Here is a 57,671-nt window from a genome sequence, read left to right as displayed (position 1 = left end):
ACTTGGAGAAAGATCTACAAACCGATTCATAGTTTCTTCAACGGTGATTCTTTCAAAACTGGTTTGAAGCTGAAAGGTACTGCCATATTTCCCAACTCTTTTAATGGACGGCATTACTTTTAGCATGCGAATGCGAACGCGATTGAAATCCATACCAAACGCATCATCTTCGTTTACCGTTTCATTTCCGTAGCCGAAGTAATTAATCGTGAAATTAGGACTGGTGAAACGGCTCTCAAAATCAGGATCCCATTTGCCAAATAATTTTGGAAATTTACCATTATAAATAACCTCATACCCTTTTGTCGCAAAGAAATAATTCGTTTTTAAGCTGTGCTTTTGAGTGTAGGGATTTTGTTTAAAATCATTAACAAGATAACCGGCTACAATGCCTATTTTTATTCCGTCATCAGGATTAAATCCAATATTTGGAAGTCCTGAAAAAGCATTATATTTTGGTTTTGTATAGTCATATAAGCTAGTTTCGTAGTCGTCTGATAATAAAATTTTACTCTTCGCATCTAATGCATACGTATTAGTCTTAGACTTAAAATCATGAATTTTAATTTTTCTTCCGTCTTCAACAATGTAAGAATCCTCATTTTGACCTCCAATTAGTCTGATTTTAATTCCTGATTGTGCTTTTCCTTTTACTTCAAAAATATCATCGTCATCTAAACCATAGATCCATATTTTTTTTGTGTTTTTAGCGTTGAAGTTTTTAGTAAATTGTAGTTCGTCTCCATCATTTTTCAGGCGAAACACTTGGATTTCGAGTTTGTTTCTTCCTTTATTCTGGATTACAAACTTGTCTTTTTTATCTGTTCCAACAATTAAAACAGTGTGTTGTAAAACCGAGTAATATTGCGAGGCTGACTGCTGTAATTCTTTTTTACGAAGTTTTAATTTTCGTTTGATATCTTGCAATGTCTCATCTTGTACTGCCTCAGGTAAATTATCAAAGGCCGCCTCTATAGCTTCATCTGATAGATTATCTTGGATGTATTTTGCTTGTTTGATCCATTCGTTTTCATCGGCAGTTTTTATAAAAGCGAGGTCTAAGGGGTAAGGTTCTCGATTCATCAATTTGACGTTTTTCATTTTTTCCCTAAAAGACTGCATGTGACGTAATGGTATACTTTTCATTAATACAAAGAGCAACGCACCATCATATTTTGTAAATGCTTGATCTCGATCTCGCGGGATGGGTTTGTAAATTACTTTTTGACCTACTTTATATTCGCCCCAACGCCACTGATCTTCATGACGGTCCCAATCGCCTATAAGCATGTCAAATAATCGCGCTTTAATATAAGCACTTTCATCTATTGTGTATTTTTCGTCTTTGTGTAGGTTTTTCAATACCTCTTTTGTACTGATGATGGCCATTGGATTGCCAAAACTTGCTACATCCTTTTGGCTATCTGTTGGACGCTCTTCCACCAAGTATAATTCGTTTCCAAATTCAGCATTAAAATTTTGCAACGCGCTGTGTTTTGGGATGTAGTATAAGTTGGGATTCGCATGTGCAACACCTATTTTTGCTGCTAAATTACCTACAGCAAAGGGCGTATATGGATGTGCAGTCGTATAAAAATCAGATAATAAATTTTCGGCATACGTATCGTCAAATTCATCTTGGATGAACTGATTCTTGAAAGCTACGGATTGTATAAAACGTGTTGTGCTTTTTTTCATAGCACGCATCACATATTCTTTTCCCGTTTTATCAATGAGTTGTAAGGAATTAGATTGATGTCCTCCGCCGGAACGCTTTGGTTGTAATCCTCCATAAAGAGTATCAATTGTAGTAGTTGTAGCCACTATGGGTAGGCTGTAATATTTGCGGTAGTGGTTTCCGAAAAAGAACCTGTAAAACCCTGATTTCTGGGTTTGTTTTGAAGTGTAAATACTAGCGGTAGTTGTTTTGGGAAATGAGGTTGAAAATACTTTCGTGTTATAATTCTCTTTTTTGTCCAACACCAATTTTTCAAAGATTAGTTTTTCGATATTGTTTTCTTGGCCATAAAAAGATACTTTTGCCGCTCCATTTTCATATATTGCCAAAGAAGCATATCCATTTCGACCATAGGAAAAATCATTTGGGTAAAGTGCTTTAGCAGCTTCAGATTTAGAACCTGCACCACTGATAACTTGCTTTATACTGTCTTTTTCAATATACTGTAAATTGTGATCATGGCCAGATACTACAATAACATTGTCCTGATTTTGAAGTAGTGTTTTAACCCTTTTGATAAAAAGGCTGTATTGCTTATTTTGAATATCTTGTGGACTTGCTCCAGATGTTTTTCGGACAAAATTTATTACAGAACCTAAAATTGGAAGCGGAATCTTTTGTTCTAAGGGGAAAAGTTGTTTTTCGAGCGAAAATTGACCTCCATGTGATCCATTGCTCATTAGCGGGTGATGCAGCGCTAGAATTACTGTTTTTTCTTGATTCTTACTTAGAAGGTTTTCAAATTCTTCAAAAAAAGCTTCTCGAGTTTTGATCGTGCAATCATTATTTATTGTGGGGCTGTTGTCCCAATCCTCTAAAAACCATTGGCTGTCGATAGTGATTAAAACCAGATTTTCATTGATTTCTAAATCATCAATACCGCAACTTTTTCTAGGAAGGAATGATTTCTTGTCGTTGAGGTACTCCGTTACAAATTTAGCCTGGCGTTCTAATCCCTTAATACCGCTATACCAATCATGGTTTCCGGGAATGAAAATAGTTTGCCCTTTAAATTTTTTAGATAATTTAAGTTGATTTGTCAATTTACTTTCCGCGATAATTCGTTCATTTGGACTATCAGTTGCTGGCAATCCTTTTGGATAAATATTATCACCAAGAAATAAAAGAGTACTGTTTTTATGGGCTTTTTGTAAACGTTCCTCTAGTATAAGTAATGTTTGCTGTGCTTTCTTTTCATTGGCGTTACCAGCATCTCCAATTAAATAAAAAGTATGCGCAATTGCTGAACTGTCTGTTGCGTTCTGGGAAACTACATTTTTGATGTTTTTTCCAAACTGGGCATGATGTGTTGCACACGATTGAAAAAATAGCGCTGTAATAAAAAATATAAAACCTGCTTTATTGGAGGTAATAAAACATTTATCCAAAAATAATTTCATAATTTAGTATAAAAATAAGTCCATGAATCTTACAGAACAGGCTGAAGTATTTGTTAAAAAATTATTCAAAGATAGACTTTCTTCCTTATATACCTATCATAATTTACAACACACAATTGATGTCGTTACCGCTGCTAAAACCCTCGCCGATGCAGTAGATCTTAATTCTTCTGATAGAGAAATTTTGATAATTGCGGCATGGTTTCATGACTCGGGATATATTAATGGTTGTGATGATCATGAAGAATCTAGTGTGGTAATCGCTAACGAGTTTCTGCAAGAAAATGAAAAATTGCCCGATTATATGGCCAACATAGCAAATTTAATACGGTCAACAGCATTCGGATATATACCTAAAAGTACTATTGAAAAAATAATGAGGGATGCGGATTACTTCCATTTAGCGAGTGATGATTATGCGGCAACGAGCGGTGCGTTGCGAATGGAGTGGCAAAATATGGATCAAAAAACCTTTTCTGATTATGACTGGAATACTGAAAACATAGAATTTATGTTGGATAGACATAAGTACTACACGGATTATGCTTTGAGAAATTGGCAACCATTAAAAGAAAAAACGGTAAAGCGCCTAAAGAAAAAAAGAAAAAAAATGGAAGGCAATGCTAAAGAAGAATTGGAGAAGGAATTAAAAAAAAGGGAAAAAGAACAAAAACCGGAACGAGCCATCGATACTCTTTTTCGTATCACCTTAAATAATCATACTAGTTTGAGTGGTATTGCAGATAGTAAAGCGAATATATTACTGTCGGTAAATGCTATAATTATTTCCATTGCACTCTCAACATTGATCCCTAAATTAGATAGTCCTAACAATGCTCATTTGATGATTCCTACTTTTGTCATGCTCTTGTCCAGTGTAACCACTATAATTTTTGCGATACTTTCAACACGACCAAAAGTGACCAAAGGAGTTTTTACCCGACAAGACATCGAAAACAAAAAAGTGAACTTGCTTTTTTTTGGAAATTTCTATAAAATGCCTTTGGAGGAGTACCAATGGGCAATGAATGAAATGATGAAAGACAAGGAATACCTATATAATTCAATGATTAAGGATTTGTATTTTCTGGGATTGGTTCTCGAAAAAAAATACCGATTGTTAAGAATTGCTTACAATTTATTTATGATAGGAATTATAATATCAGTTGTTTCTTTTGTAATTGCATTCAGGATGGTGGGCGCTTAGTTTAATTCATCCAGCAAATCTTGGTACGAAAAATTATGTGGGATTTGCTTTCTATGTTCATTGCTGATTTTTACTCTTATTGCTTTCAAGCCAGAGATACCTTGTAATTCCTCTACTTCAAATTGTTCGACTGTAGGTTCTAAAATCTTTTTGAATTGTAAAAATTTAATGTAATTCAAATATTCCGTTTCTTCATTGGTATGGGAATAAACGATTGTTATTTTTTCTTTGGCTGTAATTCTCTCGCTGCTGCCTTTGATCGTAGCTTTGTCGATACGTTTTTTTACCACTTCATAACGAGCATTACAGGTGCCATCTACATCAAAACGTTTTTCATCCATTCTAAAGCGAATTGAAATGGGAGAACTAAAAACTAAAATTAATCCTGTAACATCAAGTTCGTAGGGCAAAGAGAGTTTGAGTTGGTGGTGTTTGATCTCCATTTCGCACAAGGTTTGTAATTGCCACAATCTCAAATTATGGAGGTAGAGTGTGTCAAATGGTTTTGATGGCGCAATCGAAGATCCTATATAAAGATTGTGTTCTACACCATCAGTTTTGAAACGCTCATAATAATGAGGATATATGTTTTGTGCCTCTATTTGTTTTTTATCGAGGAGTGAAGCTAGTTTCTTATTGATAATAGATATGGCATTATCAAATTTCTTTCTGGATTGATAAAACAGGCCCGATTTCTTATCTATACTTTCGAAATAATTGTCGACTAAAAGTGCTTCAGTTGAACCCGCTTCGCTATTATTTAAAATAGGATGAATCTCATTTTCAATATAAAGCTGAATTTGCTGCTCTGTATCCGCTTTCAAGGGTAATTCCAGTTGCGTAAGAAGGGAATCTAATTCAAATTTTCGTTGTTCCAGTAAAACTAAGTTGATCTTTGATTCTTGATTTTTAAAAAGGTGGATGAGAGCACTAATTTGGTTTTTCAGGTCTTCCTTAACACACTCGTTTCTATGTTCTGATGATCCTTTGATATCTATTTGTCCAAATAAAGGATATACTTCTTTGAATACGATTTCTTTAAAAATGAAGCCTTTATTATGGCTGCTAGTTTCAAAATAATCTACTGCTTCCCTTCTGAATTTCCAGTAAACACTTGGGTGAATAGCAGTATATTCCCTTTGGATTATGGCTTCAATTTGATTTTGCATATCCGAATTGTAGCGCTCGACGGTATCAATTAGATAGGGTAAAATCAGATCTAGTTTGCAAGCGTTAATACTATTTAATTCCCTAGGATATCCGGAAACGAGCTCAACTACTCCTAAAAGTAGGCCGTTTTTTAAAATGGGAGCAAAAATGCAGCTCTGAATATTTTGTTTCAATAAATGATTGCCTAGTATTTGATTTTCTGGTTGTTGCGCAAATTTTTCAACATTTGAAATGGATATAATTTTTTTATTTTCCAACAAATTTTCAAAAGAACAACTAAAAAGTGCATTTTTACAAGCTACTTCTTCACTATCTGCGAGTATGAAACTTGTCAAACTCTTGTCATTCAATGTGGGTTTTACAAATTTATCTTCTTCTTCATTGTAAACAATAACTCCCACTCTTAAATCAGTAATTTTGAAAATGGAACGAAAAATAGATTGGAAGTTTTCTTGCAACTCTATTTGCTCCTTTTCGGGCTTCAATAGATTGCTTTTTAACTTTGAAATGGAACTTTCCGTGGTGGCATCAAATAAAATGGCAATGCCAAATCCTTTGAGAATCCAACTCTCAATAGGAAATTTTTCTTTCCATAAAGCAAGGTTGTCATAATTGTCCATCAACAAATCTATGTCGTCCTGCGATAGCTTTGGTGCTTTTTCGGTTGCAATTATTTCTAAAAAATCAGCATTGTACAAAATACGATACTGATTCATAATTCCTTTTTTGTTTGGTATATCGTAAAATAAGGGCTTATTAAAGTCGATTTTCTGTCCGTAAATCGCATTTAAAATCAACGTACAACTCATTATATAAAATTGATGTTCATTAAAATCCCGGATGGCCATGTCAAATAATACACCAGCTTCTGAAACTATTTTCTTAAATCTTTCCGTGTAATTGAATGTGAAATTTTGAAATGGAATTGTAACTGCCTTAATTTCATTATTTGTTAATGCAGTGGGAAATAAATCAGCTAGCAAATGCTTAATTAAAGTTTCGTTTTCAGAAATTATCCTCAAATCTTCAATGCCTGTTCTAAATTCTGGTAGGGGGGCTATTTCTTTTAACAAAGCGGTGGCATAATTAGCACGATAATCCACATTAGTGACCGCTATTGCTTCCAAGGCTTCAATAAGCTTATGAAATGATATTAGGGTTTTGAACGGACTTTCTTTAAAAAAATTACGCGCCATTTTTCTTTTATTTTAAGAGCTACTAATTTACAAATAAACCAAATTTTAGGAATTGTTTTTGGAGTTTTATTTTTAAATGCAAAAATCCCCAATTACATAAGTGAATTGGGGACTGAATCTTTTTTATAGTGCGTTATTGCGTGCTTTTTAAGCTATGATTTCTCTTCTTTATTGAAGTAAACAAGGTAATAATACATTTGTTTTTCTTCATCCCAACCTTTTTCTACATATTTTTCCGCACTCTCTGGATTGATGAAATCCATTTTAATTTGGATATGTGTATCTAAATTAATGACGTTTTTGATGGACTTTCGAGCATCAGAAACCGCTGCATTCGCAATAGGGAATGAGGTAACATCTTCAATGCTGTATTTCTCTCCTTTGTCGACTTTATAGTTTTTAAACTCAGGAATTAAGTCGGGATTGTCTAAAACTTCATTAAGAAAATTCGTTTCTTCGAACTGATCGTTTTTAGCAAAATAATTTACAGAACGGTTCATAAACATCACTTCTTCTTTCTTGTCTTCAGCAGGAAAAACAACATCTTTCGCAAAGTTCTGACAGAATTTCAAATATTTTTTCGTGATGAAGTTTTCATCTTCAAAAGCATCAACGGACAAGAAATGTTCCAGCCAATATCTCGCATCATAACGGTTGCTGTCAACAGTTAGGATTTTGTAACCTTCTTCTTTTTTATAATTAAAGATAATGCATCCTTTGTCCAACTTATTCAGACTCACACCATGTTGTAAAATCATCTCCAAATGTGAAGCTTTTTCTTCAAACTGCAAAAAGTCAGCTTGAATTTCACTTTTGAAAATTCCTATTGCATCCACGACATTATTATCAATGCTCACATTCGTTAAATAGGTAACATATACCTCACCATTCTTGATGTGAGGATGATTGGACTGCTCAAATAAGTGTGAGGTGATTTTTTTAGAAACGTCATGAATTGTACTTGGATTATCAAAAACTTCCGTTGCAAATTTGAACATGTCGTTATAGTCCAAATCAATTTCATGGGCAAACTGAAAATAGTTTTCTTCTTTTTCTCTAAAGGGTTTAAAGAAAAATTCTTTCATCAAAGGCACAATTTCATCATTCAGATTAAACGGTTGCTCCGATAAAAAAATCGCTTCGTTTCTGCTTTTATTACCCACTCTGTGAATGGATAAACTTTCGATGTGGGTGTTGTATAAGTTGATCATATTTTTTTATAAGGTTCAAAGGAGCAAAGAGACAAAGATACTAAGGTTTTAAATTCGCTCTTTAATTTTTCGAGTGAATGAACTTAACATTCTTTCTATTTCTCTGCTTTCTCCGTATATTTTGTTAAATTGAATTTCGTTGGTATATTTTAAATTGAATGATATTTCAAGTTGTGTTTGCATTTCGAATAATGAAGCTATCGCAATATTCAAAAATTTCAAATAATCTTTGTTACCGTCTCTGCCATATCCTTCAGCAATATTACTTGGAATTGATATTGAACTTCTTCTAATTTGCGAAGTCAAACCGTAAATTTCTTCTTTTGGAAATGAATTTGTTAACTCGTAGATATCTGTAACTAAAATCATAGATTTTTGCCAAATTAATAAGTCTCTAAATGTACTCATACCTCTTTATTTTAAAAGCCTTTGAATCTTTGTTACTTTGAATCTTTGTATCTGAAAATTAATTCCAATTCTCCTCAAATCCATAATCTTCAAAACTGTCATCGCCTTCAAACATGTCTAAATCCTCCTCGTCTAAGCCATCTTCAAATTCGTCATTGTAATCATCTGCATTATCTGATTCAAAGTTTTTTTCCATTGCTTCGTCAGGCATTTCACCATGAGAAAAAATAGTTTCAGGATATAAATTACCAATAACTTGATCTTCTACAGCAGCAAGTTCCACAAGGAACGTCCACATATTGATGAAGTCATAGACATAAAGAATTTTAGTGTTTTGCTTATCTAAAATATCGGATAATTGGTAATCGCTCATGACCTTTTGTTCACCGGGAACATCACCGGTATCAAAAAGTGAAATTTCCTCTTCTTGGTTCCAAGTTTCATCACAAGTATAAAAAGAAGCTACTTCCATTCCGTCAAAGCCAAAGGAATTAAAAATTGCATTATGCAAATCTTCTAAGGTATCGTCTTCAAGTATTGCAATGTCTCTAAAAACATCTTCTTCCGCGTCTAGAATCACTCTAAATTTATAAACCATAATCTTTGTTTTTATTGAAAGTCCAAAGGTAAAATATAATTTTAGATTTAGATTTTAGATTTTCGATTTGTTAATAATATTTTTGCGTATACTCAAGGAAGGAATACATGAATATCGAAATTTTTTGATGAAAAGAAAAAAGAAAAATCTTGTTTTAGTACTTAATATAAACTAGAAGTTAGAGTTTTTGGTCGTTTTTTTTAATTTTAAAAACACTTGCGACTCTTTTTCGGAGCTTATGGTATTTTTTATGAGTTGGATATTGTCTGTTTGATGTCATATTATTAACAATCAATGCAATAATGAGAAGAATCAGCGAGCCAGTTAGCACAGGATAAAGGACATACCAATAACCAAGTTCTTTAATTTTTGGGGAACCAATAATAGCAATTAGTGCAGTTGCGCCACCTGGCGGATGAAGCGTTTTTGTCATTTGCATCAAAACAATAGATGAGGAAACGGCAAAAGGAGCGGCAATCCATAAAATATCAGGGATAAATTTAGCCACTGTTACGCCTACAATAGCAGACACAACGTGTCCTCCCACAAGATTTCGAGGTTGTGCTAATGGGCTTTGGATTATCCCATAAACCAGTACGCTAGATGCACCAAACGAACCTATTAAATAAACCACATCTGTGTGTAATAAAGTTTTCGATTGCAAGTAAGCGATTAATCCGATGCCAATAAATGAACCCAAAAATGCCCAGAAATGTTCTTTGAAGTTTACCAATGTTTCTTTGTACAGAATGTATTTTGTTTTGCGGTAACTCCTTTTTATTTTTTGAACTTCCATCGATAATTATTTTGCTAAACTTGGAGAATAGGAATAAACGGTGAACGGATAAATCATTTTAGCCGTGTATTTCGAAATTAAACACACCACTAGAATTGGAAGAAACAACGTATAATCATTGGTTAAACCACAAACTAAAAATAGGGCGGTAAAAGGCGCATGAATACTGGCACTCAAAACCGCTGCCATTCCTATTATGATGAAATTTATTGGAATTACATTGGCATTGAAATACTGATTTAAAATTAAAGCAAGCAGTAATCCTAAAAAAGCTCCCATAAACAAACTTGGAGCAAAAACACCACCATCTCCTCCTGAAGCTAAAGTGGCTGAGGTAACAATAGGTTTCAAAACTAAAATTCCAACGAAAGTGACTGCCATTGACATTGAAAATACCATTCCATTCGGATTGATGAAAATAGTTTTGATGGCATGATAGCCTTCGCCATAAAGCTGTGGAAATACAAAAAGAGAAACGCTTAAAATTACAGATCCGAAGATGATTTTGTAATAGTGTACCTTTATTTTTGAAAATTGTGCTTTAAAAAACAACACACAACGGGTTAAATAAACCGAATTTATTCCTGCTACAATTCCAAGCAGTAAAAAGTAGGGAATAGCTCTTAAATGCCAAGTCATATTATATACTGCAAACAAAGGTTTTTCGTCCAATATATGAAGGAGTCCAAAAGCGATTGAAACAGCGATTAGATTGGTTAATATAAATGCCCGAGTTACTTTTCTGGAGATTACTTCCAATGAAAATAAAAGGCCGGCAATAGGACTGCTGAATAATGCTGTAATTCCTGCCGCAACTCCCGCACAGATTAACTCGGTTTTGTATTGTCGGAATACATTTTGTTTTCTTTGTGCCACAGAGCCTATTGCAGCTGAAGCAACAACTGTCGAGACTTCTATTCCAGTAGAGCCTCCAAAAACTACGGTCAGTAAACCGTTAATGAAATGGGAAGGAATTTTATAACTGGGTAAATTATTCGAATGAGAATTAGTGCTTTCAAAGACTTCTTTTATGCCTTTATTTTCCTTTTTCTTGAATACATATTCGCGTAGAAAATAAATAATTGACAATCCAAAAACGGGGAAAACAACTAAAAATATTGGGTTTACGACCGTTTTGTGAAAAAAGATTTCTTCATAATATTCGGTTGTATTTTTTAAAATAACACCTAAAAAAGCTGATAGAAAACCAATTAGTATCGATACAATTACTAGTTTTTGAACTTTAATAAAGCGATAATTTTTTTTAATTTGTGTGATATTGTTCATTTAAAAATTAATTTCTAAGTAGTACAAAATTAAAGAAACATAATCGGAATCAAATAAAGAAAATGAATAGACTATTTTTTTTTGTGATTTAGATATTATTTTGACTTTTTTACAAACAAAAACACTTTATTTTTCATAAAACTCTACTGGTAAGTTATCAGGATCTGCGATAAAGAAGAAGCTTTTTTGAGTAAATTCATCTATACGAATTGCTTCTGCAGCTATATTTTCATTCACTAAATAATCTCTTGTTTTTTGAATGTCATTCACTTCAAAAGTTAAATGGCGTAGTCCAGCAGCTTCAGGACCCGAAGGACGTTTTGGTGGGTTTGGAAATGAAAATAATTCAATCACATAGTCACCGTTAAGCGCTAAATCAAGTTTATACGATTGTCTTTCTTCACGATAAATTTCTTGAATAATTGTAAGCCCTAAAATAGTTGTATAGAACGTTTTAGATTTCTGATAGTCGGAACAAATAATGGCAATATGATGAATTTTATTCAGTTGTAGCATTTGTATTATAATGAAAAAGCCTAATCGGTTGATTAGGCTTTAGGTTTTTAATTTTTCGCATCGGAACAAAGTCCCACAATTTCATGGAAAGTGTCGTGTAAGTCCGTAATTGATTTCACAATTGCGGCATCAGTTCCATTAGATTTTACTAATTTGTGTAGTGCTTTGCTTTTTAGTTGCAGTCGTTCCGCTGAAGCTAGAATAGCGTTTGTTCTAAATTCTGTTGGAATATCTGATTTTAATAACATCGCTGCTTTGTTCATCATTTCTTCTGAACGTGCTTTTATTGGAGCCACATTTCCTTCTTCTGCTGGATGGAAAGTTTGCGACATTACTTCGTGAAATTCTTTTATCGCAGGCCACTTTTCAAAAGTGGATTGTGCCGAAACTGAGTTTGCGACAACGATAAGTGCCAAGACTAAAAATGTTTTAAGATGTTTCATTATGATTTGTTTAAGTAGTTATAACAAAGATAGGAAAATTTAGTTTTGAGAAATTGCAATTCCAATATTCATCATTCATTCAATTTCCGAATCACTTTCGCCGGATTTCCTACCGCCAATGAATTGTCAGGAATGTCTTTGGTAACTACTGAACCAGCACCAATCACGCAGCCCTTTCCAATCGTAATTCCGGGACAAATCACCGTATTTCCGCCAATCCAGCAATCATCACCAATGGTTATGGGTAAGGCATTTTCTAGCGTTTTTCTCAATTCAGCCTCAAGCGGATGTGTGGCTGTATACAACTGTACATTGGGTGCAAAAAACACATTAGATCCAATAGTAACTTTGGCACAATCCAAAACAACACAGTTTACGTTAAAGTAAACATTCTCTCCGCAATGAATGTTGGAACCATAATCACAAAAAAAAGGAGGTTCAATGTAAAGATTTGCACCTGCATTCGGAATCAACTCTTTGATTATTTCCCGCGCTTTTTTAGTAATCCTGTATTCCGTAACGTTCAGTCTATGGAGCAGGTTTTTAGATCTTCGTCTGTCTTTTACTAAAACTGGATCTCCGGCTAAATAATACTCACCGGCAATCATTTTTTCTTTTTCTGTCTTTATTTCCATGGTTGATTTTCTTATTTTTTTGGGCATGCCCTCTGCAAAAGCTCCGGTCGGGCTATCCGTTACAATCTCTATTGCCTCGTTTTGACAACGAGACAAGAGAGGATTTTCACTGCTATCCCTCATGCAAATTCTGCTGGTGGAACAAAATTGAATGTTGTAAATATAATCTATAATTAAATTCATTACAACTCATCCTCTAATTTCAACAGTTCGGTACAGTATAGTTTTTCTTCCTGTGTTTCTAAAATACATTTGCTTGATCAAAAATCAAATCAAATGAAAACTATAATCGCACTCAGTCTTTTTTTATTTTCGGCACTACTTTTTGCACAAACAACAATTTCCGGAAAAATACTTGATGAGAAAGGGAAACCAGTTTTTGGCGCTAATGTTTTTATCGAAGGGAGGTATGATGGGGCTTCAACTACCCAAACTGGTGCATTTAGTTTTACAACTACAGCAACGGGCAATCCAACTTTGGTTGTTAGTTTCTTGATTTTTGAAACTTCAAAAACAGTAATTGACGTGGCTAATTTCCAAAACAAAACAATCAAACTTCGAGAAAGTGTAACATCTCTCGATGCGGTTGTCATTACTGCAGGAACATTAGAAGCTGGTGATAAAGCCCGAATTTCTGTCCTAAAACCCTTAGACATTGTTACAACAGCTGGGTCTGCGGGGAATATTATTGCCGCTTTACAAACCTTGCCAGGAACACAAACGGTAGGCGAGGACGGAAGATTGTTTGTTCGTGGTGGCGAGGCCAATGAAACGCAAACCTTTGTAGATGGGATTCGGGTAGCGCAACCGTATGGAGCAAGTACAAATAACGTGCCTACAAGAGGCCGATTTTCTCCTTTTTTGTTCAGCGGAATGTCATTTTCAACGGGTGGTTATTCCGCGGAATATGGCGAAGCTTTATCCAGTGTTTTGTTGTTGAACACCCAAGATGCTCCAGATCAAAACAAAACCGAAATCTCTTTAATGACCGTTGGTTTAGGAATTGGAAATACTCAAAAATGGGAAAAAAGTTCGTTGAGCGTCAATTCAAATTACTTGAATTTAGCACCGTATCAAGCAGCTATTCCTCAAAATGTGGATTGGAATAGCCCTTTTCAATCTTTGTCAGGAGAAGCCGTGTATCGCTATAACTTTAATAATGGGATTTTGAAAGTATACGCTGCTTTCGATAGTTCTAAATTTGATATTAATCAGGAAAATATCAATTCGCCAGAGAAAATCAGAGTGGATTTAAACAACAATAATTTCTATTTTAATTCGTCTTACAAAGGCGTTTTTGGGAACAATTGGCAGATTACTACTGGATTGAGTTATGGCTACAGCAACAACAAAATAAATCTGGATTCAGATAAAGTGGCGAATGATGAAAATGCAGCCCATTTGAAATTAAAATTGAAAAAAAGTTTTTCTGACCGATTGAAACTTTCCTTTGGAGCGGATTATTTTGTTACCCAATTCAATGAAGATTTCAATGAAAATTCAGGTTCGGTTTTCACCAATGGCTACGATTCGAACATAGCAGCTGTTTATACAGAAGCTGATATTTTCTTCTCTAAAAAATGGGCTGCAAAAGTAGGATTAAGAGCTTCGAATAATGATTTGCTGAATGAAACGGCTATTTCACCCCGAATTTCATTTGCGTATAAAATGGCTAAAAACAGTCAGTTTTCATTCGCTTATGGCGATTTTACCCAAACTCCAAGTGCGGAATACATCAAATATTCCAGCAACAATCAGTTTGAAAGTGAAAAGGCATCACATTACATTTTGAATTTTCAGTTCAATAAAAACGGAAAAACGTTTCGTGCCGAAACCTATTATAAAGACTATCGCGATTTAGTAAAATTTGATACTCAAATGGCAGCTTATAATTCGGTTTTTAGTAATTCAGGTTCAGGTTATGCGAAAGGTCTGGATTTATTTTGGAGAGACGGAAAATCCATCAAAAACTTAGAATATTGGGTTTCCTATTCGTACATCGATACGGAGAGAGATTATAAAAATTTCAGTTCTCAAGTCACGCCAAGTTTTGTTGCGGATCACAGTTTGTCAATCGTTACTAAATACTGGATAAATGACTGGAATTCACAAATAGGTTTTACGAATTCCTACAGTTCCGGAAGGCCTTACAACAATCCAAACGAAACGAAATTCATGAATGGAAAAACAAAATCGTACAACAGTTTGAGTTTCAATTGGGCGTATTTACTGTCACAGCAAAAGATTTTATACTTCTCAGTTTCTAATGTTTTAGGTTCTCAAAATGTATTTGGATACGAATATGCCAACAATCCAGACAATGCAGGCTATTACAACAGAAAAGAAATTATTCCTACAGCCGATCGCTTTTTCTTTGTAGGATTCTTTTGGACCATCAGCAATGATAAAAAAGATAATCAGTTGAGGAATCTTTAAAAAAGTCATAAAGTCTTAATGTCAAAGGTCTAAAGTCCTTGTAAACGAAAACTTTTTAAACTTTATGACTTTCGACTTTATAACTTTGGACTTTATAACTTTGGACTAAATAACAATTCATCCATCAAAATTGACAGTTCAGTATTTTTAAATTTTAAACCAATATAAACCGAGATACTTTTGAAGTATAAATTAATTGCAATGTTTCGATCATAAAAAAACAACCGTTTAAAACCAAGAAATCATGACAAAAGTTATCACCACAATCGTATTTTTTATCTGTAGTTTAGTATCTGCTCAAGGGCAATTTGAGCAAGGAATGGGAAAAGCGTTCCAGTTATGGGGCGAAGGAAAGAACACCGAGGCTTCGGATTTATTTGAAAGAATTGCCGCTGCGGAAAAAACAAGTTGGTTGCCTAATTATTACGTGGCATTAGTAAATACGACAACTGCTTTTAGAACCAAAGATAAAGATCAAATGACTTTATTACTTTCGAAAGCACAAAAATCATTGGATATAGAAATGGATAAAAATCCAAATAATGCCGAATTATTGGTGATGCAAGCGATGATTCATACTGCTTGGATTGCTTTTGACCCAATGACAAACGGACAAAAATTATCCGGAACGGTTATGGAATTGTACGGCAAAGCACAGGCAATTGCGCCAGAAAACCCAAGAGTAGTTTTTGGCAAAGCAGAATTTGAAATAGGCGGAGCGCAATTTTGGGGCACCGATACCAAGCCAATGTGTGCGCAAATTGAAAAAGCTATCGGACTTTTTGCTACTTTTAAACCTGAAACACCTTTTTCTCCAAAGTGGGGATTGGATAGAGCTCAAAATGCTCAAAAAAATTGTAAATAACATAAAAACGATTGACGCTGCTGCTACTAGCATGATCCTAAAGAACTTATAAAATGAACTTATTTCTTCAACAATTACAAAAAGCATTCAAACTAACCGTAGTTATTTTTGTCTTAATGCAACTATTTACGGTAGTTATGGGCGGAACAGTAGGATTCAACCAGCGTTTACTAACTCATTTTTTGTTTACGGCCTTGTATACGCTTACGTTGTATGGAACAAATGCACTGTTTTTTATGAAATTGGATGCTCTCTTTGTTGATCGTTTTTCTAAAAAGAGATTGTTGGTTGGTTTCGCGGGTTCGGTTGTCTTGTCTTTAATCGTAATTTTTTTATTGCACTTGTTTGAAGAGGTAGTGTATAATAACCAAAGTTTGCAAGAGTTTCTGAAAAATGAAAAACCGGAAAACTATGTAGTACCAAGTATTATAACTTTTTTTGTTACTCTAACAATACATGCCATCTATTTCTACAAAGCATACAATGAAAATAAAGTTAAGGAACAGAAAATCATCGCAGGAACTGCAAATGCTAAGTTTGAGAGTTTAAAAAACCAAATTGATCCTCATTTTCTTTTCAACAGTTTGAATGTTCTGAGTTCTTTGATTGAAGAAAATCCGGAAAATGCACAGCGATTTACAACCTCGTTATCTAAGATTTACCGGTACGTTTTGGAACAAAAAGATAAAGAACTAATTTCTGTCGATGAAGAACTGGCTTTCGCCAAAACGTACATGAATTTATTAAAAATGCGTTTTGAGAACAGCTTATTTTATGAATTGCCAACAACTGTAATTTCGGCTGAAGCCAAAGTCGTACCACTTTCTTTACAGCTTTTACTAGAGAATACGGTGAAGCATAACGTAGTCAGTGAACAAAGACCTTTGCATATTCGGATTTATGTCGAAGGCGATTACCTGGCAGTTCAAAACGATTATCAAAAGAAAGAAGTTTTACAAGAACGTCAAGGAGTTGGGTTACAAAATATCGTTAATCGATATGGGATTATAACCAACAGGAATGTGCTGATTGCCCAAAACGAACAAACATTTACGGTGAAAATACCTATTTTAACAAAACAAATTTCAGTTATGGAAACACAATATAGTTACGATGAAACGGGAGCGTACTTGAGAGCAGCAGAACACGTAAAAAAACTGAAAGGATTCTGCGGAAATTTAATGTCATATTGTTTAGTAATCTCGTTTTTGATCTTTATTAATCTAAGTTTTAGTTCTAATTTTCAATGGTTTTGGTTTCCGTTATTGGGTTGGGGAATGGGAGTTACCTTCCATGGTTTGGAAGTTTTTGGGTATGGAAAATCATGGGAAGAGCGAAAGATTAATGAGATTTTGAATAAAGATAACCAGAATAATAAATGGAATTGAGATTCCCAAAATTTAAAAAAATAAAAACTAATATGGACAACTCAGAAAAATATTTTCAAGCCAAAAAGCAGGTAGGAAGAATAAAAGATTTTTACAGACATTTAACGGTTTATAGTATTGTGATTATTTCTTTGGCAATCATTAATTTGACCACATCACCGCAATACTTATGGTTTCTTTGGCCGCTATTTTGGTGGGGAATTGGATTGGTTTTTCATGGTATGAAAGTCTTTAATTACATGCCGTTTTTAGGGACTAATTGGGAAGAAAAAAAGATTAATGAGTTGATAGAGAAAGATAAAAATCAAAACCGCTAATATCATGAAAACAGATGCAGTTACAGAGTTACAGTATATTGAAGCTATCTCACGTGTAAAAAAAATAAAAGGATTCTATATACATTTGATTGTTTATTTAGTAGTTAATATGATGATTGTATTCATTAATATTAGAGATTTAGATATTGGCGAAAGCTACTTTAAAATGGAGAATTTTTTTACGGCTTTCTTCTGGGGAATTGGATTAACATCTCACGCTTTTTCTACTTTTTTGCCCAATTGGATTTTTGGGAGAAATTGGGAAGAAAAAAAAATCAAGGAGTTGATGGAGAAAGAAAAAAGTGAAAAATGGGAGTAAAAATGAGTATTTAGGATTCAGTCTCAGTTTTCAGTTAAGCAAATAATCACATAAACAATTCAACAAACAAATCATTCGATATTAAATGACCACAATAATTATAGAAGACGAAAAACCAGCTGCCAGATTACTGCAAAGAAAACTGGAAAAACTAGATATTGAAGTAGGAGTGATGCTGCATTCCGTGGAAGAAGCACTTTATTGGTTTTCTATAAATGAACATCCAGATTTAATCTTTTTAGATATTCAATTATCAGATGGGTTGTCCTTTGAAATTTTCGAAAAAGTTGAGATTAAGAGCGCCGTAATTTTCACGACCGCTTATGATGAATATGCGCTTCGAGCTTTCAAATTGAATAGCATCGATTATCTTTTGAAACCCATTGATGAAGATGATCTCGAAATTGCTGTCGCCAAATTCAAATCTCTTTTGCCAAAACAGGCATCACAACAAAAAAGCTTGGAAATTGATTTTGAGCAAATCAAAAAGATGCTAACCAATCCATTTGAGAAAAACTATAAAAAACGTTTTACGGTAAAAATAGGACAACATTTGAAAGTAATTTCTATCGATGAAATAGAATGTTTTTTCAGTGAAAATAAAGGAACCTATTTACATACTTTCGACAATAGGAATTATTTAATCGAATGTACTTTGGAACTTTTAGAGCAGGAATTAGATCCAGCAGATTTCTTCCGAATCAGTCGGAAATTTATAATTCCATTGAAAGCAATTAAGGAAATCGTGTTGTATAGCAACTCTCGTTTGAAAGTTATTTTGCCTTCTTTTAAGGAGGAGGAAGTAGTGGTAAGCAGGGAGAAAGTTTCTGATTTTAAAAATTGGATTGGTTGAGTTTTTTATAAAAAAACTGTTTCAAATGTATACAGAAAAAATCTAAAAATGATTGATTTTGACTCCTGCATTTGAAACAGTTCAAGTAAGTTTACGCTTCGAAATTAATCAAATAATGATTTAATTTCTTTTTCTGTCTTGCCTAATTTTTGTTGTAATTTACCCCACATTTCATCTTCTTTTCCTTCTTCGTATAGTAAATCATCATCCGTCAAATCGGCAAATTTTTGTTTCAATTTCCCTTTCAACTCATTCCAGTTTCCTTCAATCTCTTTTGAATTTGGCATAATATCTAAGTTTTAAATTACTATTTGTTCTTGACAAATTTCGCTAATTTAAACGCTTAAAATGTTATATGATTCTATAAAATTATTTCATAATTCCGATGAAATACGTTTTCTTACTCTAATTGGAACTACTTAGATCTGCTATATCCAGTATGACAGTAAATATTAAAGTGATTTGTTATAAGAATATGGTAACATGTGTTTTAGGTAATTGTTATAGATTATCTCTATAGTGATTTTACACCTTAAAACAGGCTTTCCTAATGCTAATTATTCCAAAAATTAAAGCGGTATAGATTATAAAAAACGGGATGATGTATTCTATTAAATGGAGAGACAGCATGACGGCTATAATCAGTAATTGAAAGCCCAATCCATAAATACTGACTGTAGTCATAAACCAGTTGGGAAAGGTATTTACTTTGTAAGCTTCTTTGTCTAATGTGTGAATTATTTTGTCAAACACACCGTAAACGATTGTGTAAACAAAGAATAAAATATCAACAGATTTTTGAGTTTCTCCAGGTAAAGCTCGAGGAGATTTATATTCGAAAATTTTACTAGTTGTATCTCCACCCACTGATTTGTTTCTTAAAATCACATAGTAATAATTGTATAAAGTTCCTTGCAATTGTATGCCAATAAAGGCTAAAATAGTAAGCCAGATATTCGCCTTTGCAACGTAACAAATGGTCATCAAAAAAAGAAAATTAAGTATGATATCAAATACACTGTCTAAATATCTTCCGGTATAAGAAGGCGTATTTTTTAATCTTGCGAGTTCTCCATCCGCAGCATCGATTCCTGATTTTAATAGTATGAAAAGACTAGCCAAGTAGAATGATTCATCGATAATAAAGTAAATAGCTATCAAACCTGAAACACCAAAAAGCAAGGTGACATGAATGGGAGTAAAGCGGGTACTTTTTAATTGATTGGCCAGAAATTTCCCGAATGTTCTTCCATAATCTGATAAATCTAAAAATTTATCTTGAGGAGCAAGTTTAGACATTTTAATAATTAATAAGCAAAAATAGATGTGACAATATAGTCAAAAGCGGATGTTTTAGTGTTTGTTCCTTTGTGAAGATGACTCTAAAACGAGATAAAATTGAACCCCAAAAAGGAAGGTTGCTAGCACCAGATGTAAGGTTTGGGTGCCAAACGGAAAATCAAAATAATACATTGTTGCACCAGTAATAATTTCGATAATAAGCAAAATCATAACCCAATTTTGTTTGCTCGCATTTAGATTTAATTTTCTATTCATGTAGAATAAATAACCGTTAAGTGCAAGAACAAGTATTGAAAATGATCTGTGAATATAAAATAAAACAGTTGGATTTTGGAGCCACATTACCTCTGGAGCTCCTGTTTTTGAAATAATATCCACTTGTTCTCTAACATCTGTCCCAAGTATGATTTGAACAAGAGTTAGACCTAGTGCTACTAGTAAAAATGCATTAAATTTGGTATTATAAGTAACAGGTTTTCTGTTGGTTTTTACACTGTAAATCACTAGGAGCTGAATGGCAAGTATTAACAAAGCTGCCATCATGTGAGTTGTAATTTTATAAGGACTTAGTACAGAGTCTACCACTGTTTTACCAAGCCATGCCTGGAAAGCCATCAAGACACAGACTATAAAAGATAAGTAAATAATGCTTTTTTGTTTTTTTCTATAACCAAAGGAGAGTACGAGTGTAACTATACAAGCTATGCCCGCTAATGCCCCCAGGAGGCGGTTGATGTATTCAACCCAAGTGTGAATGGGATTGAAAATCGCATAATCGTGTTTTTGATAAGGTGTCCAATTGGATGTTTCAAAATTTTCTTTAGCGACAAAATCCTCCTTAGCAATTAATAATGATTCTTCTTTTATGATTACCTGTCCTTTATTATACTCCTTATTCGGTGTAAATAAAAGCTCTTTTTGGTCTGTTGGTGGAATGTAATATCCAAAACATTTAGGCCAGTCTGGGCAGCCCATTCCGGAGCCAGTCAACCGAACAAAGGCACCTGCAAAGATGACTAGATAAACTAAAACGAGAGCTATTTTTGCGGATTTAAGAAAGTATTTTTGCACAGAGGTTTTATTTTTTTGTAAAATTATCTCAATTCAATGGAGTAAAGGAGTACACAATAGTTAAACTTTGACTAAACCTAGTTTAGATGCTTTTTTTAGCATAAAAATATAGGCAGCTTCGTATTCATTTGGGATTTCACCCTCAAGGATTGCTTCTTTAATTGCTTCTTTGATGATACCAATTTCTCTTGATGGTTTAATGTTAAAATGTTCCATAATTTCCTCACCAGATATCGGTGGTTGAAAATTACGTACTTGATCACGTTCTTCTACTTCTACAATTTTCTTACGGACGATTTCGAAATTATTATGGTATTTCTTGAACTTATTTGGATTTTTGGTCGTAATATCTGCTTCGCACAACGTCATTAAATTTTCGACATCTTCACCTGCATCAAAAACCAAGCGGCGAACGGCAGAATCCGTAACCGTATCTTGTGATAAAACAATTGGACGTGAACTCATCATCACCATTTTTTGCACAAATTTCATTTTATGATTCAATGGCATGTGCAAACGTTCAAATATCTTTTTTGCCATCTTACCACCCAGAAACTCATGTCCGTGAAAAGTCCAGCCTTGCCTTTTATTAAAGCGTTTGGTTGGCGCTTTTCCAATATCGTGCAATAAGGCCGACCATCGCAACCACACATCATCCGTATTTGGGCAAATATTATCAACGACTTCCAGCGTGTGATAGAAATTATTTTTATGGGTATGGCCTTCGATTTCCTCCACTTGATTCAGCGCAGTCAATTCTGGAAGGATAATATCTAAAAGTCCTGTTTTGAACAAAAGCAAAAATCCTATGGAAGGTTTATCTGTGGAAAGGATTTTATTCAATTCATCAACAATGCGCTCTCCGGAAATGATTTTGATGCGTTCCGCGTTTTTTGTGATGGAGTCCAATGAATTTCCTTCAATATCAAAACCCAATTGGTTCGCAAAACGAATGCCTCGCAACATACGCAACGGATCATCAGAAAAAGTAATATCTGGATCCAAAGGTGTTCTGATTATTTTGTTTTTTAAATCTTCGAGTCCATTAAATGGATCGGATAGTTCTCCAAAATTTTCTTTGTTTAAAGATAGTGCCAAAGCATTTATCGAAAAATCGCGTCGGTTTTGGTCGTCTTCCAGCGTTCCGTTTTCTACAACTGGATTCCGACTTTCAAAATGGTACGATTCTTTTCGGGCACCTACAAACTCAATTTCGGTGTCTTCAAAGCGTAACATCGCTGTTCCGTAAGTTTTGAAAACCTGAACTTTTGGTTTGTTAGGAAGTAGTTGAGATACTTTTAAAGCTAATTCGATTCCGCTGCCCACGGCAACAATATCGATGTCTTTTTTAAAGTCTCTGTTCAAAAGTAAATCTCTTACGAAACCACCAATCACATAACTATTAACGTTAAGTTCTTGAGATGCTTGAGAGATGACTTCGAAAATTTTATTATGTAAGGCTGTTTTGTAATTCATTTTTACCGCAGATTCGCAGATTTATTTTTATTTTTTTGAACTTACTATCCGTTTATATTCTAAGGATATTGCGTTGAAGTTTGCTAGTAATGCCAATTCATTTCCTGATACCTTTAAATAATTGAGACATTGATTATAATGACTAGAATTGAAGCATTCAACTGTTTTTACCTCAAGTATTATGCTGTTGTAAACTACAAAATCAGCATAAAATTTATGTTTTAAAGTGGTGTTTTTATACTGAACTTGAAATTCTTTTTCACGCTCAAACGGAATAGAATTAATCTTAAATTCATATTCCAGCGCATCTTTATAAACGATTTCTGAAAAACCTTTTCCTAAATTTTTATGTATCTCAAATAGAATTCCAATTATTTTGTATGTTTCATCTTTATTTGAATATTCTTCTGACATAAAAAAATAATAAATCGATTAATAATCTGCGAATCTGCGGTGAAAAATTAAACAAAAAAAACTATTTCCGAATCACTTTTACCTGAGAATCATTCGTTAATTTTATAATAGTCGAAGGTTTTCCAGCAATTTTATCGCGGTCCAAATTTACAATATAGTCTACACCTTTTATAATCTCGGGACTAATTTCTTTAAAAGTTTTTGGTGTTGTTTGCCCTGAAATATTTGCCGAAGTAGAAACTAACGGCTTTTTCATCTTTTCCAATAATTTAAAGCAGAAAGGCTCTTTTACAATTCGGATTCCCAGTGTGTTGTCTGGAGCAATTAAATTTGCGGCTACATTTCGTGGTTTATCCAGAATTACAGTTGTTGGATTTTCAGATAATTCTATGATTTGCCAAGCCACATCTGGAATTTCCTTGAAAACATTGTACATCATTTTATCTCCGTTCATCAAAACAATCATGCTTTGAGTTTCTGCCCTTTTTTTGAGTTTATAGATCTTGGCAACAGCCTCTGGATTGGTGGCATCACACCCAATTCCCCAGACCGTATCGGTAGGGTAAAGGATTATTCCGCCTTCTTTTATTATTTCGTAAGCTTTATGTACTTCTTCGTTAATTTCCATTTAAAATATTTTTATATTCTTTTAAGGTTTTTTGTGCCATTACAGATGCAGTAAAATTTGTAATTAATTTTTCATAGGAAATAGTGACAAATTTTTTCTCCAATTCTTTGTTGTTAAATAAATGAAATATTTTTTCTGAAAGCATCTCAGAATCCTGTTTTGCGGTTAAAAGTCCGTTAACACCATCTTGTAAAATTTCAGGTATTCCACCAACATTAGTACTTATAACTGGTTTTTTATGATAGAAACTTTCAAAAATCACTTCGGGAATACCTTCACTTTGAGAAGTCATTAACAGCGCATCAAATTGTGGTATAAAATTGGAAGCCTTAGGCACATATCCTAAAAAATGAATATGATTTTCTAATTTTAATTCTTGAACTTTCGCTATTAAATCTTCAGTTCGATCTGTAAAAGAACCAATTTGGACAAAAATAATATCCGTTCTTTTTTTTACATTCACAATTATATTTACTGTTTCGATGAATGTTTCAAGATTCTTAGCTCTAATGTGATTACCGATAAGGCCCACTATTTTTTTTGATTCATCAATGTCAAATTTCTCTCGTAATAAAAAATCTGTTTTCGAACTCTTGTTTGTAATTGACGTACCTTGATAAACAGTAATTACTTTATCCTTATCTTTAATTGATTCTAAAGTAATTCTTCTGGTTTCCTCTGATACGCATAAATATTTTTTGATTTTATAATAGTTATATTTATAAAGTGTAAGTTTCTTGTTTTTTATTGGGAATGAGGTTTTTTTGCTAAAAACAAAAGGCGGTAAATTTGCAAATTTATCAGCCATAATAGTCAACGCAATCGCTGATGGATCATGAATGTGGATAAGATCAACTTTTTTGTTTTTGCACAAAGCAATAATTTTATATGAAAAACGCAGATCTAGATTATAAGCCAAAGGTGCCGTTTGAAATTCTATTTCAGTTTCATTTAAACGTTCGTGAAAAAGAGTGTTTTCAACACATAATACAATATTCTTTATTTCAGGATTTGATTGTTTTAATTCGTAACATAAAGTTTCTATATGGTTTTCACCGCCACCCCAACTTTTTACTGCGGATATATGAAGAATTGTCATTATTTTATTATTATTTGAAGTTGGTTTAATGATTGTCGTTAGAAAATTGATTGTTATTCAAAAAAATATTTAGTTCAATTATCAGATCCTTATTGCTGCGTGTGTGCTGAAAAGACATAAATTTTGTGTAAAATTACATTAAATTTTTTAAGTGTTGAATTCAACACTTACTTTTGTCTTTCAATTCTTCTTTTTATGAAATATATTTTGAATCCTTCTTTTAAATCTTCCGAGAAACTAATTAGAACTTGTGTCGCTAATTTTGATGCAGAAGGAAAGTTATTTGGTGATGGTCAAAGAAATAAAATTAAACTGTTTGATTTAGCTGATAAAACGATTAATATCAAGTCTTTTAAAATACCAAATCTGATTAATCAGGTGGCGTATAAGTATTTTAGAAAATCAAAGGCCAGACGCTCATTCGAATATGCTAATCGATTGATTGAGAATTGCATTGGAACACCACAACCAATCGCTTACGCTGAAAATTTTAAATTCTCCGGTCTTGAACAAAGCTTTTACATCAGTGAGCATCTTCAGTCCGATCTAACTTTTAGAGAATTAGTGTTGCATCCAGAGTATCCCGATCATGAAAACATTTTGCGGCAGTTTACTAAATTTACGTTCGATTTACATGAAAAAGGCATTGAATTTCTGGATCATTCTCCAGGTAATACGTTGATTAAAAAGGGGAGTGGGAATCAATATGAATTCTATTTAGTTGATTTAAACCGAATGAATTTTCATGAGTCAATGGACTTTGAGCTTCGCATGAAAAATTTTAATCGGCTGACGCCAAAAATTGAAATGTTGGCGGTGATTAGTGATGCGTATGCAAAACTATATCATAAAAATTACGATGTTGTTTTTGCTAAAATGTGTTTTTATACCAATGATTTTCAGACCAAATTTCACAAGAAGATAGCGCGTAAAAAGAAATTATTGTTTTGGAGATAGCGACTTTTTATTCCAAAGTTGTTCTAATTCACGGTATCGAATATATACGGAATTGGCATTTAGGTAGCAGATAATCAATCCTTTCTTTCCATCAAGAAATCCTAATCTCGCAAAGTAATTGAACATAAAATTATATGTTGGATGTAATAGACGCAATAAAAAGGAAGGTTTTTGGTTTTTGATAAATTTTTCCTGCGCTTTAAGTTTTCCGTAGCGGATGGTTTTTGCTTTATACTCATCATAACTGGAATAGGAATAATGAACGAGTTTGTTTTTTAGAATACCTACTTTTCCATGTACTTTTAATTTTTCGTGTACAAGTTTATCGTTATTGTATTCTGCATTGTTTTTATTAAAAAGTCTAAATATTTTATCTGTTTGATTTCCGCTGAAATGCAGTACTTGTTCTTGAAACATAAAGGTACGTTGGAAAAGAAATGCCGCAATTGTTTCGTTATTTTTCACAGTCGTTAGAACTTCTTTTTTTAATGCAGGAGTTAGTCGTTCATCTGCATCAAGAAATAAAATCCAATCGTTTTTGGCTTGAGATATAGCAAAATTTCTTTGTGAAGAATAATTTTCAAACTTATATTGAATAAAAGTCACCTTTTTAAATGATCGACAAATCGCTTCTGTTTGATCTGTGCTGAATGAATCTACGACAATAATTTCATCGGCAAAATCCAAATCAGCTAATAGAGCCTTGATTTGGTTCTCCTCGTTTAGAGTGATTATTAAAACTGAAATTTCAGTATTGGAATTATGATTCATTGCCTTTTGTCTGTTTTTACAAAAATAGATTATTCTCTGGAACTTCAAATTTTAGAGTTACTGGTTATTTTAAATGTGTTTTTAAAAAAGTGTTTAATTTAGGATAAATTAACTCTGGGGTAAACGCTCTGTAAAATTCAGCGGTTTCTTTTTTTATAATTTTAGCAGATTTTCCTTTAAACAGATGAGGTTTAAATTCTTGAAGGTGCAGTGAAATATGGTTAATACCATCTTCAAAAGTAGCCCATCCTTTTTTATCAATCCAAGGGGAAAAAACAATAAAGGAAGGTTTTTCTAAAGCTTTTGCCATATTTATAGCGCCACCATCATTACCAATTATGAGGTCACAGGAATCCATTATGGCAATAAATTCACGTATGTTTTTTCCTAACGCTGTTTGGTAAATCTTAGATTTAGTCGCTTCTGTACATCCATCGTAAATTAATTTTGCTGCTTCATTTTGCTGTGGCATGTAATTAAAGAGCAAATTAACATCGCCTTTTGCAGCTATAAAATCAATCAGTTTTGACATGTAGTCCAGTGGATAGGTTTTATCCAAACTACTTCCAATGATGCTAAGCATGATTGTTTTTTTTGACTTATTAATTGCTTGTGATTCAAAAAGCGAAGTTGCAAATTCTTTTTCCTTTTGTGAAACAAAAATTCTAGGGAAATTGTCTAATTTAATATCGAGATGCAGAGGATCTAGTAAGGACAAACGCTGCTCGATGATTAAACCTAAATTTGTACTTGATGTTTTTTTTCTTTTGATAGTATCGGTGTAAAGGAAGTCTCTTCCTTTTTTCCAATAGGAAATTTTTTGTTTTGCTCCCGAAAATAGTACTACCAGCCAGCTTTCTAACTTGGAATAAGCATCGATAACGATATCATATTTTTCGGCACGAATGGATTGTAATAATTTAAAATATTCCCATTTGCTTGTTTGATGCTTTTTTTTAAAAAGGACTAAACTGTCAAAACTTAAATTGCCTTCTACAACGGCTCTTGTAGATTCATAAACCATATAATCAATTTGAGCATGTGGATACGCTTTGCGTAAATTATCGCACAATAGGGAGCTTACTAAAACATCTCCAATCATCTTTTGCTGAATTACAAGTATTTTCATTTTGAGTGAAGTTAGAAAAATTATACTCTTGTTTTCAAGTAATTCATCGCACGAGGACTAATCCATGTTTGGTTTTGCAACACATTGAAATAATAGACAGTTAGGTTTTTAAGCATTAAAGGGTTCACTTTTAGCTTTGGTATAAAAAACAGAAACACACTTATAAGGGATAAGAACATTTTCTCAATCAGCACTCCTATAAGCAATGCACCATGTAAATATAGTTGAATTGCTGGTGGAAATTGATTGCTAATATAAACATGTTTCGAAATTATTACTTCCGTTTTTGTGAGTGCTTTTGTTTTAATATTTAATCGGGAAGCACCACCATGTTGATGGAATATCGTTGCTTTTTTAGTAACAGCTACTTTTCCTCCGGAATCAAAAACTTTTTTGCAAAGGTCTACATCTTCAAAATACAGCCAGTAATCTTCATTCCAGCCTTTGATTTTGTCAAACCAGTTTCTACTTATGAACACCACGGCTCCAGTTACCCAATCTGGGTAAAACAAATCCGTTGCAGTGTTGAAACGTTTTTCCAGTTTTGTTTTGTTCCACTTTCTGAAAAACGATCGTGAAATACCAAAAAAGCGACCCAAAGCCGGAAATAAATTATTCTGTTTGTAAAAAACATTATTTTCATTTATTTGCAAACAAGATAGAATTCCAATTTCAGGATGTGAAATAGTAGTTTGCAAAAGAACCTTTAAAGCTTCAAGAGTGAGTTTTGTATCTGGATTCAAAAAAAGGAAATGGTTTCCCTGAGCTATACTTGCACCAAAGTTACAGCCATTGGAGAAACCATTATTACCAGAATTTTCTATAAATGTAAAACCATTATACTTTTGTTTAAAAACAGAGAATTGCCCGTCATTAGAAAAATTATCAACAATTATAACTTCAAAAGATAAAGTGTTAGAATTGATGGATTCAATAGAGACTAAACAGTCATCTAAGGCTTTCCAACCGCGGTAATTAACTATAATTATTGAAATATCCAATAGGTGTTTTTTATAAGTTTTTTTAAGAAAAAGCGGATTAAACTGCTACGTTATATTCGCGCAATGCATCATTCAAAGAGGTTTTTAAATCAGTTGATGCTTTTCTTTGTCCGATGATTAAAGCACATGGAACTTGAAAATCTCCTGCTGGAAATGATTTAGTGTAACTGCCCGGAATTACTACTGAGCGAGCTGGAACAAAACCTTTCATTTCAACTGGAGTTGCACCAGTAACATCAATGATTTTTGTAGACGCAGTCAAACATACGTTAGCGCCGAGAACCGCTTCTTTACCCACATGAACTCCTTCAACAACAATACAACGAGAACCTATAAAAGCACCATCTTCAATAATTACTGGAGCTGCTTGCAACGGTTCTAAAACACCACCAATTCCTACGCCACCGCTTAAGTGAACATGCTTGCCTATTTGTGCGCAACTTCCTACTGTTGCCCATGTATCCACCATAGTTCCTTCGTCAACATAAGCACCTATGTTTACATAACTTGGCATCAAAATTACACCACTTGAAATGTATGCTCCATAACGCGCGACTGCATTGGGAACTACGCGAATTCCTTTTTCGGCAAAGTCTTTTTTTAATAACATTTTGTCGTGATATTCAAAAATACCGGAATGTAACGTTTCCATTTTTTGAATAGGGAAATACATAACAACCGCTTTCTTTACCCATTCGTTTACTTGCCAGCCTTCAGCTGCTGGTTCAGCCACACGTAATTTTCCGGTGTCTAGTAATTCAATAACTTCTCTTATGGCGTCACTTGTTGTCGTTTCTTGTAACAAAGCACGGTTTTCCCAAGCTTGTTCTATAATCGTTTGTAATGGATTCATTTTTTTTGATAATTTTTGACAAAGATAAGATTTTTAACCAAAAGCAAAAAAGCAAAATGAGTTGAAAATGTTACAGATTTAACTTCTTGTTTGATTGTCATTGTATCAGAATTAAGTTTGGATTTTACTTTGTGAAAATTTCTATCTTTGTATAGTAAACGAAAGTGTCATGGAAACAATTAGGCTAGAATTTCAACCAAGAATAAAAGCTAAAATTTTAGAGTTATGAAGTTCGTTTTCATCTGATGAACTAAAAATTGTTCAGGAAGATCCTAATTTCGATGAGAATAAGGAAAAACTAGATGTTGTATATGCTAAACTCAAAAGCGGAAATGAAAAATTGTATACAGTTGAAGAAGCTGATGCCAATTTAGGCAAAATATTTTCTATATATGACAGTTAATATCGCTAATGAATTTTTAAAATTATTGACAGATCAGGTTCGTTACACTCGCAAGGATAAGCCTAGAGTAGCTTTGAAATTCAGAAAAGATTTGCTTAAAAATATTTAAAACACTCTATATTTTACAAAAAGTCAATTTATTTGATAATGAAAATATAAGAGATTACGTTTTCAAGGGGGTATCTTTGTGTTTATGAAATTAATGCACTAAAATACAACATTTTTGTTTTCGGATTTATCAAATACAAAGATTCAGTTTAGTTTTTATAAATTATCATTTTTACCTTTGAAAAAAAATATAAATACATGCCAAGAATTCTATCCATAGATTACGGACAAAAGCGAACTGGAATAGCTGTCACGGATGAAATGCAAATCATTGCTTCTGGATTAACAACGATTCCATCTGCAACTGCAATTGCTTTTTTGAAAGATTATTTTTTAAAAGAGAAAGTTGAAGCGGTACTTATTGGGGAGCCTAAACAAATGAATGGAGAACCTTCAGAAAGCGCTTCAATCATCAAGGGTTTTGTAACCCATTTCACCAATCATTTTCCGGATATGAAGGTGATACGGGTAGATGAGCGTTTTACTTCAAAAATGGCTTTTCAATCTATGATAGATAGCGGACTAAAAAAGAAACAAAGACAAAATAAAGCACTCATCGACGAAATTTCAGCAACGATAATGCTACAAGACTATTTAACCCGAAAAAGGATTTAAAACAGCGAATAAACACCTTGTTTTCTGCTAAAACGGTTTGATAAATGTAACTTTTTAGTCTAATTTTATGCTTTTTTTAGGAATTATATAATTTATCTTTGCACTATAAAATCATGTTATGTCTGATACAACCATACGTACAAATAGTGAAGTAGTTCTTATAGGCGCCGGAATTATGAGCGCCACTTTAGGCTTAATCTTAAAAGAATTACAACCAGATCTAAAAATTGAAATTTACGAAAGATTAGATATTGCTGCTGCCGAAAGTTCTGATGCATGGAACAATGCAGGAACAGGTCACTCTGCTTTTTGTGAGCTTAATTATACTCCTGAAAGTGCTGATGGCAGTATTGATCCTAAAAAAGCAATTAGTATTGCAGAATCTTTTGAGATTTCTCGACAGTTTTGGGCTTACTTAGTGAAGCAAAATAAAGTTCCATCTCCTGAAAATTTTATTAAAAGTATTCCTCACCTGAGTTTTGTTTGGGGCGAAAAAAATGTAGACTATCTTAAAACAAGATTTGAAGCTTTACATTCAAATCCGCTTTTTAAACAAATGGTTTTTAGCACTGATTTTTCAGAATTAAGCAAATGGATGCCTTTAGTTATGGAAGGCAGAAAAGATTCAGATAAAGTAGCAGCTACTTCGATGGAAATTGGTACCGATGTGAATTTTGGAGAATTAACCCGTAGTATTTTTGGTTATTTGACAAAATTAGAGGGTGTAACCATTCATTTCAACCATGAAGTTCAAAAATTAAAACAACGAGAGGATAAATCTTGGAGAATAAAAATTACTGATTTGGCTTCAGGCCAAAAAAGGAAAGCATACACGAAGTTTGTTTTTATTGGAGCTGGTGGAGGCTCTTTACCTTTACTAGAAAAAGCAGATGTTCCTGAAGGAAAAGGGTATGGTGGTTTTCCAGTAAGTGGACAATGGCTTAAATGTACTAATCCAGAAGTGATTGCAAAACATCAAGCTAAAGTGTATGGAAAAGCAAGTGTGGGTGCACCACCAATGTCTGTTCCTCATATTGATTCCCGAATGATAAATGGAGAAAGACAGTTGCTTTTTGGTCCTTTTGCCGGTTTTTCAACTCGATTTTTAAAAAATGGTTCGTATTCGGATTTGCCTTTGTCCATAAAAAGCGATAATATTATACCAATGATTACTGCCGGTATAAAAAATATTCCACTTACAAAATATTTGATTGAGCAAGTACGGCAGTCTCCTAAAGACAGAATAAACGCTTTGAGGGAATATGTTCCCGGAGCACGATCTAAAGATTGGGTACTTGAACGTGCAGGACAACGTGTTCAAGTAATTAAGAAAGATGAAAAAGGAGTTGGGATTCTGGAGTTTGGTACAGAAGTGATTACCACGGCCGATGGATCTTTATCTGTTTTGCTGGGTGCTTCGCCGGGTGCATCAACTGCTGTTTCAATTATGGTAGATTTAATTGGAAGGTGTTTTAAGGAGCAATTTGAAACTCCGGAGTGGCAAGAAAAATTAAAGATGATGATTCCTTCTTATGGTCAAAAGTTAAATGATAATCCTATTTTATTAGAAGAAGTTAGGAAAGAAACTGCTGCTATTTTAAAACTGAATAATTAGAAATTCACACATAAATAAAAGGCGTTGAATTTTAGATTTTATCTACTTTCAGCGCCTTTTTCGTTATGAATCCTTTAGTATTTTTGTAGTTTTTAAAATATTTTCAGACAAATTAGTCAACCAGATTAATTGTTCTATTACCAATTGAGCTTCCTGCATTTTCAGTTGGAATGCTTCTTCATCAATAGGAAATCCTTCTTTTAACTCCTTTTCCCTGATGTTTTTCAGCTCTGTAAAGCGCAACGCTAAATCTTCTTTTGGAAGGTTTTCTTGTAGGTTGTGGTTGTCTTTCAGTAATGAAATGGCATTGTCTAGGTTTTTAAGAACAGTATCAACTACTACATTAAACGCTTCAGAAGCGCTCGTGGTTTTATGGGATTGAATGTAAGTGCCTAAAGAAGCTAAAGAGGATAGTAGCGAGTGATTTAAAACTGCTAGTTTATAAACTTGTGGCAATTGTTTTTGTTTGGATTTAGGTTCTTGTACCATTCTTTGAAACGAAGCCATCAAATTCCCAATTTCGATGAATGCATTTTTTCTTGCTAAACGATAGGAAGTAGAAATACTACCTTTTTTATTGTAAAAAATAGAAATTTCTTTTAGATAATCTTGATTCGCTTTGATCGCCTTTTCTAAATAAACAGGTACGTTTAAAAACTCCCAGGAAGGCCATAAGAAGTGAGTTGCTAAAAAAGCTAATACAGCTCCTACAACGGTATCTAATATGCGGTACTGCACTAAATCGCCTCTGTTTGGGGTGATTATTCCATAAATAAAGACAACATACATGGTTATAAAAGTTGCACTTACCTTATAATTTATTTGAGTAAAAGAGAATCCTAATAGCATACAAATTATGGAAAGAATACTAATTACACTTATATCTTTGACGACAAAAAGAATCCCAAAAGCTATTAATCCTCCAAAAAAAGTGCCCATTATTCGATGCAAAGAACGGGCTTTTGTTAAGCCATAACCGGGTCTCATAATTACAATTATGGTTAGTAAAATCCAATATACATTGTGAAACGGTAAAAATTTTCCAACAATAAAACCTACCATCAATGTTATTGTTAACCGCAACGAATGTCTGAAAATTGTTGATGAAAAACTAAAGTTTTCGGTTAGTGTAATCAACGGATAATACTGAGGTGTTAGAAATTTCTCTAAATCCTTATCAAGGCCTTTCAAATCCTGTGAGTTAAAATTAAGCGTGAAGGCACGTTCTACAATTTTTATTTTTTCTACTTGTTTATCAGCATATTGTAACATGGTTGTTAACATAAAAACACCCTCAGAGGCAGTGTTTTTTTTTAAATCATTTTCATAATCTGCAATGGCCAGTTGCAAAGAATTCAAATCACGCAACAACGTATTTTTTGAAAAATACTTCGTGTGTTTTTTAACACTTTTGGATAATTGCTTTAAACTTGCTGCCAAGTTGTAAGCTAAACGTTGATAGCTTAATAAAACATTTGGATGATCATCAAATTTTTGATGCAATTTATCATGATCGAATGCCGTGGATAAAGCGAGTTCAAGAATTTCAACCAATGAAATAAAAACCAAAAGCATTTTACGATTTTGATTAGAAGAGCCAGAAGTAGTATGATTACTAATGAGAACTTCCCTTATGTTTTGATGAATGGCATTTAGTTCGACCTGAAGATGCAATTGCTTTTCTATTATCGATTTTTTATCAGCATTTACAGTCCACAAATCACCCCGCAGTTTTAAGTATTTAGCAGTTAGTTTTATACAATCAGCAATTTGTAATTCGATATAACGATGTGGTCTTACATAATGAAAAATAAGGGAAATTAAAAGGTAAAATAAACTACCGGCAAGAATTAAACCTGAATGCACTACCATTGTCCAGCCCGAGTTGATGCTGGCAAAGGCCAATGACACAGAAATCAGGCAAGAGAAAGAAACCATAGTGGCGCGCTGACCATAAACGGATATCATCGATATCAGGAAAATCAATAAAGCTAAAAAAGGATAAAAAATCCACGATAAAGGATAAACAATATTAACTAGGAGATTAATACCGGATACCAGCAAAGCGGTGACAAGAATGCCATTTATTTTGTGTTTTAAACTACTTGGGATATCACTAGGGTAAGTAAAAAATGCACCAAGAGCCATAGCGAAACCCATCTCAAATTTACCTAGATACGAAAATACGACAACAGGAATGACTGCCGCTAAAGTAACTTTTATAGCATTGGTAAAATAAGTGCTGTCGGCAAATTTTCGTATTTTGTAAAACATATAATCGTATACAAGCAAAGGTAAGATTTGTATGAATTATACAAAGGATAAACGGATGTCTTTTGACTTAAATTGTAAATATTAGCTAATTATTTACGGAGGATTATTCATTGTCTATTTTTTTACTATTTTTGCAAACTGAATCAAATGGGAAAATATTCCAATTTCAGAAGATAATTTTTAATACGACACGATGATTTTACCAATTATAGGATATGGCGATCCAGTTTTAAGAAAGACAGGAGAAGTTGTTTCAAAGGAACATCAAAATTTGAAAGAAACGATTGATAACATGTACGAAACAATGTATAATGCTTATGGTGTTGGACTTGCTGCGCCACAAGTAGGATTAGCGCTTCGTTTATTTGTAATTGATACCACTCCTTTTAGTGATGATGAAGAATTAGAAGACGCGGAACAAAAAGAACTTAAAGGTTTCAAAAAAACGTTTATTAATGCAAAAATGATAAAAGAGGAAGGTGAAGAATGGAGTTTTAATGAAGGCTGCTTGAGTATTCCCGATGTGCGTGAAGATGTATCTAGAAATCCAACGATAACAATTGAATATTGTGAAGAGGATTTTGTAATGAAAACCGAAGTTTTTGACGGGTTAATTGCTAGAGTGATACAACATGAATACGATCATATTGAAGGCATTTTATTTACCGATAAGATATCGTCGCTAAAAAAACGATTGATTCAAAAGAAATTAAAAAATATCTTAGAGGGAAAAACGTTCCAAGATTACCGAATGAAATTTTTTGCCAAAAAAGGAAGATAAAAACACACTATATAGCTTCTCTTGGTATGATTTTTGGTTTAAAACAGAAAAAATAGTAAGTCAAATTCTTAATAATAATTACAAAAAACATGAATTTAGAAAAAATATTAGCCATCTCAGGGAAACCGGGTTTATATGTATTGCAAGTACAAACGCGAACAGGATTTGTAGCCGAGTCATTAGTTGATGGTAAAAAAATCACAGTAAATTTAAAAAGTAATGTAAGCTTACTGTCGGAAATCTCAATTTATACGTATGAGGGTGAAAAACCATTAGCTGAAATTATGCAGAAAATTGCAGATAAAGAAAGCAAAGGTCCTGCACTGTCTCACAAGGAGGATAATGCGAAATTAACCGCGTATTTTAAAGAAATTTTGCCTGATTATGATGAAGAAAGAGTTTATCCATCAGACATCAAGAAAGTTTTAAACTGGTACAATATGCTGCAGGCAAAAGGACTAGTTGTTGTTGCTGAACCAACTCCTGCTGTTGCAGAAGAGGTGGTTAGTAGCTCAGAAGAAGCTGTAACTGCAGAAGTAAAAGCTCCTGCTAAAAAAGCAAAAAAAGAGTAATTTTACACTACAATAATATTTAATCCTGTTCAGCTATTTTCTGAACAGGATTTTTTTATTTTTACCAAAAACAATTTCTGATGAATTCAAGACAAAATCAACTGCAAGCTTTCGAGAGATTGCTAGATATTATGGATGAATTGCGTGAAAAATGTCCTTGGGACAAAAAGCAAACCATGCAAAGCTTACGCCATTTAACTATTGAAGAGACGTATGAACTAGGAGATGCGATTTTAGATAATGATTTGATCGAGGTAAAGAAAGAATTAGGTGATTTGCTATTGCATATTGTTTTTTATGCTAAAATTGGAAGTGAAACCAATGATTTTGACATGGCCGATGTTTGCAATGAAATTTGTGACAAACTTATTCACCGTCATCCGCATATTTACGGTGATGTCGTAGTAAAAGATGAAGAAGAAGTCAAACAAAATTGGGAAAAACTTAAACTTAAAGAAGGTAAAAAATCGGTTTTAGAAGGTGTTCCAAGAAGTTTGCCAGCTTTAGTGAAAGCAAGTAGAATTCAAGATAAAGTAAAAGGTGTTGGATTTGATTGGGAGGAATCGCATCAGGTTTGGGACAAAGTGCAGGAAGAATTGGAAGAATTGCAAGTTGAGGTTGAAGCAGGTGATCAGGATAAAATTGAAGCCGAATTTGGAGATGTTTTATTTTCGATGATTAACTACGCCCGATTTCTGAATGTAAATCCCGAAGATGCATTGGAACGTACTAATAAAAAATTCATCAAACGCTTTCAATATCTAGAAAGCAAAGCAGGCGAATTAGGAAAACCCCTAATGGACATGACTCTTGTTTAAATGGCTCTTTTTTGGGAAGAAGCGAAGCGTCTTCCTAATAAATAGGAATTGGAAATCTATGATTTCCAAATAACTCAATTTTGGGAAGAAGCTAAGAAGTTGTAGTATTCAGTGGTCAGTATTCAGTGTTCAGTCTCGGTACTTCGGGATTAGTGTTCAGTTTTAAATAATTAAATTTACCAATGTCAGAAAATAAAACCGAGTTAAAACGTTCTTTAGGATTAATAGATGCCACCAGCTTAGTTGCCGGTTCGATGATAGGATCTGGGATTTTTATTGTTACCTCCGCAATGGCAAGAGATATTGGTTCTGCCGGTTGGTTATTAGTGATTTGGATTGTAACCGGTTTGATTACCGTTGCCGCAGCTTTAAGTTATGGCGAATTGGCAGGAATGATGCCTAATGCTGGCGGACAATTTGTGTACATTCAACGTGCCTATGGAAGGCTAATTTCGTTTCTTTATGGTTGGACTGTTTTTACGGTGATTCAAACGGGTGTTATAGCCGCCATTGCGGTTACCTTTGCGAATTATGCTGCTATCTTCTTTCCTGTTTTAGATCAGACCCTTTTTACGGTTGGTACTGGTTTTGTTTTTTCGTACCAAAAAGTATTAGCTATTTTTAGTATAATTCTGCTAACTTATATCAATACCAAAGGAGTTGAAAGCGGAAAAAAGGTTCAATTGATTTTTACCTCGGCTAAATTGATTGCGCTATTCGCTTTAATAATTTTAGGATTGTATGTTGGTTTACAAACGGATGTTTTGTCTAATAATTTTGCAAATATGTGGGAAGCCAGTAAAACGGTTGTAAATCCTGACGGAACAATTACGGTTACAAAATTAGTAGGAATGGCAATTTTAGGCGCTGCAGGAGCAACGATTATCAACTCATTATTTTCTAGTGATGCATGGAATAACGTGACTTTTATTGCAGGTGAAATTAAAGAACCAAAAAAGAATATTCCTCGAAGTTTGTTTCTTGGAACCCTGATTGTGACTGTTATTTATGTTTTGGCAAACTTGGCATACTTGGCCTTATTACCGCTTCAAGGAATTCCAGTCGCAGGGGATATCAGTAGTAGTGGAATTATGTTTGCTAGTAACGATAGAGTAGGAGCGGCTGCAGCAAGTATGATTATGGGCAACATAGGCGTTTTTGTAATGGCGGCACTTATTATGGTTTCTACTTTTGGCTGTAATAGTGGATTGATTCTTTCGGGAGGAAGATTGTTTTTTGCTATGGCAAAAGATGGATTATTTTTTAAACAAGCCACTGAACTGAATAAAAATCAGGTTCCGGCTAAGGCCTTGTGGGTGCAATGCATTTGGGCTTGTGTATTGTGCGTTTCGGGAAAATTTGGGGATTTACTAACGTATGCTACTTTTGCATCTTTGTTATTTTATATCCTAACGATTTTGGGTGTTTTTATTCTAAGGGTAAAAGAACCAAATGCAGAAAGACCGTATAAAGCGTTTGGATATCCACTTGTACCAGCGATTTATATTATAGTGACCTCGGCAATTTGCTTGACTTTATTGATTTATGATACGTTTAATACGGGATTAGGTTTGTGTATTGTGGCGCTTGGAATTCCAGTGTATTATTTTGTAATGAATAAGAAAGAGTAAAGCAGATTGAGTTAATCTGCTAATTTTTTTAGCGCATTGATATCTTTAAAAACAATTTTTTTACCTGTTAATTCAATTAAACCTGATTTTTTAAAATCAGATAATAAACGGATACAGCTTTCAGTAGCAGTGCCAATAATACTAGCCAATTCGTCTCTGGAAAGTTGAACTTTTAGTGATTCATCTTCGTTTTTTCCAAAAGTATCATGTAAATAAAGAAGTGTTTCAGCTAATCTTTCTTTGACGGTTTTCTGTGCTAAATTAACCATGTGATCATCGGCTTCTTTTAGATCACCACAAATCGTTTTCATGACATTCATGGAAAACTGATTGTTCTGATCAAAGTATCCCATCACGTCAGCCTTTGGAATAAAACAAACGTGCATGTCTTCAAGCGCAACCGCACTTAAATTGACAGGTTCATCACTAATCATGGAGCGTTGACCTAATAATTCTCCTTTTGTAACTAATTTTACGATATGATCTTTCCCATTTGCGCTAAGTTTTGTCAGTTTACAAATGCCGTCTTTGATGCAATAAATACCATTTACATTTTCTCCTTCTTCAAATATAACTTCCCCTTTCTTAATTATATGTGATGTTTTGCAGTCGGAAAGTCTTAGTAGTTCTTCTTTTGTAAGTGCTTTTAGTGAGCTAAATTCTCTGACAATGCATTGTTCACATTTGCTCATAATATTGATTATTTTGGGTTATTCAAAAGTAAGTCTTTAATATGATAAATGTCATGTTTTAATTAACAATCGTTTAGGTTCTTTGTTGTAGGTAAAATGAGCAAAGTTATGGACACACAAAACTGTTTCCATTGTGGATTAAATATTGTAAAAGCAGAAGAAATAATTTTTGATGAACAGAAATTTTGTTGCAACGGTTGTAAAACGGTGTACGAGATTTTTAGTCTGAATGATTTGACGTGTTATTATGATTTTGAAAAATCCCCTGGAGCAACCCCGCAAGATATTAATGGTAAATATGATTTTTTAGACAATGAGAGCATTGTATCCAAACTTTTGGAATTCAAAGAGAATTCAACCGCTATTATTTCACTTAACATTCCACATATTCATTGCAGCTCGTGTATTTGGATTTTGGAAAATTTACAGCGTCTTCAAAAAGGAATAAGTTCTTCTCAAGTTAATTTTCCTGAAAAGAAGGTTCGAATCACCTACAACCCGGAGGAAGTTTCCATCAAAATTATTGTTTATTTGTTGTGTTCCATTGGATATGAACCTTATATTAGTTTAGAAAATTATGAAACAGGTACTAGTAACGTTGATAGAAGTTTAACATATAAATTAGGCGTTGCTTTTTTTTGTTTTGGGAATATCATGTTACTTTCCTTTCCGGAATACTTTGAAGTTAAAGAATATTGGCTGGATCAATACCGTGGTTTTTTTAGATGGTTGATTTTTGCTTTGGCGCTACCAAGTTTCTTTTACTCCGCCAGTGGATATTATGTTTCTGCTTTTAAAAGTATTAAATCTAAAATGCTGAATATCGATATCCCTATTGCTTTAGGAATTGTTGTGATGTTTGTGCGCAGTACGTTTGATATTGTTATGGATTATGGCTCTGGTTTTTTCGACAGCTTAACTGGTTTAATTTTCTTTATGCTTTTGGGAAAAATGTTCCAAATAAAAACATACAGTTTCTTGAGTTTTGAAAGAGATTTTAAATCCTATTTCCCTATTGCTATCACTAAAATTAATTCGGATTCTTTAGAAGAAAGTGTTCCTATTTATGAGGTAGAAAAAGGGGATAGATTGTTAATTAGAAACCAAGAGCTAATTCCAGTTGATGGTATTTTAATTTCAGAAAAAGCGGAAATTGATTACAGTTTTGTCACTGGAGAAGCCATTCCAATAACTAAAAAATCAGGAGATAAAGTGTTTGCAGGAGGAAAACAAATAGGGAAAGTCATTGAAATGGAAGTGCTGCATTCAGTTTCTCAAAGTTACTTGACACAATTATGGAGTAATGCTGTTTTTCAAAAAAATGTCATACAGAAACACAAGACAATTACTGATAGAATCTCTCGTTATTTTACTCCAATTCTACTGTTAATTGCCTTTTCAGGATTTGGATATTGGATTTTCATAGATGCGAATATCGCTTTTAATGTTTTTACGGCAGTACTTATTGTTGCGTGTCCCTGCGCATTGGCATTAACGGCGCCTTTTACTTTTGGTAATGTCTTACGGATTTTAGGCAAACAGAAATTTTATCTCAAAAATGCTTTGGTGATTGAACAATTAGCTAAAGTCGATACGATCGTTTTTGATAAAACAGGAACAATTACAACTAATAAAAAATCGAACATTTCGTATGAGGGAGAAATACTTTCCGACGAACACTTGCTACTGATAAAAAACGTGTTGAGAGCTTCAAATCATCCGTTAAGCAGAATGTTATATGATTATTTACCAATTTTAATTTTGCCGAATAAATCAGCAAATGATGCTAAAAAGTGGCGCGTGGATGCTTTTGAAGAAATTACAGGCAAAGGAATGGAAGCTCATATTTTTGGTCACCAAATTCAAATTGGTTCTGCTGCTTTTGTCGAAAAAATCGAAGAAAATAAGCTGCAACAAACGTCGGTTCATATTAAGATTAATGGAGTTTATTACGGGAAATTTATTTTCAATAATCAGTACAGAGAAGGACTCGCCTCTCTTTTTAAGAACTTAAGTGGTAGCTACCAAATTAAGGTTTTGTCTGGTGATAATGAAGGCGAACGAGCCACTCTGGAGCAGCTTTTGCCGAAAGGCACGGAATTAATTTTCAATCAAAAACCAGAACAAAAATTAGAATTTATTAAGAATTTGCAAGATAATGGGAATAACGTAATGATGGTGGGCGATGGATTGAATGATGCTGGAGCTCTGGCACAAAGTAACGTAGGGATTTCTATTTCTGAAAACGTGAATGTTTTTTCGCCAGCCTGTGATGCAATTTTGGATGCGAATGAATTTCAAAAATTAAACTATTTTTTGAAGTTATCCAAGAACTCCATAACAACCATCAAAATGAGTTTTACCCTTTCATTATTATACAATTTAGTGGGATTAGCATTTGCTATTACTGGAAACTTATTGCCTTTAGTTGCGGCAATTATAATGCCTTTAAGCACGATCACAATTGTAAGTTTTGTAACGCTCATGAGTAGTTATTATGCAAGTAAAAAATAGAATTAGATACGTTTTGAGTTGCGTTTTCACATATTTTTAACAATTATAATGAAGTATGACAAATGTCATATTTTACTCGGAAACGTAAAAGTAACTTTGTTAACACAAATTAAGGTATGAGTGTCATTTATTTATTAATCTCCATCAGTATACTAATCGCCATTGGGTTCTTTATTGCTTTTATTACAGCAGTAAAAACAGGACAATATGACGATGATTATACGCCATCAGTCAGAATGCTATTTGATGATGAGCTGTTAAAGTCAACTAAAAAAGAAAATAAAGTTGAAAATAAAGTTGAAAATAATGAGGAAAAGGAATTGGATATTTGAATCCAAAACTACTGGCCTTGAACATTTAAATTAAAATAAAAACCAATTGAATTATGGAAATGCAGCAGTTTTATTATGACAACAAAATTGTAAAAAAATTCATTTACGCCACGATCCTTTTTGGAGTGGTAGGAATGCTAGTTGGGCTTACATTGGCCTTTATGTTTCTTTTTCCTAACATGACCGATGGTATATCGTGGTTAAGTTATGGTCGGTTGAGACCGCTACATACAAATGCTGTTATTTTTGCATTTGTAGGAAATGCTTTTTTTGCTGGAATGTATTATTCTATGCAGCGCTTGCTTAAAGCGAGAATGTTCAGTGATTTTTTGAGTAATGTTCACTTTTGGGGCTGGCAGTTAATTATCGTTGCTGCGGCTATAACACTACCTTTAGGCTATAGTTCTTCAAAGGAGTATGCTGAATTAGAGTGGCCAATTGACATTGCAATCATGCTGATTTGGGTGGTAATGGGAATCAATATGATTGGTACCATGATTAAACGAAGAGAACGCCATTTATACGTTGCAATTTGGTTTTACTTGGCAACATTCGTTACAGTAGCGGTTTTGCATATTTTCAATAATTTAGAATTGCCAGTTTCTGCATTTAAAAGTTACTCTTTTTATGCAGGTGTTCAAGATGCTTTAGTACAATGGTGGTACGGACATAATGCAGTTGCCTTTTTCTTGACGACTCCTTTCTTAGGACTGATGTATTATTTTGTTCCAAAAGCGGCTAATCGTCCTGTTTATTCTTACAGATTATCTATTGTTCACTTTTGGTCTTTGATTTTTATTTATATCTGGGCTGGACCGCACCACTTATTATATTCTGCTTTGCCTAACTGGGCACAAAATTTAGGTGTTGCTTTCTCAATAATGTTGCTTGCTCCATCTTGGGGTGGTATGATCAACGGTCTTTTGACGTTAAGAGGTGTTTGGGATAAAGTACGAGTAGATCCTGTTTTAAAATTCTTCGTTGTAGCGATTACGGGTTATGGAATGGCCACTTTTGAAGGACCAATGTTATCTCTTAAAAATGTTAATGCAATTGCACATTACACGGATTGGATTATTGCTCACGTGCACGTAGGTGCGTTAGCTTGGAATGGATTTATGGCCTTCGGTATGATTTATTGGTTGGTTCCTAGAATGGCTAAAACGAACTTATACTCTTTGAAATTAGCTAACTTTCACTTTTGGATAGGTACTTTAGGAATTATATTGTATACGATTCCAATGTACGTAGCTGGGTTTTTACAAGCTTCTATGTGGAAACAGTTTAACCCAGACGGAACTTTAACTTATGGTAACTTCTTGGAAACTGTCACTCAAATTATGCCTATGTATTGGATGAGAGCGATTGGTGGAACCCTATATTTAACGGGAATGCTTGTTTTAGTCTATAACATTGTCCAAACTTTAAGAGCGGGCTCTAAAATTGAAGATGAATTAGCAGAAGCTCCAGCTTTAATAAGAATTAGCTCTGGAAGAATAAAAGGAGAAAAATTTCATCCTTGGTTAGAAAGAAAACCAATTCAATTGACAATTTTAGCTACAGTAGCGATTTTAATTGGTGGTGTGATTCAAATTGTACCTACGATTATGGTTAAATCTAATATTCCAACAATTACTAGCGTAAAACCTTATTCTCCTTTAGAACTAGAAGGTCGTGATTTATACATTCGCGAAGGTTGTGTGGGCTGTCACTCTCAATCTGTTCGTCCTTTTAGAAGTGAAGTGGAACGTTATGGACCACAATCTAAAGCAGGCGAGTTTGTTTACGACCATCCATTTTTATGGGGATCTAAACGTACTGGACCAGATTTATTAAGAGTAGGTGGAAAATACAATGACAACTGGCATTTTAACCATTTCTGGAGTCCACAAAGTATTTCTGCAGGTTCAATTATGCCAGGATACAAATGGTTATTTGATAACAAGCCAATGGATATTTCTTTAACTCAAAAGAAAATGCAAGCAATGGTTACATTGGGAGTACCTTATACAGAGGCTCAAGTAGCAAGTGGTTTAGATGATTTGAGAAAACAAGCCGTTTTAATTGAAGAAAACTTGAAAAACGATCCAGACTTTGTTAAAAGTTATGAGGAAAGCAAGAAAAAAGCAGCCGCAAGAGGAGAAAAGTTTGTCCCAATCAATGAAAGAGAAATTGTAGCTCTGATTGCTTATATGCAAAGACTTGGAACAGACATTAAAGTTAAAAATACTGCTAAAAATTAAGAGTCATGTTTGAACAAATAAAACACAATATGGAGACGATCGATGGTGTATCGATATATCCCATCTTATCATTATTAATTTTTTTCTTCTTCTTTGTGGGATTGGGGATCTGGGTTTTCTCCTATAAGAAAGAAACAATTGATGAATTGAGTGAAATTCCATTGAAAGACAATTAAAAAGTATAATTTTTTAAAATTTAGAGAATGAAAAAATTTATTCCAGCATACGTTAGCGTACCCGTTATTTTCTTTGCTGTATTTGGAGCAATCGAATTCTTTATAGACTCAGGAGATCGACCTGCTTTTATAAAATTCCCAATGGTTGCAGTATTCTTATTCGTGTTTCTTTTCCTTGTTATAGCAATAGAAATTACCATGAGAGCGGTAGATAATATCACTTATCTTTTATTGACAGAGGAAGAAAAAATCAAATTAAATGAAACAAATAATTTGAGTTTTAAGGATAAAGAATGGTATAAAAAATTAATGGAAAAATTGACTAAAACTGCTCCATTAGCTGATGAGGGTCAATTATTACTGGATCATGACTACGATGGTATCAAAGAGTTAGATAATAACCTTCCACCATGGTGGGTCTATTTATTCTATGCTTCAATTGTTTTTGGCGTTGTTTACATGGTCCGATTTGAAATATTAGGAGCTGATAATCAGGAGATGGAACTTAAAAAAGAAATCGCCCAAGCTAAAATTGAAGTTGCAGAGTATATGAAATCTGCTCCAGATATGATGGATGAAAAAACAGTTACATTGTTAACAGATCCTGCTGATTTAGCGGCAGGAAAAGCAATCTTTACTGCTAATTGCGCTGCTTGTCACAGAGCAGATGGTGGAGGGCAAATTGGACCTAACCTAACCGATGATCAATGGATTTTAGGTGGTGGAATAAAAAATGTTTTTCACACTCTTGTAAATGGGGGTCGTGATGGAAAAGGAATGATTTCTTGGAAAGGTACTTTGAAACCTAAAGAAATGCAAAAAGTAGCCAGCTATATTCTATCCTTAAAAGGAAGCAATCCTGTTGATCCTAAAGCGCCAGAAGGGGAAGTTTGGGTAGAGGGAAATGCAACAGTTGCAGTTAAATAAAAAGTACAAACACACATTTTTATTTAACTTAAAAATAGTCCGAATTATTTGAACAGTGTTTTAAATAAAAAAAAATGTCAAAATTACCAGATGAAGCTTTTAGAGATACTATTGGAACAATCGACGAAGAGGGCAACCGAAAATTTATTTTTCCCAAGAAACCTTCCGGAAAGTTTTATGATTACAGGAAATGGGTTAGCTATTTTTTACTAATTGTACTTGTTGCAAACCCATTTGTGAAAATCAATGGCAACCAGTTCATGATGTTTAATATTTTAGAGCGACGATTTAATATTTTTGGATTTCCTTTTTGGCCACAGGATTTTTATCTTTTTGTTCTTTTCATGATTGTAGGGGTTGTTTTTGTTATCCTGTTTACCGTTATTTTTGGGCGAATTTTTTGTGGGTGGATTTGTCCGCAGACCATCTTTCTAGAAATGGTTTTTCGCAGAATAGAATATTGGATTGAAGGAGATCGAGGTGCTCAAATCCGTTTAGAAAAACAGGACTGGAATGCAGAGAAAATCAGAAAGAAAGGGCTTAAATGGACTTTATTTTTAATTATCTCCTTTTTTATAGCCAACGTATTCCTGGCTTATCTTATCAGTAGCGACAAGCTACTATTGATGATCGAAGAAGGGCCTGCAAATCATATCAGTACTCTTGTTTCCTTGTTGATTTTTACGGGTGTATTTTACTTTATTTTTGCATGGTTTAGAGAGCAGGTTTGTATCATCGCCTGTCCTTATGGCAGATTGCAAGGTGTTTTGTTAGACGATAAATCGATCAATGTTGCCTATGATTTTGTTCGAGGTGAAAAAGAAGCTGGTAGAGCCAAATTTAATAAGCAAGAAGACAGAGCATCAACTGGAAAAGGAGATTGTATTGATTGCAAACAATGTGTAAATGTTTGTCCTACCGGAATCGACATTCGTAACGGAACGCAGATGGAATGTGTCAATTGTACCGCCTGTATTGATGAATGCGATACAATTATGGAAAATGTGGGTTTACCCAAAGGACTTATTCGTTATGCCTCTGAAGAAGAAATTGAGAAAAACACAAGCTTCAAGTTTACTCCAAGAATGAAAGGCTACTCAGCGGTGCTGTTTATTTTGACCGGTATCTTAATTGGACTTTTGTTCTTACGTACTGATGTCGAGGCAACAATCTTAAGATTACCAGGACAATTGTTTCAACACAAGGGGGATAACATTAGTAATATTTATACTTTTAAAATTATAAATAAAACTAACAATGATTTTGATGACATTCATTTTAAATTAGTGGGTATAAAAGGAACTTTAAAAGTAGTTGGAAAACAAGCTTTAAAAGTCCCAAAACAAGGAATGAGCGGTGGAACCTTGTTTGTTGAAATCAATAACAACGTTTTAGACAGTGATAAAACAAAGCTGAAGATTGAAGTCTACAACGGAAAAGAAAAAATAGAAACCAGTACAACTAGCTTTTTAAGTCCACGAAGTTTTGACTGATGTCAAACGAGTTGAAATTTATAAATAGAATAGTATGAAAATTAATTGGGGAACAGCAATAGTCATTGCTTTTGGGTTGTTTATAACCTTTATTTTATATTTTGTTTTTATGGTTCAGTCGGATTCTAAATACGATAATGATCTAGTAGTGGAGGAATATTATAAACATGATGCTCGTTTTGGCGAGGAAATGGAACGGGTTCAAAATGCTGAGGATTTAAAAGAAAAGCCAATAATAACGGCTGGAGCATCTGGAATTACAATTGTTTTTCCAACGGTATTTGTTCCAATAAATATTAAAGGAAAAGTGTCCCTTTATAGACCGTCTAACAAAAAATTAGATTTTGAGATTCCAATTTCATTATCTGATGCTACTACTTTGCTCATACCTAAAAAAAGTTTGGCAGGCGGTCGCTGGGACATTAATATGGAATGGCAATATGAGGGGAAATCTTATTTGTCTAAAGAAACAATTTACATCAATTAGTCAAGCAGGTTTAATCTTTTAAGGTTACAGTACACTTTAAGACTTTCGACTTCTGGACATAAAGCTACAAAAATGCTTTACTCTGCCTTCATTTTCGGTTTAATAAGTAGTTTTCATTGCATTGGCATGTGTGGTCCTATTGCTATGATGTTGCCTGTAGATCACACTAATCAGACCAAGAAAGCAATTCAAATCATCACGTATCATTTAGGAAGATTAACGGCTTACGGTACCATTGGATTTGTTTTTGGACTACTGGGAAAAGGATTTCTATTGGCTGGTTTGCAGCAGAATTTGTCGATATTTATTGGCGTAGCCATGATTAGTGTTGTCTTAATTCCAGACAAAATTTTTGCGAAGTACAACTTTTCAAAACCGGTTTTTAAATTAATTTCTAAAATCAAAACTGCATTAGGAAGTCAGTTTAGAAACAAGAGTTTTAAATCATTATTTACTATCGGTCTACTAAATGGATTTTTGCCTTGCGGAATGGTTTATGTCGCTTTATTTGGTGCTGTAGCTATGCAAAGCGAAAGCTTGGGTGTTTTATACATGATTTTATTTGGATTAGGAACTGTTCCCTTGATGAGCAGCGTGGTATATATCAACTCTTTTATAACCTTGCCTATTCGCAACAGAATCCAAAAAACGATTCCTTATGTGGCTGTAGCTATTGGCTGTTTATTTATTTTGAGAGGATTGGGATTGGGTATTCCTTATATTTCACCAGCTAACATGAGCTTATTTATTCAAGCTGATCCAAATTGTCACTAACCTTTTCATAATTTTTCATATAAAAAGCACGCCATTCAGCGTGCTTTTTATATGAAAAAGGTTAAAATTATATGGTCATCGAAAATAATTCCGTTTCGGGCGCTTTTCTTTTCAATCGCAAATCAAATGCCATACAGATATTGCGAACATAAGGTTTTCCATTTTCTGTGACCTCGATGCTGTTTTTAGTAGTAATCAATAAGCCATCATTTTCCATTTCTTTTAACTGATATACTATTTCGGGGATTTCATTAAAATAGCCTTCCGTATCATTCCAAGAGGTTTTAAATTGGCACATTAAATTCAAAATGTGTTTTCTTATAATTAGGTCTTCTGTGGTCAATACGTGTCCTCTAAAAACGGGTAATTTATCCCATTCTAATATTTGATAATAATCTTCTAGATTTTTTACATTTTGAGCAAAACTATACCAACTATCACTAATTGCGGAAACACCTAAACCAAGCATCAACTTCGTTTTAGAGGAACTGTATCCCATAAAATTTCGGTGTAGTGTGCCATTTTGAAATGCTTCATACAAACTGTCTGTTTCTAAGGCAAAATGATCCATTCCAATTTCATGATAGCCATTTTCGAAGAGTAATTTTTTGCCAGTTTCATATAACTTTCTTTTTTTGTCGTCTTGTGGAATATCCTCATCTTTAAATCCGCGTTGTCCATTTCCTTTTATCCAAGGAACATGAGCATAACTATAAAATGCCAATCGATCAGGCTGTAGTGATTTAGTTTTCTCAATGGTATCAACAATATCTTCGACTTCCTGAAATGGCAAGCCAAAAATAATATCGTGACCAATAGAAGTATACCCAATTTCTCTAGCCCAAAACGTCACTTTTGCAACATTATGGAAGGGCTGTTCTCTATGAATTGCTTTTTGAACTTTTACGGAGTAATCCTGTACTCCAAAACTGACTCTTCTAAAACCTAAATCATATAGCTTTTGCAAATGTTCATGAGAGGTATTGTTAGGATGTCCTTCAAAACTAAATTCATGATTAGGCGCTTTCGTGGCATAGGAGAAAATACCGTTTATTAGGTCTTCTAAGTTTTTAGTTGAGAAAAAAGTAGGAGTACCACCGCCTAAATGAATTTCTTTTATACTTGGTTTTTCTCCAAGGATTTTACAGTAGATGGCCCATTCTTTCAATACTGCTTCAATGTAAGGATGTTCTACGCTATGATTTTTTGTGATGCGCTTGTTGCAGCCACAAAATGTGCATAAACTTTCGCAGAAAGGCAAATGAATATAAAGACTGATGCCTTCTGCTCCATTACTTTCTAGGAATGATTTTTTTAGAGTTGCTGTCCAAACTTCGTATGAAAAATCAACTTCATCCCAATAGGGTACGGTAGGATAACTGGTATATCTAGGTCCGGGAACATTGTATTTTTGAATTAAGGAATTATTCATGGCAAAATCATTTATCGTTGTTCAAAAGTAGAACGACTACTCATCTATTAAAATGATAATTATCATATTGAAGAAACCTTTTAAAAAAAAATGAAGAGGCTTAAAAGCCTCTTCATAATGAAATTTATTTTTTAAATAGTAATGCAATTCTGAATCATTTTTGTCCATTTTTTGGCTAATTGATGATCTTCGTATAAACAAACTTGACCTATTTGATCATTCTCAATTTTGTAAAATGATAAACAGTCTGCTTTCTTGCTTTCTTTGTATTGAAATTCAAATTCAATTTTTAAAACGGTATCACTATTGATCTCTGTTGTTGAAATCAGTTTGCAGGATTGAATTGTATTTAAATCTACAAAATAAACAACTTCTTCCTTAGCATTAAAATCCATTAAAAGAAACCCTTTGTTTTTTTCGGCTAAAGCCAAGACTTTTTTGTTTTGTGTTTCGGTTATTTCAAAATTAAAGCGATTGTTTTGACTGAATTTATTTTTTATGGCTTTGATTTTTGCTTTGTTAATTGAAGATGACCTCATGGAATAGAATAGAGGGATGGCAATTATTAAAGTTAATACTAGTCCAATTATAGTTACGGAAGTATCCATTTTTTATTTTTTTAGTTATTTGTAAAACAGGATAAGTTGAACTGAAATCCAAAGGGAATCAATTCAAAAAGGAAGATAATGTATCTTCAATTTACGAAATCAGTGTTTCAAATCACCAAAAAAAATGGAAAGGAAAGAGCAGGAGCGAAACCATCTCACATCGATTGATGTCTTGTTTCGCAAAACGAATAACGAATGTACTACTTTTAAAATCTGGAATTACAATCAGAAAATTTTCCAGATATTTTGCAATCGTATAATCAGGAGTTTTATGATAGGAAGTAAAGGTACTACTTACTTGAGGTTGTATGAAATCTAAAGAATGGATGCTGTCAACATAAACCGAAGAACTTGATTTTTCGATTTTATTGGAATCAACAGTAGCATCATTTGCATTAAAAGCAAATAAAAACGCTATTGAAAGTCCAATGAAAACAAGTGTTTTTCGAAACCAATTCATGTTGCAAAAATAAAAATTATCTGTAGATTACTACAATTTTTTCAAATAAATCAAAGTTAAAATTATATGGAGGAAATCGTTTTTATAAAAAAAGCCCCGAACTACTATTGTCCAGGGCTTATAGTTATAAAATAATATCAAAAAATTACTCGACTTTCAAGTTTCTCAATTGTTTTAGTTTCTCTTTCCACACATCAAGACTTTCTTTGTGAATAGCAATGTTTTTACGAACTTCTAACACAATAGAATTCTCTTTTTTAGCATTGCGAGTATTGGTAAAAAACTGAATGTTGTTTTCCAATTGGAAAATTTCATTTTGTACTTCGTCAATTTTACGCATGATAAAAATCTTTTCATTATCCAGTTTACGTGTATCATGACTTTCAGATAAATGATCCATTCTATTGGCAAAACGCATCATATCGGTGTCTTTTTTACTCAAACTCAATTTTTCAAAAAGAGCATCCAGAATTTTATTGAATTTCCCCTCAATATGTCTTCTTGGAAAAGGGACTTTTCCAAAGTTTTTCCAAGTTTCGATATGCATTTTAATAGCGTCTAAATCAGTTTTATGATCTCCACTCAATTGAAATTCTCTCAACGTTTCTAAATAGGCTTTTTTGTTGTCAAAAGCTTCTACCTCTTCGCTATTTTCTTCGTTTTTTTGTTCTTTTAGCTTTTCAAAATAATGATTACAAGCGTCTTTGAATTCCTTCCAGATTTTGTCTGAATATTTTCTAGGCACATGTCCAATCTGTTTCCACTCCTCTTGAATTTGCTTCATGATAGGTGTGGTAGCAGCAAAATCTTGGCTTTCTTGCAATTCTTTAGCCTTGAGGACCAAAGCAGTTTTTAGGCTTAAATTGTCGTTTTGATCTTTTTTAATGTCTTTGTAAAACGAATTTTTAAACGAATTGAAATTTCTAACAGCCGTTTTAAAACTAGCCCAAGTTTCTTCGTTTACATCCGAAGGGACTTTTCCAGCAGAGAAGAAAGCGGTACGTAATGCCTCTACTTTTTCAATTTGCGCCAACCATTGCGAGTGTGCATTGACTTTTTCAGTCGCCAAAACTTCAATTTTAGCAATAATCTCTTTTTTCTTTTCTAGATTTTCAAGTTCTGTACCTCTTTGATTTTCAAATAACACTTCGCGTTTGTCATGCATTTGCTTAGTCAAATCACTAAACTTGTTCCATATTTCATCGCGGTGTTCTCTCGAAACCGGTCCAATGTCTTCTTTCCAGATTCGGTGTAAGTCTTGTAATTCTCTAAAAGCCTTGTTAATATCAGCTTCATTTACTAATTCTTCCACTCGGGCCACAATTTTTTGCTTTTGCTCTAAATTGTGCTTGAAATCTAAGTCTCGAGCCTCTCGGTCTAGGTGTAAATAATCGTAGAAATTTTCCACATGAAAATGGAAATTGTTCCATACATGGTTGTATTTGTCTTTAGGAATTGGACCAGCATTTTTCCATCTTTCTCTTAAATCATTAAAATGTTTCAAGGTATCTTTGATGTTCTCTTGCGGATTAATTAGCTCTTTTAGTTCTTCAACAATAGCCAATCGATTCTCTAAATTTGTTTTTAGATTAGTTTGTAAACTCTTGAAATGAGTGTTTTTAATATCTCTAAATTGAGTGTAGAACTTATCAAATTGAGTTTTTAAAGGCGAATGATATTGAAAATCTTCAGTAGGATCTTGGTTTTCAGCAAGAAATTCCTCTTTCTTCTCTTCTACAAGGTGGTTGTATTTTGCTAAGAATGCTTTTTTTACTTCTTCTATGTGATCCTTAAAAGACATCACTTTCTCATTGGAAACTAAATTTTTCAATTCCTCAACAAGTTGTTCTAATGATAAAGTATCATAATCTTGCATAGAAATTTCATGACGATCTTTAAGCGTCTCGTCTTCACTTTCTTCTGCGTTTGTATCAGCAATGGCATCTAGAGCCGATTGATTGGTTGTGTCCATAGCAGTATTAGTGGGGGATGCCTCAGCAGGAATAACTACGTTATCTTCGGCTGGCATATCACTTGGTTCTGTTTCAGGTGTTGCTTCAAGGTGTTCCTTTTGGAATTGATCGGATGCCGTAGCATTGTTTTCTAAGTTTCCATCTGCTTCGTTTTCCTGACGAGACAGGTTATCATTCTTTTCTTCTAACATTTTTTCAATGTATAAGGTTTGTATTTATATCTATTGCGAAAGATACTAAAGCAGTATGAAAGTACAAAATAAAACCATTATTAATAGTCGTTTTATGTTGGAAAATGTTTTCATTTGGAGCTATTTCCTGCTGTTCGCTGTATCTTTTTGTTTGCTAAAAAGCAAACTAAAAAGGATGCCGCTGCCATCAGGGCTAGGGTTTAGAGGTGAAATTATGAATTGTTTTCAAAAAAAAAGTCCCACCGAAGCAGGACTAAAGATTTTCATCTACGGCATATAGCCTTATTGTGATAAGATTAAAGATTAGAAATTTTAATCAGTTACAAACCTAAACAAAAAATAGTTAGGTTGCAATGAGGAAAACCGTAAAAGGGGCAACTATTTTCTCCGTAGCTTTAAAAATTCTTACAAAATAGACATTGATATGGCAAAAATATTAGGATTAGATTTAGGGACAAACTCGATTGGGTGGGCGATAGTGGATAAAGATGGGAGTGAATTTTCTCTTGTAGATAAAGGAGTTCGGATATTTTCGGAAGGTGTTAAATCTGAAAAAGGAATAGAAAGCTCCCGTGCAGCAGAACGCACAGGTTTTAGAAGTGCCAGAAAAATAAAGTTTCGCAGAAAATTGAGAAAGTATGAAACTCTGAAAGTGCTTTCTGAAAATAATATGTGTCCATTATCTGTAGAAGAAGTTATAGAATGGAGAAAATCTGGTTTTAAAAAATATCCTCTTAATCCGGAATTTATTGCGTGGTTACGTACCGATGACGACAAAAACATAAATCCCTATTATTTTAGAGATAAATCAAGTAAACAAAAAGCTTCTTTGTTAGAGGTTGGAAGGGCTTTCTATCATATTGCACAACGAAGAGGTTTTTTGAGCAATAGATTAGATCCTTCTGCGGAAGGAGTCATTGAGCAACATAAACCAGATTTAGAAGATATTATTGAAAATGCTTCAACTATTACCGAACTTCAAATTGAATTAACAGATTATTTTCAAAATCGTGATTTGATTGAGCGTAAAGCCATTGATTTAGACGAAGGAGAAAAGAAATTGAAGACATTGTATAATTCATTTCTTAAAACTATTAAAGATTATCACAAAGATTTTGACAAAACTAAATCCTTACTTACGGAGCGTTTAAATAAGAAGGATGATTTAGGCGTAGTGAAACAAAAAATTGGAGAAATTTCCCAAGCAATGAAAGACGGAAATTTCAAGACTTTAGGGCAATATTTCTATAGCATATATAATAAGGGGAAAATCAGAAATCAATATACGGCTAGAGAAGAACACTATCTTTCTGAATTTGAAGTCATTTGTTTGGCTCAAGGAATTGATGGAATTTTAACTTCTGAAAAATTACCTGAAAAAAGATATTTAGGATTAGCCAAAGAATTATATAGAGCAATCTTTTTTCAAAGACCTTTAAAGTCCCAAAAAGGGTTAATTGGGAAATGTACTTTTGAAAAAAGCAAATCAAGATGTGCCATTTCACATCCAGATTTTGAGGTATATAGAATGTGGTGTTTTATCAATACCATAAAAATAAAAACTCCGGATGATGAAAGTTTACGATTTCTTACTAACGAAGAAAGATTGAAAATAATTCCTAAGTTTTTACGTAAAAAAGACAACTTTAATTTTGAAGATTTAGCCAAGGAATTGGTTCCAAGTGGTAGCAAATACGCATTTTATAAATCATCAACTGCAGCATCTGTAAATTACTTGTTTAATTATAGTTTAAATTCCTCCGTGAGTGGTTGTGTGGTTTCTACTTCGTTTAAAAATGCTTTGGGAGAAGATTGGAAGACGAAAATCTATAGCTACGAAACTCTTAATAAAAATGGCGAAAGTGTAACCAGAAATGTAGATTATACTGATTTATGGCATTTGATTTCAGTTTCTACATCTGATTTATACTTGGAGGAATTTGCAAAAGACAAATTGAAATTAGACGCTAAAAAAGCCGTTTTATTCAGTAAAACAAAACTAAAGAAAGATTTTGCCAGTTTAAGTTTAACGGCAATTAATAAAATTAATCCTTTTTTAAGAGAAGGATTATTGTATTCTCACGCTGTTTTTATGGCAAATATCGAAAATATTGTAGATGTAGATATTTGGAAAAATCTTGATGACAGGAAATATATTCAAACTAAAATTGCCGAATTAATCGCCACAAATACTTTTGATAACAATTTATTGGAGATAATAAATGGTCTTATTAAAGAATGTAAAGTTGGAGGATGTTATTATTCAAAAGAAGCGGAAGGAAGCTATAAGTTAGATTTAGAAAAAAAGGTGAATTCCTATGTGAAATCAAATAAAATTGAAGACCAAAAAGAAATTATTATTGGTTTGTTATTCCCCATTTTTATCGAACAACTCAAGAAATATGAATTCATTGCAATAAAAAGGTTGGATGAAAAAGTATTTGATTTTTTAGATGGTCAAAATGATGACGGTCAAGTTTTTTGTAATTCTAAAAACAAACTAAAAAAGTTATATCATCCTTCGGATATTGATGTTTTTAGAAAGCAAATAGCAAAAGATGGGAATGGGAATGAAAAATTAGTTTTAGGAAGTCCGTTAATATCTTCAATAAAAAATCCAATGGCGATGCGGGCTTTGCACCAATTGAGAAAAGTATTGAATGCTTTAATTGTTGAAGGTCAAGTTGACGAAAAAACTAGAATTCATATTGAAATGGCACGAGAATTAAACGATGCCAATAAACGAAAAGGAATTCAGGATTTTCAAAGAGACATAGAAAAAAATAGGAAAGACTACATTGAGGAGATTAAAAAAGATTACAAAGCAGCAAAAGGTATCGATATTGAACCTACAGAGGATGATGTTTTACGCTATCAATTATGGATTGAGCAGGATAAAAAAACAATTTATGAAGAACAATGTACAAATATAGGGATTAGTCAAATAATAGGCATCGACCCTGATTATGACATAGAACACACCATTCCAAGAAGTAGATCGCAAGACAATTCACAAATGAACAAAACTTTGTGTAGTAAGCGATATAACCGAGAGATTAAAAAAAATAAAATGCCTATTGAATTAAGCAATCACCGCGATATTCTGGACAGAGTTGAACCATGGAGAAAGAAATATTTGGTATTAGAATATGATATTATCGTTATCTCAAGAGCCATTAAAGCGGCAACTACCAGGGAACAAAAAGATCGAAAAATAAGATTGCGTCATAAGTTGAATTTGGAAAAAGAATATTTCAAAGGTAAGTATGAACGGTTTACTTATAAAGAACCAAAAGTAGGTTTCAAAAACAGTCAAATTCCAGATACTGGAATAATAACAAAATACGCCAGTGCGTATTTAAAATCGTATTTTGGTAGAGTAGAAGCGGTAAAAGGTGGAATAGTAGCGGAGTTCAGAAAAGCTTGGGGAATTCAAGAAAGTTATATTAAAGATGGAAAAAAATATTATCAAGTAAAAGATCGTAGCAAACATACGCACCATTGTATCGATGCTATCACCATTGCGTGTATGACCAAAGACAAATACGATGTAATGGCTCATGCCTGGGATTTAGAAGATGACTTGGATAAAAATCAATATAAATTGATGAAGTCAGTTCTCGAACAATCAAAACCATGGAAAACTTTTACAGAGGATTTGAAAAAGATTGAGGACGAAATTTTGGTTTCTCATAATACACCGGATAATGTAAAGAAACAATCTAAAAAAATTATTAGGGTTCGAGGTAAAAAACAATTTGTCGCCGAAATGGAAACTGATATAAATGGAAAAAATAGTCCGAGAAAAGACAGCAACAACAAAATTATTTTCAAGAAGAATTTGAATGGAGAAAACACGGCAAGGTTTCATCAAGGAGACACTATTCGAGGTTCTTTGCATCAGGATAGTATTTATGGAGCGATAAAACAACCAGAAATAGATGATAATACAAATAAACCTAAACATACAACTAAAGGTGCTTTTGTAATTAAAAAAGATGAAAAAGGGATTGATGAAATTAATTTTGTGATTCGTAAAGCATTATCTAAATTGTCAGAAAATGATATAAAAAACATTATTGATCCAATTGTTTGTCAAAAAATTCAAAGAGCAGTTATTGATGGCATGATTACTTTTAAAACAGTTCAAGGCAAAAAAGTAGCTGTTGTTAAAGAAGGAACTACAATTTGGATGAGAGAGCCAAACAAAGAAAAGGATTTAGTTGGTATTCCTATAAATAAGGTTAGGATTTTTACTGGATTAAAAAATCCATTAGAAATTAAAGAGCATAGTACTTTATCAAAATCAAGATTTGAGCATAAACAAAAAGTTTATGCTCAAAACGATGAGAATTTTGCAATGGCTATCTATGAAGGAATTGACAAAAAAGGAAATGTGAAAAGGAGTTTCGAATCGGTTAATTATATGGATGCTGGTAATTATTTTAAATTAAGTAATAGAAATAACAATGCTAATTCATTGGTTCCTTTAATTCATTTAAAAACTCAATTACCTTTGAAGTATGAAGTAAAAAAAGGAGATTTAGTCTTGTTCTACAAAGAAAATAAAGAAGAATTAAATGAAATTAGCAATAAAGATTTAACGAAGAGATTATATAAAGTGATTGCTTTTGAAGGAGATGGAAGAATTCAATTCAGATATCATAAAACTGCGATGCAACAAAGCAGTTCAAATAAAGAAGAATTGACAATTGTTAAATTTATGGCTGACAATAATTTAAAAAATTCTCAAGTTGATTTTGAAAATCCAGTGCCTTGGTTGAGATTAAGAGTTTCAAATTGCAATTTTTTATTAATAAAAAAAGAATTTGAAATTACACCAACAGGGAGGATTGATATTTTGTAGTTTTGGGTGCTCTTTGATATTTTTCATTGTCTTAAACAGCCAAACCACAACTGAAAGGTATGGCATCCGCCCAGCAGGGATGCAGTAGCTTTCAGTTGTGGTTTGATTAAAGATTAGAAAACACGATATTAAAAGCAAATTTCAAAGCCAAAGTTTTATTGTTGTGGTTTGATTAAAGATTAGAAAACACGATATTCATTG

The 57,671-nt window shown here is 33.4% G+C and carries 50 protein-coding genes (1 of these 50 only partly in view); 23 read left to right on the top strand and 27 right to left on the bottom strand.

Annotated elements, in window-relative coordinates; all coding sequences use genetic code 11:
* Window positions 1-3,138 carry the 5' portion of a metallophosphoesterase gene (locus BLS90_RS12205; protein ID WP_091258099.1) on the bottom strand. 597 nt of this gene lie to the left of the window's left edge, so the window shows 3,138 of its 3,735 coding nt (coding positions 1-3,138); the start codon lies at window positions 3,136-3,138; the stop codon falls past the left edge of the window.
* Window positions 3,139-3,160: 22 nt separating this feature from the next.
* On the opposite strand from BLS90_RS12205, the gene BLS90_RS12200 reads away from it, so the two are divergent.
* Complete coding sequence (locus tag BLS90_RS12200) at window positions 3,161-4,345, top strand: Pycsar system effector family protein (protein ID WP_091258097.1); 1,185 nt, start codon at window positions 3,161-3,163, stop codon at window positions 4,343-4,345.
* On the opposite strand, the gene BLS90_RS12195 is transcribed toward BLS90_RS12200, so the two are convergent.
* From BLS90_RS12195 to BLS90_RS12155, 9 genes are all read right to left on the bottom strand, one after another.
* Complete coding sequence (locus BLS90_RS12195; protein ID WP_091258095.1) at window positions 4,342-6,711, bottom strand: GAF domain-containing protein; 2,370 nt, start codon at window positions 6,709-6,711, stop codon at window positions 4,342-4,344. The genes BLS90_RS12200 and BLS90_RS12195 overlap by 4 nt on opposite strands.
* A gap of 152 nt (window positions 6,712-6,863) precedes the next feature.
* Entirely contained in the window at window positions 6,864-7,922 is a 1,059-nt protein-coding gene (locus BLS90_RS12190; protein WP_091258093.1) for a nucleoid-associated protein, read from the bottom strand.
* A 48-nt stretch (window positions 7,923-7,970) separates the two neighbouring features.
* Window positions 7,971-8,330 (bottom strand): four helix bundle protein, encoded by a 360-nt coding sequence (locus tag BLS90_RS12185; protein ID WP_091258092.1) that lies wholly within the window; start codon window positions 8,328-8,330, stop codon window positions 7,971-7,973.
* Between the two features lie 58 nt (window positions 8,331-8,388).
* The gene (locus BLS90_RS12180; RefSeq protein WP_091258090.1) at window positions 8,389-8,928 is read right to left on the bottom strand and encodes an IS1096 element passenger TnpR family protein; all 540 of its coding nucleotides are present in this window, start codon (window positions 8,926-8,928) and stop codon (window positions 8,389-8,391) included.
* A 178-nt stretch (window positions 8,929-9,106) separates the two neighbouring features.
* Window positions 9,107-9,724 carry an HPP family protein gene (locus tag BLS90_RS12175; protein WP_091258088.1) on the bottom strand — a complete coding sequence of 206 codons (618 nt, stop codon included), beginning with the start codon at window positions 9,722-9,724 and terminating at the stop codon, window positions 9,107-9,109.
* A 6-nt stretch (window positions 9,725-9,730) separates the two neighbouring features.
* Window positions 9,731-11,011 carry a chloride channel protein gene (locus BLS90_RS12170; protein ID WP_091258087.1) on the bottom strand — a complete coding sequence of 427 codons (1,281 nt, stop codon included), beginning with the start codon at window positions 11,009-11,011 and terminating at the stop codon, window positions 9,731-9,733.
* 126 nt (window positions 11,012-11,137) lie between these two features.
* On the bottom strand, window positions 11,138-11,527 hold the full coding sequence (gloA2, locus tag BLS90_RS12165) for an SMU1112c/YaeR family gloxylase I-like metalloprotein (protein WP_091258085.1): 390 nt from the start codon (window positions 11,525-11,527) through the stop codon (window positions 11,138-11,140).
* A 47-nt stretch (window positions 11,528-11,574) separates the two neighbouring features.
* A complete protein-coding gene (locus tag BLS90_RS12160; protein ID WP_091258084.1) occupies window positions 11,575-11,970 on the bottom strand; it encodes a hypothetical protein in 396 nt (131 codons plus the stop codon).
* A gap of 71 nt (window positions 11,971-12,041) precedes the next feature.
* The gene (locus BLS90_RS12155; RefSeq protein WP_091258129.1) at window positions 12,042-12,599 is read right to left on the bottom strand and encodes a sugar O-acetyltransferase; all 558 of its coding nucleotides are present in this window, start codon (window positions 12,597-12,599) and stop codon (window positions 12,042-12,044) included.
* 282 nt (window positions 12,600-12,881) lie between these two features.
* Here BLS90_RS12155 and BLS90_RS12150 point away from each other — a divergent pair, with 282 nt between their 5' ends.
* The 6 genes from BLS90_RS12150 to BLS90_RS12125 all read left to right on the top strand — a co-directional run bounded on the left by BLS90_RS12150 (window position 12,882) and on the right by BLS90_RS12125 (window position 18,783).
* Complete coding sequence (locus tag BLS90_RS12150) at window positions 12,882-15,041, top strand: TonB-dependent receptor (protein WP_091258082.1); 2,160 nt, start codon at window positions 12,882-12,884, stop codon at window positions 15,039-15,041.
* A 244-nt stretch (window positions 15,042-15,285) separates the two neighbouring features.
* Window positions 15,286-15,906: a hypothetical protein gene (locus BLS90_RS12145; protein WP_091258080.1), complete on the top strand. Its 621-nt coding sequence runs from the start codon at window positions 15,286-15,288 to the stop codon at window positions 15,904-15,906.
* Between the two features lie 53 nt (window positions 15,907-15,959).
* Window positions 15,960-17,294, top strand: a complete 1,335-nt coding sequence (locus tag BLS90_RS12140; protein WP_175455479.1) for a histidine kinase — start codon at window positions 15,960-15,962, stop codon at window positions 17,292-17,294.
* Between the two features lie 32 nt (window positions 17,295-17,326).
* Window positions 17,327-17,611 carry a 2TM domain-containing protein gene (locus BLS90_RS12135; protein ID WP_245705104.1) on the top strand — a complete coding sequence of 95 codons (285 nt, stop codon included), beginning with the start codon at window positions 17,327-17,329 and terminating at the stop codon, window positions 17,609-17,611.
* 4 nt (window positions 17,612-17,615) lie between these two features.
* Complete coding sequence (locus tag BLS90_RS12130; RefSeq protein ID WP_091258077.1) at window positions 17,616-17,930, top strand: 2TM domain-containing protein; 315 nt, start codon at window positions 17,616-17,618, stop codon at window positions 17,928-17,930.
* Window positions 17,931-18,015: 85 nt separating this feature from the next.
* Window positions 18,016-18,783, top strand: coding sequence for a LytR/AlgR family response regulator transcription factor (locus BLS90_RS12125; RefSeq protein ID WP_091258075.1), 768 nt, complete (start codon window positions 18,016-18,018; stop codon window positions 18,781-18,783).
* Window positions 18,784-18,887: 104 nt separating this feature from the next.
* Here BLS90_RS12125 and BLS90_RS12120 read toward each other — a convergent pair whose 3' ends face one another.
* The 7 genes from BLS90_RS12120 to BLS90_RS12090 all read right to left on the bottom strand — a co-directional run bounded on the left by BLS90_RS12120 (window position 18,888) and on the right by BLS90_RS12090 (window position 24,773).
* A complete protein-coding gene (locus BLS90_RS12120) occupies window positions 18,888-19,070 on the bottom strand; it encodes a CsbD family protein (protein WP_091258074.1) in 183 nt (60 codons plus the stop codon).
* Between the two features lie 238 nt (window positions 19,071-19,308).
* Window positions 19,309-20,082 carry a CDP-alcohol phosphatidyltransferase family protein gene (locus BLS90_RS12115; protein ID WP_091258072.1) on the bottom strand — a complete coding sequence of 258 codons (774 nt, stop codon included), beginning with the start codon at window positions 20,080-20,082 and terminating at the stop codon, window positions 19,309-19,311.
* Window positions 20,083-20,136: 54 nt separating this feature from the next.
* On the bottom strand, window positions 20,137-21,156 hold the full coding sequence (locus BLS90_RS12110) for a COX15/CtaA family protein (RefSeq protein WP_091258070.1): 1,020 nt from the start codon (window positions 21,154-21,156) through the stop codon (window positions 20,137-20,139).
* 60 nt (window positions 21,157-21,216) lie between these two features.
* The gene (locus BLS90_RS12105) at window positions 21,217-22,632 is read right to left on the bottom strand and encodes a CCA tRNA nucleotidyltransferase (RefSeq protein ID WP_091258068.1); all 1,416 of its coding nucleotides are present in this window, start codon (window positions 22,630-22,632) and stop codon (window positions 21,217-21,219) included.
* A gap of 27 nt (window positions 22,633-22,659) precedes the next feature.
* The gene (locus BLS90_RS12100; RefSeq protein ID WP_091258066.1) at window positions 22,660-23,046 is read right to left on the bottom strand and encodes a GxxExxY protein; all 387 of its coding nucleotides are present in this window, start codon (window positions 23,044-23,046) and stop codon (window positions 22,660-22,662) included.
* A 61-nt stretch (window positions 23,047-23,107) separates the two neighbouring features.
* On the bottom strand, window positions 23,108-23,674 hold the full coding sequence (locus BLS90_RS12095; protein ID WP_091258063.1) for an L-threonylcarbamoyladenylate synthase: 567 nt from the start codon (window positions 23,672-23,674) through the stop codon (window positions 23,108-23,110).
* A complete protein-coding gene (locus tag BLS90_RS12090) occupies window positions 23,664-24,773 on the bottom strand; it encodes a glycosyltransferase family 4 protein (protein WP_091258061.1) in 1,110 nt (369 codons plus the stop codon). The genes BLS90_RS12095 and BLS90_RS12090 overlap by 11 nt, the downstream gene beginning before the upstream one ends.
* Window positions 24,774-24,968: 195 nt before the next feature.
* Between BLS90_RS12090 and BLS90_RS12085 the strand changes: the two genes are divergently transcribed.
* A complete protein-coding gene (locus BLS90_RS12085; RefSeq protein WP_091258059.1) occupies window positions 24,969-25,730 on the top strand; it encodes a lipopolysaccharide kinase InaA family protein in 762 nt (253 codons plus the stop codon).
* Here the strand turns inward: BLS90_RS12085 and BLS90_RS12080 are convergent.
* From BLS90_RS12080 to BLS90_RS12065, 4 genes are all read right to left on the bottom strand, one after another.
* Window positions 25,713-26,501, bottom strand: coding sequence for a glycosyltransferase family 2 protein (locus tag BLS90_RS12080; RefSeq protein ID WP_091258057.1), 789 nt, complete (start codon window positions 26,499-26,501; stop codon window positions 25,713-25,715). The two genes, BLS90_RS12085 and BLS90_RS12080, sit on opposite strands and share 18 nt — an antisense overlap.
* Before the next feature lie 64 nt (window positions 26,502-26,565).
* The gene (locus tag BLS90_RS12075; protein ID WP_091258056.1) at window positions 26,566-27,630 is read right to left on the bottom strand and encodes a glycosyltransferase family 9 protein; all 1,065 of its coding nucleotides are present in this window, start codon (window positions 27,628-27,630) and stop codon (window positions 26,566-26,568) included.
* 20 nt (window positions 27,631-27,650) lie between these two features.
* Window positions 27,651-28,631, bottom strand: coding sequence for a glycosyltransferase family 2 protein (locus BLS90_RS12070; RefSeq protein ID WP_091258054.1), 981 nt, complete (start codon window positions 28,629-28,631; stop codon window positions 27,651-27,653).
* A 37-nt stretch (window positions 28,632-28,668) separates the two neighbouring features.
* The gene (locus BLS90_RS12065) at window positions 28,669-29,484 is read right to left on the bottom strand and encodes a 2,3,4,5-tetrahydropyridine-2,6-dicarboxylate N-succinyltransferase (RefSeq protein ID WP_091258052.1); all 816 of its coding nucleotides are present in this window, start codon (window positions 29,482-29,484) and stop codon (window positions 28,669-28,671) included.
* A 709-nt stretch (window positions 29,485-30,193) separates the two neighbouring features.
* On the opposite strand from BLS90_RS12065, the gene ruvX reads away from it, so the two are divergent.
* Window positions 30,194-30,610, top strand: a complete 417-nt coding sequence (gene ruvX, locus BLS90_RS12055) for a Holliday junction resolvase RuvX (protein WP_091258050.1) — start codon at window positions 30,194-30,196, stop codon at window positions 30,608-30,610.
* Window positions 30,611-30,728: 118 nt separating this feature from the next.
* Entirely contained in the window at window positions 30,729-32,225 is a 1,497-nt protein-coding gene (locus BLS90_RS12050) for a malate:quinone oxidoreductase (protein WP_091258049.1), read from the top strand.
* A 63-nt stretch (window positions 32,226-32,288) separates the two neighbouring features.
* Here the strand turns inward: BLS90_RS12050 and BLS90_RS12045 are convergent, their stop codons facing one another.
* Entirely contained in the window at window positions 32,289-34,499 is a 2,211-nt protein-coding gene (locus tag BLS90_RS12045) for an FUSC family protein (protein ID WP_091258045.1), read from the bottom strand.
* A 193-nt stretch (window positions 34,500-34,692) separates the two neighbouring features.
* Between BLS90_RS12045 and def the strand changes: the two genes are divergently transcribed.
* From def to BLS90_RS12025, 4 genes are all read left to right on the top strand, one after another.
* Complete coding sequence (gene def / locus BLS90_RS12040; RefSeq protein WP_091258043.1) at window positions 34,693-35,280, top strand: peptide deformylase; 588 nt, start codon at window positions 34,693-34,695, stop codon at window positions 35,278-35,280.
* Window positions 35,281-35,369: 89 nt separating this feature from the next.
* Entirely contained in the window at window positions 35,370-35,852 is a 483-nt protein-coding gene (locus tag BLS90_RS12035) for a DUF5606 family protein (protein ID WP_091258041.1), read from the top strand.
* 80 nt (window positions 35,853-35,932) lie between these two features.
* Entirely contained in the window at window positions 35,933-36,670 is a 738-nt protein-coding gene (gene mazG, locus BLS90_RS12030; protein ID WP_091258035.1) for a nucleoside triphosphate pyrophosphohydrolase, read from the top strand.
* Between the two features lie 182 nt (window positions 36,671-36,852).
* The gene (locus BLS90_RS12025; RefSeq protein ID WP_091258033.1) at window positions 36,853-38,301 is read left to right on the top strand and encodes an APC family permease; all 1,449 of its coding nucleotides are present in this window, start codon (window positions 36,853-36,855) and stop codon (window positions 38,299-38,301) included.
* Between the two features lie 11 nt (window positions 38,302-38,312).
* Here the strand turns inward: BLS90_RS12025 and BLS90_RS12020 are convergent, their stop codons facing one another.
* Entirely contained in the window at window positions 38,313-38,993 is a 681-nt protein-coding gene (locus BLS90_RS12020; RefSeq protein ID WP_091258031.1) for a Crp/Fnr family transcriptional regulator, read from the bottom strand.
* A 108-nt stretch (window positions 38,994-39,101) separates the two neighbouring features.
* Between BLS90_RS12020 and BLS90_RS12015 the strand changes: the two genes are divergently transcribed.
* The 8 genes from BLS90_RS12015 to BLS90_RS11980 all read left to right on the top strand — a co-directional run bounded on the left by BLS90_RS12015 (window position 39,102) and on the right by BLS90_RS11980 (window position 47,939).
* On the top strand, window positions 39,102-41,507 hold the full coding sequence (locus BLS90_RS12015) for a heavy metal translocating P-type ATPase (RefSeq protein WP_091258125.1): 2,406 nt from the start codon (window positions 39,102-39,104) through the stop codon (window positions 41,505-41,507).
* Between the two features lie 116 nt (window positions 41,508-41,623).
* Window positions 41,624-41,839, top strand: a complete 216-nt coding sequence (gene ccoS / locus BLS90_RS12010; protein ID WP_091258029.1) for a cbb3-type cytochrome oxidase assembly protein CcoS — start codon at window positions 41,624-41,626, stop codon at window positions 41,837-41,839.
* Window positions 41,840-41,892: 53 nt separating this feature from the next.
* Complete coding sequence (gene ccoN, locus BLS90_RS12005) at window positions 41,893-44,082, top strand: cytochrome-c oxidase, cbb3-type subunit I (protein ID WP_091258027.1); 2,190 nt, start codon at window positions 41,893-41,895, stop codon at window positions 44,080-44,082.
* A 5-nt stretch (window positions 44,083-44,087) separates the two neighbouring features.
* Window positions 44,088-44,258, top strand: a complete 171-nt coding sequence (locus tag BLS90_RS12000) for a CcoQ/FixQ family Cbb3-type cytochrome c oxidase assembly chaperone (RefSeq protein WP_072675714.1) — start codon at window positions 44,088-44,090, stop codon at window positions 44,256-44,258.
* Window positions 44,259-44,285: 27 nt separating this feature from the next.
* Complete coding sequence (locus BLS90_RS11995; protein ID WP_091258025.1) at window positions 44,286-45,185, top strand: cbb3-type cytochrome c oxidase N-terminal domain-containing protein; 900 nt, start codon at window positions 44,286-44,288, stop codon at window positions 45,183-45,185.
* A gap of 74 nt (window positions 45,186-45,259) precedes the next feature.
* A complete protein-coding gene (ccoG, locus tag BLS90_RS11990; RefSeq protein WP_091258022.1) occupies window positions 45,260-46,678 on the top strand; it encodes a cytochrome c oxidase accessory protein CcoG in 1,419 nt (472 codons plus the stop codon).
* A 34-nt stretch (window positions 46,679-46,712) separates the two neighbouring features.
* The gene (locus tag BLS90_RS11985; RefSeq protein ID WP_091258020.1) at window positions 46,713-47,165 is read left to right on the top strand and encodes a FixH family protein; all 453 of its coding nucleotides are present in this window, start codon (window positions 46,713-46,715) and stop codon (window positions 47,163-47,165) included.
* A gap of 72 nt (window positions 47,166-47,237) precedes the next feature.
* A complete protein-coding gene (locus BLS90_RS11980; RefSeq protein ID WP_091258017.1) occupies window positions 47,238-47,939 on the top strand; it encodes a sulfite exporter TauE/SafE family protein in 702 nt (233 codons plus the stop codon).
* Window positions 47,940-48,006: 67 nt separating this feature from the next.
* Here BLS90_RS11980 and hemN read toward each other — a convergent pair whose 3' ends face one another.
* The 4 genes from hemN to BLS90_RS11960 form a co-directional block, all read right to left on the bottom strand.
* Entirely contained in the window at window positions 48,007-49,371 is a 1,365-nt protein-coding gene (gene hemN, locus BLS90_RS11975; protein ID WP_091258015.1) for an oxygen-independent coproporphyrinogen III oxidase, read from the bottom strand.
* A 131-nt stretch (window positions 49,372-49,502) separates the two neighbouring features.
* A complete protein-coding gene (locus tag BLS90_RS11970; RefSeq protein WP_091258013.1) occupies window positions 49,503-49,979 on the bottom strand; it encodes a hypothetical protein in 477 nt (158 codons plus the stop codon).
* Window positions 49,980-50,091: 112 nt separating this feature from the next.
* On the bottom strand, window positions 50,092-50,439 hold the full coding sequence (locus BLS90_RS11965) for a hypothetical protein (protein ID WP_091258011.1): 348 nt from the start codon (window positions 50,437-50,439) through the stop codon (window positions 50,092-50,094).
* Window positions 50,440-50,584: 145 nt separating this feature from the next.
* Window positions 50,585-52,411, bottom strand: coding sequence for a DUF349 domain-containing protein (locus BLS90_RS11960; RefSeq protein WP_449404069.1), 1,827 nt, complete (start codon window positions 52,409-52,411; stop codon window positions 50,585-50,587).
* 616 nt (window positions 52,412-53,027) lie between these two features.
* Between BLS90_RS11960 and cas9 the strand changes: the two genes are divergently transcribed.
* Entirely contained in the window at window positions 53,028-57,470 is a 4,443-nt protein-coding gene (gene cas9, locus BLS90_RS11950; RefSeq protein ID WP_091258007.1) for a type II CRISPR RNA-guided endonuclease Cas9, read from the top strand.
* Window positions 57,471-57,671: the final 201 nt, after the last annotated feature.

The organism is Flavobacterium omnivorum (genome assembly GCF_900099915.1).
Lineage (GTDB): Bacteria > Bacteroidota > Bacteroidia > Flavobacteriales > Flavobacteriaceae > Flavobacterium > Flavobacterium omnivorum.
Note: the sequence above shows the minus strand (reverse complement) of the source record. Positions and strands in the feature narration are given on the sequence as shown.

What these genes read in the sequence shown, in the direction of transcription:
- BLS90_RS12200 (WP_091258097.1), top strand. Translation starts at nt 3,161, where the DNA reads ATGAATCTTACAGAACAGGCTGAAGTATTTGTTAAAAAATTATTCAAA.
- BLS90_RS12195 (WP_091258095.1), bottom strand. Translation starts at nt 6,711, where the DNA reads ATGGCGCGTAATTTTTTTAAAGAAAGTCCGTTCAAAACCCTAATATCA.
- BLS90_RS12190 (WP_091258093.1), bottom strand. Translation starts at nt 7,922, where the DNA reads ATGATCAACTTATACAACACCCACATCGAAAGTTTATCCATTCACAGA.
- BLS90_RS12185 (WP_091258092.1), bottom strand. Translation starts at nt 8,330, where the DNA reads ATGAGTACATTTAGAGACTTATTAATTTGGCAAAAATCTATGATTTTA.
- BLS90_RS12180 (WP_091258090.1), bottom strand. Translation starts at nt 8,928, where the DNA reads ATGGTTTATAAATTTAGAGTGATTCTAGACGCGGAAGAAGATGTTTTT.
- BLS90_RS12175 (WP_091258088.1), bottom strand. Translation starts at nt 9,724, where the DNA reads ATGGAAGTTCAAAAAATAAAAAGGAGTTACCGCAAAACAAAATACATT.
- BLS90_RS12170 (WP_091258087.1), bottom strand. Translation starts at nt 11,011, where the DNA reads ATGAACAATATCACACAAATTAAAAAAAATTATCGCTTTATTAAAGTT.
- gloA2 (WP_091258085.1), bottom strand. Translation starts at nt 11,527, where the DNA reads ATGCTACAACTGAATAAAATTCATCATATTGCCATTATTTGTTCCGAC.
- BLS90_RS12160 (WP_091258084.1), bottom strand. Translation starts at nt 11,970, where the DNA reads ATGAAACATCTTAAAACATTTTTAGTCTTGGCACTTATCGTTGTCGCA.
- BLS90_RS12150 (WP_091258082.1), top strand. Translation starts at nt 12,882, where the DNA reads ATGAAAACTATAATCGCACTCAGTCTTTTTTTATTTTCGGCACTACTT.
- BLS90_RS12145 (WP_091258080.1), top strand. Translation starts at nt 15,286, where the DNA reads ATGACAAAAGTTATCACCACAATCGTATTTTTTATCTGTAGTTTAGTA.
- BLS90_RS12140 (WP_175455479.1), top strand. Translation starts at nt 15,960, where the DNA reads ATGAACTTATTTCTTCAACAATTACAAAAAGCATTCAAACTAACCGTA.
- BLS90_RS12135 (WP_245705104.1), top strand. Translation starts at nt 17,327, where the DNA reads ATGGACAACTCAGAAAAATATTTTCAAGCCAAAAAGCAGGTAGGAAGA.
- BLS90_RS12130 (WP_091258077.1), top strand. Translation starts at nt 17,616, where the DNA reads ATGAAAACAGATGCAGTTACAGAGTTACAGTATATTGAAGCTATCTCA.
- BLS90_RS12125 (WP_091258075.1), top strand. Translation starts at nt 18,016, where the DNA reads ATGACCACAATAATTATAGAAGACGAAAAACCAGCTGCCAGATTACTG.
- BLS90_RS12120 (WP_091258074.1), bottom strand. Translation starts at nt 19,070, where the DNA reads ATGCCAAATTCAAAAGAGATTGAAGGAAACTGGAATGAGTTGAAAGGG.
- BLS90_RS12115 (WP_091258072.1), bottom strand. Translation starts at nt 20,082, where the DNA reads ATGTCTAAACTTGCTCCTCAAGATAAATTTTTAGATTTATCAGATTAT.
- BLS90_RS12105 (WP_091258068.1), bottom strand. Translation starts at nt 22,632, where the DNA reads ATGAATTACAAAACAGCCTTACATAATAAAATTTTCGAAGTCATCTCT.
- BLS90_RS12100 (WP_091258066.1), bottom strand. Translation starts at nt 23,046, where the DNA reads ATGTCAGAAGAATATTCAAATAAAGATGAAACATACAAAATAATTGGA.
- BLS90_RS12095 (WP_091258063.1), bottom strand. Translation starts at nt 23,674, where the DNA reads ATGGAAATTAACGAAGAAGTACATAAAGCTTACGAAATAATAAAAGAA.
- BLS90_RS12090 (WP_091258061.1), bottom strand. Translation starts at nt 24,773, where the DNA reads ATGACAATTCTTCATATATCCGCAGTAAAAAGTTGGGGTGGCGGTGAA.
- BLS90_RS12085 (WP_091258059.1), top strand. Translation starts at nt 24,969, where the DNA reads ATGAAATATATTTTGAATCCTTCTTTTAAATCTTCCGAGAAACTAATT.
- BLS90_RS12080 (WP_091258057.1), bottom strand. Translation starts at nt 26,501, where the DNA reads ATGAATCATAATTCCAATACTGAAATTTCAGTTTTAATAATCACTCTA.
- BLS90_RS12075 (WP_091258056.1), bottom strand. Translation starts at nt 27,630, where the DNA reads ATGAAAATACTTGTAATTCAGCAAAAGATGATTGGAGATGTTTTAGTA.
- BLS90_RS12065 (WP_091258052.1), bottom strand. Translation starts at nt 29,484, where the DNA reads ATGAATCCATTACAAACGATTATAGAACAAGCTTGGGAAAACCGTGCT.
- ruvX (WP_091258050.1), top strand. Translation starts at nt 30,194, where the DNA reads ATGCCAAGAATTCTATCCATAGATTACGGACAAAAGCGAACTGGAATA.
- BLS90_RS12050 (WP_091258049.1), top strand. Translation starts at nt 30,729, where the DNA reads ATGTCTGATACAACCATACGTACAAATAGTGAAGTAGTTCTTATAGGC.
- BLS90_RS12045 (WP_091258045.1), bottom strand. Translation starts at nt 34,499, where the DNA reads ATGTTTTACAAAATACGAAAATTTGCCGACAGCACTTATTTTACCAAT.
- def (WP_091258043.1), top strand. Translation starts at nt 34,693, where the DNA reads ATGATTTTACCAATTATAGGATATGGCGATCCAGTTTTAAGAAAGACA.
- BLS90_RS12035 (WP_091258041.1), top strand. Translation starts at nt 35,370, where the DNA reads ATGAATTTAGAAAAAATATTAGCCATCTCAGGGAAACCGGGTTTATAT.
- mazG (WP_091258035.1), top strand. Translation starts at nt 35,933, where the DNA reads ATGAATTCAAGACAAAATCAACTGCAAGCTTTCGAGAGATTGCTAGAT.
- BLS90_RS12025 (WP_091258033.1), top strand. Translation starts at nt 36,853, where the DNA reads ATGTCAGAAAATAAAACCGAGTTAAAACGTTCTTTAGGATTAATAGAT.
- BLS90_RS12020 (WP_091258031.1), bottom strand. Translation starts at nt 38,993, where the DNA reads ATGAGCAAATGTGAACAATGCATTGTCAGAGAATTTAGCTCACTAAAA.
- BLS90_RS12015 (WP_091258125.1), top strand. Translation starts at nt 39,102, where the DNA reads ATGGACACACAAAACTGTTTCCATTGTGGATTAAATATTGTAAAAGCA.
- ccoS (WP_091258029.1), top strand. Translation starts at nt 41,624, where the DNA reads ATGAGTGTCATTTATTTATTAATCTCCATCAGTATACTAATCGCCATT.
- ccoN (WP_091258027.1), top strand. Translation starts at nt 41,893, where the DNA reads ATGGAAATGCAGCAGTTTTATTATGACAACAAAATTGTAAAAAAATTC.
- BLS90_RS12000 (WP_072675714.1), top strand. Translation starts at nt 44,088, where the DNA reads ATGTTTGAACAAATAAAACACAATATGGAGACGATCGATGGTGTATCG.
- BLS90_RS11995 (WP_091258025.1), top strand. Translation starts at nt 44,286, where the DNA reads ATGAAAAAATTTATTCCAGCATACGTTAGCGTACCCGTTATTTTCTTT.
- ccoG (WP_091258022.1), top strand. Translation starts at nt 45,260, where the DNA reads ATGTCAAAATTACCAGATGAAGCTTTTAGAGATACTATTGGAACAATC.
- BLS90_RS11985 (WP_091258020.1), top strand. Translation starts at nt 46,713, where the DNA reads ATGAAAATTAATTGGGGAACAGCAATAGTCATTGCTTTTGGGTTGTTT.
- BLS90_RS11980 (WP_091258017.1), top strand. Translation starts at nt 47,238, where the DNA reads ATGCTTTACTCTGCCTTCATTTTCGGTTTAATAAGTAGTTTTCATTGC.
- hemN (WP_091258015.1), bottom strand. Translation starts at nt 49,371, where the DNA reads ATGAATAATTCCTTAATTCAAAAATACAATGTTCCCGGACCTAGATAT.
- BLS90_RS11970 (WP_091258013.1), bottom strand. Translation starts at nt 49,979, where the DNA reads ATGGATACTTCCGTAACTATAATTGGACTAGTATTAACTTTAATAATT.
- BLS90_RS11965 (WP_091258011.1), bottom strand. Translation starts at nt 50,439, where the DNA reads ATGAATTGGTTTCGAAAAACACTTGTTTTCATTGGACTTTCAATAGCG.
- BLS90_RS11960 (WP_449404069.1), bottom strand. Translation starts at nt 52,411, where the DNA reads ATGGACACAACCAATCAATCGGCTCTAGATGCCATTGCTGATACAAAC.
- cas9 (WP_091258007.1), top strand. Translation starts at nt 53,028, where the DNA reads ATGGCAAAAATATTAGGATTAGATTTAGGGACAAACTCGATTGGGTGG.